The organism is Bradyrhizobium sp. B120, from assembly GCF_049075665.1.
GTDB lineage: Bacteria > Pseudomonadota > Alphaproteobacteria > Rhizobiales > Xanthobacteraceae > Bradyrhizobium.
The window spans coordinates 8019295-8076586 of record NZ_CP185242.1; the positions used below are offsets into that span (position 1 = coordinate 8019295).

49 protein-coding genes (2 of these 49 running past the window's edge) are annotated in these 57292 nt (G+C 64.7%); 20 read left to right on the plus strand and 29 right to left on the minus strand.

Annotated features, from left to right (window positions below):
• The 5 genes from ACOIX3_RS37290 to ACOIX3_RS37310 form a co-directional block, all read right to left on the minus strand.
• Positions 1–163, minus strand: partial view of a 3-hydroxybutyryl-CoA dehydrogenase gene (locus tag ACOIX3_RS37290; RefSeq protein ID WP_420966967.1) — the 5' portion only. Its footprint begins 719 nt before the window's first position; 163 of the gene's 882 nt are visible here — the first part of the coding sequence; its start codon is at positions 161–163; its stop codon lies beyond the left edge, outside the window.
• A 247-nt stretch (positions 164–410) separates the two neighbouring features.
• Positions 411–1361: an electron transfer flavoprotein subunit alpha/FixB family protein gene (locus ACOIX3_RS37295; protein ID WP_420966968.1), complete on the minus strand. Its 951-nt coding sequence runs from the start codon at positions 1359–1361 to the stop codon at positions 411–413.
• The gene (locus ACOIX3_RS37300) at positions 1361–2110 is read right to left on the minus strand and encodes an electron transfer flavoprotein subunit beta/FixA family protein (RefSeq protein WP_420966969.1); all 750 of its coding nucleotides are present in this window, start codon (positions 2108–2110) and stop codon (positions 1361–1363) included. The genes ACOIX3_RS37295 and ACOIX3_RS37300 overlap by 1 nt, the downstream gene beginning before the upstream one ends.
• A 117-nt stretch (positions 2111–2227) precedes the next feature.
• The gene (locus ACOIX3_RS37305) at positions 2228–2800 is read right to left on the minus strand and encodes a cob(I)yrinic acid a,c-diamide adenosyltransferase (RefSeq protein ID WP_420966970.1); all 573 of its coding nucleotides are present in this window, start codon (positions 2798–2800) and stop codon (positions 2228–2230) included.
• Positions 2801–2832: 32 nt separating this feature from the next.
• Entirely contained in the window at positions 2833–3027 is a 195-nt protein-coding gene (locus ACOIX3_RS37310) for a twin transmembrane helix small protein (protein ID WP_194456729.1), read from the minus strand.
• A 166-nt stretch (positions 3028–3193) separates the two neighbouring features.
• Between ACOIX3_RS37310 and ACOIX3_RS37315 the strand changes: the two genes are divergently transcribed.
• Positions 3194–4054, plus strand: coding sequence for a YihY/virulence factor BrkB family protein (locus ACOIX3_RS37315; RefSeq protein WP_420971887.1), 861 nt, complete (start codon positions 3194–3196; stop codon positions 4052–4054).
• Here the strand turns inward: ACOIX3_RS37315 and ACOIX3_RS37320 are convergent.
• Positions 3981–5312 (minus strand): ATP-binding protein, encoded by a 1332-nt coding sequence (locus ACOIX3_RS37320; RefSeq protein ID WP_420966971.1) that lies wholly within the window; start codon positions 5310–5312, stop codon positions 3981–3983. The two genes, ACOIX3_RS37315 and ACOIX3_RS37320, sit on opposite strands and share 74 nt — an antisense overlap.
• 327 nt (positions 5313–5639) lie before the next feature.
• Positions 5640–6509 carry a tRNA glutamyl-Q(34) synthetase GluQRS gene (gluQRS, locus tag ACOIX3_RS37325; protein ID WP_420966972.1) on the minus strand — a complete coding sequence of 290 codons (870 nt, stop codon included), beginning with the start codon at positions 6507–6509 and terminating at the stop codon, positions 5640–5642.
• Positions 6510–6710: 201 nt separating this feature from the next.
• Here gluQRS and ACOIX3_RS37330 point away from each other — a divergent pair, with 201 nt between their 5' ends.
• Together ACOIX3_RS37330 and ACOIX3_RS37335 are read left to right on the plus strand one after the other, a co-directional pair.
• Positions 6711–7364: a DNA-3-methyladenine glycosylase family protein gene (locus ACOIX3_RS37330; RefSeq protein ID WP_420966973.1), complete on the plus strand. Its 654-nt coding sequence runs from the start codon at positions 6711–6713 to the stop codon at positions 7362–7364.
• Between the two features lie 142 nt (positions 7365–7506).
• Positions 7507–9099, plus strand: a complete 1593-nt coding sequence (locus tag ACOIX3_RS37335; RefSeq protein ID WP_420971888.1) for a glycosyl hydrolase family 17 protein — start codon at positions 7507–7509, stop codon at positions 9097–9099.
• Positions 9100–9211: 112 nt separating this feature from the next.
• Here the strand turns inward: ACOIX3_RS37335 and ACOIX3_RS37340 are convergent, their stop codons facing one another.
• Complete coding sequence (locus ACOIX3_RS37340; RefSeq protein ID WP_420971889.1) at positions 9212–10099, minus strand: LysR family transcriptional regulator; 888 nt, start codon at positions 10097–10099, stop codon at positions 9212–9214.
• Between the two features lie 175 nt (positions 10100–10274).
• Here ACOIX3_RS37340 and ACOIX3_RS37345 point away from each other — a divergent pair, with 175 nt between their 5' ends.
• The 6 genes from ACOIX3_RS37345 (at position 10275) to ACOIX3_RS37370 (ending at position 17896) form a co-directional block, all read left to right on the plus strand.
• On the plus strand, positions 10275–11249 hold the full coding sequence (locus tag ACOIX3_RS37345; RefSeq protein ID WP_420966974.1) for an NAD(P)H-dependent flavin oxidoreductase: 975 nt from the start codon (positions 10275–10277) through the stop codon (positions 11247–11249).
• Between the two features lie 33 nt (positions 11250–11282).
• A complete protein-coding gene (locus tag ACOIX3_RS37350; protein WP_420966976.1) occupies positions 11283–12116 on the plus strand; it encodes an alpha/beta hydrolase in 834 nt (277 codons plus the stop codon).
• Positions 12117–12185: 69 nt separating this feature from the next.
• Positions 12186–13703, plus strand: coding sequence for an acyl-CoA synthetase (locus ACOIX3_RS37355; protein ID WP_420966978.1), 1518 nt, complete (start codon positions 12186–12188; stop codon positions 13701–13703).
• A 103-nt stretch (positions 13704–13806) separates the two neighbouring features.
• Positions 13807–14892 (plus strand): DUF2855 family protein, encoded by a 1086-nt coding sequence (locus ACOIX3_RS37360; RefSeq protein WP_420966979.1) that lies wholly within the window; start codon positions 13807–13809, stop codon positions 14890–14892.
• Positions 14893–15004: 112 nt separating this feature from the next.
• Positions 15005–16792, plus strand: a complete 1788-nt coding sequence (locus ACOIX3_RS37365; protein ID WP_420966980.1) for a flavin-containing monooxygenase — start codon at positions 15005–15007, stop codon at positions 16790–16792.
• A gap of 126 nt (positions 16793–16918) precedes the next feature.
• Positions 16919–17896, plus strand: coding sequence for a peptidyl-alpha-hydroxyglycine alpha-amidating lyase family protein (locus ACOIX3_RS37370; protein ID WP_420966981.1), 978 nt, complete (start codon positions 16919–16921; stop codon positions 17894–17896).
• A gap of 191 nt (positions 17897–18087) precedes the next feature.
• Here ACOIX3_RS37370 and ACOIX3_RS37375 read toward each other — a convergent pair whose 3' ends face one another.
• Positions 18088–19848 carry a chloride channel protein gene (locus ACOIX3_RS37375; protein ID WP_420966982.1) on the minus strand — a complete coding sequence of 587 codons (1761 nt, stop codon included), beginning with the start codon at positions 19846–19848 and terminating at the stop codon, positions 18088–18090.
• Between the two features lie 192 nt (positions 19849–20040).
• On the opposite strand from ACOIX3_RS37375, the gene ACOIX3_RS37380 reads away from it, so the two are divergent.
• Positions 20041–20598, plus strand: a complete 558-nt coding sequence (locus tag ACOIX3_RS37380) for an HNH endonuclease (protein WP_420966983.1) — start codon at positions 20041–20043, stop codon at positions 20596–20598.
• 81 nt (positions 20599–20679) lie between these two features.
• Positions 20680–20814: a hypothetical protein gene (locus tag ACOIX3_RS37385; RefSeq protein ID WP_420966984.1), complete on the plus strand. Its 135-nt coding sequence runs from the start codon at positions 20680–20682 to the stop codon at positions 20812–20814.
• A 255-nt stretch (positions 20815–21069) separates the two neighbouring features.
• Here ACOIX3_RS37385 and ACOIX3_RS37390 read toward each other — a convergent pair whose 3' ends face one another.
• The 3 genes from ACOIX3_RS37390 to ACOIX3_RS37400 form a co-directional block, all read right to left on the minus strand.
• The gene (locus ACOIX3_RS37390; protein WP_420966985.1) at positions 21070–22512 is read right to left on the minus strand and encodes a hypothetical protein; all 1443 of its coding nucleotides are present in this window, start codon (positions 22510–22512) and stop codon (positions 21070–21072) included.
• Complete coding sequence (locus ACOIX3_RS37395) at positions 22455–22898, minus strand: hypothetical protein (protein ID WP_420966986.1); 444 nt, start codon at positions 22896–22898, stop codon at positions 22455–22457. The genes ACOIX3_RS37390 and ACOIX3_RS37395 overlap by 58 nt, the downstream gene beginning before the upstream one ends.
• A gap of 211 nt (positions 22899–23109) precedes the next feature.
• Complete coding sequence (locus tag ACOIX3_RS37400; protein ID WP_420966987.1) at positions 23110–24345, minus strand: MFS transporter; 1236 nt, start codon at positions 24343–24345, stop codon at positions 23110–23112.
• Positions 24346–24435: 90 nt separating this feature from the next.
• On the opposite strand from ACOIX3_RS37400, the gene ACOIX3_RS37405 reads away from it, so the two are divergent.
• From ACOIX3_RS37405 to ACOIX3_RS37420, 4 genes are read left to right on the plus strand one after another with little or no spacing between them, the layout of a single operon-like run.
• Positions 24436–24939, plus strand: a complete 504-nt coding sequence (locus ACOIX3_RS37405) for a MarR family winged helix-turn-helix transcriptional regulator (RefSeq protein ID WP_420966988.1) — start codon at positions 24436–24438, stop codon at positions 24937–24939.
• A 2-nt stretch (positions 24940–24941) separates the two neighbouring features.
• On the plus strand, positions 24942–26993 hold the full coding sequence (locus ACOIX3_RS37410) for an FUSC family protein (protein WP_420966989.1): 2052 nt from the start codon (positions 24942–24944) through the stop codon (positions 26991–26993).
• Entirely contained in the window at positions 26990–27196 is a 207-nt protein-coding gene (locus tag ACOIX3_RS37415) for a DUF1656 domain-containing protein (protein ID WP_207833444.1), read from the plus strand. Before ACOIX3_RS37410 ends, ACOIX3_RS37415 begins: the two co-directional genes overlap by 4 nt.
• Positions 27193–28059 (plus strand): efflux RND transporter periplasmic adaptor subunit, encoded by an 867-nt coding sequence (locus ACOIX3_RS37420; RefSeq protein WP_420966990.1) that lies wholly within the window; start codon positions 27193–27195, stop codon positions 28057–28059. Before ACOIX3_RS37415 ends, ACOIX3_RS37420 begins: the two co-directional genes overlap by 4 nt.
• Positions 28060–28215: 156 nt before the next feature.
• Here the strand turns inward: ACOIX3_RS37420 and ACOIX3_RS37425 are convergent, their stop codons facing one another.
• Together ACOIX3_RS37425 and ACOIX3_RS37430 are read right to left on the minus strand one after the other, a co-directional pair.
• Positions 28216–29082 carry a tetratricopeptide repeat protein gene (locus ACOIX3_RS37425; RefSeq protein ID WP_420966991.1) on the minus strand — a complete coding sequence of 289 codons (867 nt, stop codon included), beginning with the start codon at positions 29080–29082 and terminating at the stop codon, positions 28216–28218.
• Between the two features lie 74 nt (positions 29083–29156).
• Positions 29157–29813 carry a FecR family protein gene (locus tag ACOIX3_RS37430; protein WP_420966992.1) on the minus strand — a complete coding sequence of 219 codons (657 nt, stop codon included), beginning with the start codon at positions 29811–29813 and terminating at the stop codon, positions 29157–29159.
• A gap of 476 nt (positions 29814–30289) precedes the next feature.
• Between ACOIX3_RS37430 and ACOIX3_RS37435 the strand changes: the two genes are divergently transcribed.
• On the plus strand, positions 30290–36547 hold the full coding sequence (locus ACOIX3_RS37435) for a DUF5801 repeats-in-toxin domain-containing protein (protein WP_420966993.1): 6258 nt from the start codon (positions 30290–30292) through the stop codon (positions 36545–36547).
• 69 nt (positions 36548–36616) lie between these two features.
• Here ACOIX3_RS37435 and ACOIX3_RS37440 read toward each other — a convergent pair whose 3' ends face one another.
• Positions 36617–38386, minus strand: coding sequence for an alkaline phosphatase family protein (locus ACOIX3_RS37440; RefSeq protein WP_420966994.1), 1770 nt, complete (start codon positions 38384–38386; stop codon positions 36617–36619).
• Between the two features lie 427 nt (positions 38387–38813).
• On the opposite strand from ACOIX3_RS37440, the gene ACOIX3_RS37445 reads away from it, so the two are divergent.
• Complete coding sequence (locus ACOIX3_RS37445; protein ID WP_420966995.1) at positions 38814–40121, plus strand: cytochrome c peroxidase; 1308 nt, start codon at positions 38814–38816, stop codon at positions 40119–40121.
• A gap of 9 nt (positions 40122–40130) precedes the next feature.
• Here ACOIX3_RS37445 and ACOIX3_RS37450 read toward each other — a convergent pair whose 3' ends face one another.
• The 4 genes from ACOIX3_RS37450 to ACOIX3_RS37465 form a co-directional block, all read right to left on the minus strand.
• Positions 40131–40829 (minus strand): hypothetical protein, encoded by a 699-nt coding sequence (locus ACOIX3_RS37450; RefSeq protein ID WP_420966996.1) that lies wholly within the window; start codon positions 40827–40829, stop codon positions 40131–40133.
• A gap of 120 nt (positions 40830–40949) precedes the next feature.
• Entirely contained in the window at positions 40950–43007 is a 2058-nt protein-coding gene (locus ACOIX3_RS37455; protein WP_420966997.1) for a phospholipase C, read from the minus strand.
• Positions 43008–43245: 238 nt separating this feature from the next.
• Positions 43246–44622, minus strand: a complete 1377-nt coding sequence (locus tag ACOIX3_RS37460) for a cytochrome c peroxidase (RefSeq protein ID WP_420966998.1) — start codon at positions 44620–44622, stop codon at positions 43246–43248.
• Positions 44619–45404, minus strand: coding sequence for an EfeM/EfeO family lipoprotein (locus ACOIX3_RS37465; RefSeq protein ID WP_420966999.1), 786 nt, complete (start codon positions 45402–45404; stop codon positions 44619–44621). The genes ACOIX3_RS37460 and ACOIX3_RS37465 overlap by 4 nt, the downstream gene beginning before the upstream one ends.
• A 125-nt stretch (positions 45405–45529) precedes the next feature.
• On the opposite strand from ACOIX3_RS37465, the gene ACOIX3_RS37470 reads away from it, so the two are divergent.
• Positions 45530–46129, plus strand: a complete 600-nt coding sequence (locus ACOIX3_RS37470) for a prepilin peptidase (protein WP_420967000.1) — start codon at positions 45530–45532, stop codon at positions 46127–46129.
• Positions 46130–46148: 19 nt separating this feature from the next.
• On the opposite strand, the gene ACOIX3_RS37475 is transcribed toward ACOIX3_RS37470, so the two are convergent.
• The 10 genes from ACOIX3_RS37475 to ACOIX3_RS37520 are packed head-to-tail and all read right to left on the minus strand — an operon-like array spanning position 46149 to position 54340.
• Positions 46149–46793: a hypothetical protein gene (locus ACOIX3_RS37475; RefSeq protein ID WP_420967001.1), complete on the minus strand. Its 645-nt coding sequence runs from the start codon at positions 46791–46793 to the stop codon at positions 46149–46151.
• Positions 46793–47356: a type II secretion system protein GspM gene (gene gspM / locus ACOIX3_RS37480; protein ID WP_420967002.1), complete on the minus strand. Its 564-nt coding sequence runs from the start codon at positions 47354–47356 to the stop codon at positions 46793–46795. The genes ACOIX3_RS37475 and gspM overlap by 1 nt, the downstream gene beginning before the upstream one ends.
• A complete protein-coding gene (locus ACOIX3_RS37485; RefSeq protein WP_420967003.1) occupies positions 47353–48426 on the minus strand; it encodes a PilN domain-containing protein in 1074 nt (357 codons plus the stop codon). The genes gspM and ACOIX3_RS37485 overlap by 4 nt, the downstream gene beginning before the upstream one ends.
• The gene (locus tag ACOIX3_RS37490; protein ID WP_420967005.1) at positions 48426–49343 is read right to left on the minus strand and encodes a general secretion pathway protein GspK; all 918 of its coding nucleotides are present in this window, start codon (positions 49341–49343) and stop codon (positions 48426–48428) included. The genes ACOIX3_RS37485 and ACOIX3_RS37490 overlap by 1 nt, the downstream gene beginning before the upstream one ends.
• Entirely contained in the window at positions 49343–50050 is a 708-nt protein-coding gene (locus ACOIX3_RS37495; protein WP_420967006.1) for a PulJ/GspJ family protein, read from the minus strand. The genes ACOIX3_RS37490 and ACOIX3_RS37495 overlap by 1 nt, the downstream gene beginning before the upstream one ends.
• On the minus strand, positions 50047–50427 hold the full coding sequence (locus ACOIX3_RS37500) for a prepilin-type N-terminal cleavage/methylation domain-containing protein (protein ID WP_207833457.1): 381 nt from the start codon (positions 50425–50427) through the stop codon (positions 50047–50049). Before ACOIX3_RS37500 ends, ACOIX3_RS37495 begins: the two co-directional genes overlap by 4 nt.
• Positions 50428–50431: 4 nt before the next feature.
• Positions 50432–50896 (minus strand): pilus assembly FimT family protein, encoded by a 465-nt coding sequence (locus ACOIX3_RS37505; RefSeq protein ID WP_420967007.1) that lies wholly within the window; start codon positions 50894–50896, stop codon positions 50432–50434.
• Between the two features lie 15 nt (positions 50897–50911).
• On the minus strand, positions 50912–51430 hold the full coding sequence (gene gspG, locus ACOIX3_RS37510) for a type II secretion system major pseudopilin GspG (RefSeq protein WP_420967008.1): 519 nt from the start codon (positions 51428–51430) through the stop codon (positions 50912–50914).
• Positions 51431–51447: 17 nt separating this feature from the next.
• Positions 51448–52659: a type II secretion system F family protein gene (locus tag ACOIX3_RS37515; RefSeq protein WP_420967010.1), complete on the minus strand. Its 1212-nt coding sequence runs from the start codon at positions 52657–52659 to the stop codon at positions 51448–51450.
• Between the two features lie 4 nt (positions 52660–52663).
• The gene (locus tag ACOIX3_RS37520; RefSeq protein ID WP_420967011.1) at positions 52664–54340 is read right to left on the minus strand and encodes a GspE/PulE family protein; all 1677 of its coding nucleotides are present in this window, start codon (positions 54338–54340) and stop codon (positions 52664–52666) included.
• Positions 54341–54662: 322 nt separating this feature from the next.
• Here ACOIX3_RS37520 and gspD point away from each other — a divergent pair, with 322 nt between their 5' ends.
• Both gspD and ACOIX3_RS37530 read left to right on the plus strand, forming a co-directional pair.
• A complete protein-coding gene (gene gspD / locus ACOIX3_RS37525) occupies positions 54663–57038 on the plus strand; it encodes a type II secretion system secretin GspD (protein ID WP_420967012.1) in 2376 nt (791 codons plus the stop codon).
• 76 nt (positions 57039–57114) lie between these two features.
• Positions 57115–57292: the beginning of a tetratricopeptide repeat protein gene (locus tag ACOIX3_RS37530; protein ID WP_420967013.1), read on the plus strand. Its footprint extends 296 nt past the window's final position; 178 of the gene's 474 nt are visible here — the first part of the coding sequence; it begins with the start codon at positions 57115–57117; its stop codon lies off the right edge, out of view.

Below are 57292 nucleotides of genomic sequence, written 5' to 3' on the forward strand. Positions count from 1 at the left end.
GGCGGGTCAGATTGCCGTTGATGGTCGCCAGCGCCGACTTCAGCCGGTCGGCGGAGACGTCATTGAGCACCACGTCGAAACCGGCCAGCGCCGCCACATGGGCAATGCCATTGCCCATCTGGCCCGAACCGATCACGCCGACCTTCTTGATTGCCACCGTCATCTTGTCATCCACCGGAACGGCGCGCATGTCGCGCCTGCCCAATTCCAACGATACCCGAAGTGAAGCCTTCCGGGTTGCCCAATCCGCCGGAAAACGTTTCCCGGGACCATGATGTGATTGCAGGCAATCACATCCCGATCCCATTTCCCCTGTCGGGCATGATCCTTCCGGAAAAACGTTTCCGGATCATTGCCTCGAAAATAACAACACCGGCCGGAGCTTACCCACCCGGCCGGTGTCTTGTCGCTTACTTTCCGAGCTTGCCGAGCGCTTCGGTCAGCTCCGGAACCGCCTGGTAGAGGTCGGCGACCAGGCCGTAATCGGCGACCTGGAAGATCGGCGCGTCCTCATCCTTGTTGATGGCGACGATCACCTTGGAGTCCTTCATGCCGGCCAGATGCTGGATCGCGCCGGAGATGCCGACTGCGACATAGAGTTCCGGGGCCACCACCTTGCCGGTCTGGCCGACCTGCCAGTCGTTCGGCGCATAGCCGGCATCGACCGCGGCGCGCGAGGCGCCGACGCCGGCACCGAGCTTGTCGGCGAGCGGCTCGATGTACTTGGCGAAGTTCTCGCGGCTCTGCATGGCACGGCCGCCCGAGACGATGATCTTGGCCGAGGTCAGTTCCGGACGGTCGCTCTTGGCGACTTCCTCGCCGACGAACGTGGACAGGCCCGGATCGGCGGCGGATGCGGCGTTCTCGATCGCGGCGCTGCCGCCCTCGCCGGCTGCGGCGAAGGTCGAGGTGCGGACCGTGATCACCTTCTTGGCGTCCTTCGACTTCACGGTCTGGATCGCGTTGCCGGCATAGATCGGTCGCTCATAGGTGTCGGGCGCGACGACCTTGATGATCTCGGAGACCTGCATGACGTCGAGCAGCGCTGCGACGCGCGGCATCACGTTCTTGAAGCGCGAGGTCGCGGGCGCGACGAAGGCGTCATAGCCAGGCGCCAGCGCGACGATCAGCGCAGCCAGCGGCTCGGCGAGGTCGTGCTCATAGGCGGGGCCTTCGGCCACCAGCACCTTCGCAACGCCGGCAAGCTTGGCGGCTGCTTCCGCCGCCGCCTTGGTGCCCTGGCCGCCACCGGCAACCAGCACATGGACGTCGCCACCGAGCTGGCTCGCCGCGGTCAGCGCCTTGTTGGTCGAGTCCTTCAGGGTCTCGTGGTCGTGTTCGGCAATCAACAGCGTCGTCATCAGAGAACCCCGGCTTCGGTCTTGAGCTTGTTCACGAGTTCGGCGACGTCCTTGACCTTGACGCCCGCCTTGCGGCCTGCCGGTTCCGCGGTCTTCAGCACTTCCAGACGCGGCGTCACGTCGACGCCGTAGTCAGCGACGCTCTTGTCGTCGATCGGCTTCTTCTTCGCCTTCATGATGTTGGGCAGCGACGCATAGCGCGGCTCGTTGAGGCGCAGGTCGGTGGTAACGATCGCCGGGCCCTTGAGCTTGATGGTCTGCAGACCACCGTCGACTTCGCGCGTGACCTTGAAGTCAGAACCATCGACCTCGAGCTTGGAGGCGAAGGTCGCCTGCGACCAGCCGAGCAGCGCGGCCAGCATCTGGCCGGTCTGATTGCTATCGTCGTCGATCGCCTGCTTGCCGAGAATAACGAGGCCGGGCTGCTCCGCCTCGACCACCGCCTTCAGGATCTTGGCGACCGCGAGCGGTTCGACATTGCCTTCGGCCTTGACGAGGATGCCGCGGTCGGCGCCCATCGCAAGCCCGGTGCGAATGGTCTCGGAAGCCTGCGCCGGTCCGATCGACACCACCACCACTTCGGTCGCCTTGCCGGCTTCCTTCAGCCGCAGCGCTTCCTCGACGGCGATTTCGTCGAACGGGTTCATCGACATCTTGACGTTGGCGAGCTCTACGCCCGTCCCGTCACTCTTGACGCGGACCTTGACGTTGTAGTCGACGACCCGCTTTACCGGCACAAGAACCTTCATCGATCCTCTTTCGCTTTGATTTTATGGGTTTCGGTTGGCTGGCGCGGAACCTAAAGGTCCCGTACCCCCCGGTCAACGCGGCAAAGCCAAAAAACCGTCCCTCGGTTTTGAACCAGTTTAGCGGTTCTGGCCCGGCACCCACAACACGTCCCCCGCCCCTTTATTGTTCAGGAAGCGGCTGGCAACGAACAGGAAATCCGACAGTCGGTTCATATACTGGATGCCAGCGGAATTGACCGTCTCATCCGGCCGGGCGGCGAGTTCCACCATGATCCGTTCCGCGCGGCGACATATCGTCCGGGCGAGATGCAGATATGCAGAAGCCGGCGTCCCGCCGGGCAGCACGAACGAGGTCAGCGGCGCCAGTTGGTCGTTGAGGCTGTCGATGTCGCGCTCGAGCCGCTCGACCTGGCTCGCCAGCATCCGCAGACGCTCAGTCTTGCCCTCACGCTCGGGCACTGCAAGGTCGGCGCCGAGATCGAACAGATCGTTCTGGATCCGGCCGAGCATCGCATCGACCTCGGGACTGTCGGCCAGATGCAGCCGCACCACGCCGATCGCGGCATTGGTCTCGTCGACGGTGCCATAGGCGGCAACCCGCAGATCGTATTTCGGCCGCCGTTCGCCGGAGCCGAGCGCGGTGGTGCCGTCATCGCCGGTGCGCGTGTAGATCCGATTGAGAACGACCATGGCCGTGATCCTCTAAGGTTTGCGCATCGCGTCTACCGCCCCATCGCCCAGACCGCGAGCATCGCGATGACGATGGCGACGAACTGAAACAGCACGCGCAGCCGCATCAGCTTCTGCGATGTGTTCGGCGAGCCGCCCTTCATCATGTTGATGAGGCCGAGCAGGAGCACCAGCGCGACGGCGCCGACGGCGATGGGAAGAATGATCGTGCTGAGGACAGATGTCATCTGCGGTACATAACACCGCAGGACACGGACTTCCACACAGGGGGCGCATGCAACCAACTGGCTTTTCACCGCGTAATATCAGATGCTGGGTCCGTCCTCGGACCGAGCGGTTGTCGACAATGCCGGGTGGAATGTGAAGCAGCTTCGTTACGTCTACGACGTCGTGATGGATGCCTTTTACACGTTCCTCGCCGACGACGGCTGGGCGATCGCGAGCCACATCGCGCTGTCGACCCTGATGGCGCTGTTTCCGTTCCTGATCGTGCTGACGTCGGTGGCCGGCTTCTTCGGCTCCAAGGAGCTTGCCGACCAGGCCGTCGGCCTGTTGCTGCAGGTCTGGCCGCAGCAGGTCGCCGAGGCATTGTCCGGCCAGATCCACGACGTGCTGACAAACACCCGCGGCGACATCCTGACCATCGGCGCGGTGCTCGCGGTCTACTTCGCCTCCAACGGCGTCGAGGCGCTGCGGGTGGCGCTGAACCGCGCCTATGCCGTGATCGAGCCGCGGCGCTGGTACTGGCTGCGGCTGGAATCGATCGGCTACACGCTGGTCGCGGCGTTCACCTCGCTCGCGATGGCGTTCCTGATCGTGCTTGGGCCGCTGATCATCGAGGCGGCGCGGCGCTATATTCCGTTCTTCGTCGAATCCAACGAGAGCCTGCTCAACACCGCCCGTTACGGCATCACGGTGCTGGCGTTGGTCGTCGCGCTGTTCTTCCTGCATGCCTGGCTGCCGGCGGGCCGCCGCGGCTTCACGCAGATCCTGCCCGGCATCATCTTCACCATCGTGGCGTCGCTGATCTCGGGCATCGGCTTCGGCATGTATCTGGCGCGCTTCGCCAACAATTACGTCACGATGTATGCGGGGCTCGCGTCGGTGGTGATCGCGCTGGTGTTCCTGTATTTCATCGCCGCGATCTTCGTGTTCGGCGGCGAGCTGAATGCGGCGATCATCAAGTCGCGGCTGCCGCGCGGCGTGCCGCTTCAAGCAGCGCAGTCGCGAGCGCCCGCGGAGAAACAGGCTTGACGAGGAAGGCGTCGGCGCCGGCGGCACGCGCCGCGGCTTCGTCCTCGGCACGCCCGGAGATCCCGACGATCACGATGCGGCCGTGCGGCGGCGGCAGCGCGCGGATACGCTTGATGGCCTCGACACCGCCGATGCCGGGCAGCACCATGTCCATCAGCACGGCGTCGAAGGCACCCTGTCCGAGCCGATCGGGCGCGCCCTCGCCCTGACCGATGAATTCGGCATGGTGGCCGAGTTCGGTCAGGATCGTGTTGAGCACGACGCGGCCGAACGGATTGTCCTCGACGCTGAGCAGCCGCAGTCCCTGCGATGACGGCACCGCCGCGCCTTCGCTTGAGGACGCACCGGCCGGTGCTGCAGCTGAAGCCAGCACCACGTTGAGCGTGAAGATGGTGCCGCCGCCCTTGCGCTGGGCCACGACGATGTCGCCGCCCATGGCGCGCGCGAGCTGCTTGACCGAGGACAGGCCGAGCCCGGCGCCGCCGAACCGCGCAGCAATCGAGACATTGGCCTGCGAGAACGGGCGGAACAGGCGCTTGACCTCCGCTAGCGTCAGGCCGATGCCGCTGTCGGAGATCGCAAAGGCAATCCCGATCCTGCCGTTCGCCTTTCCCTTGACCGATCCCTTGGCCGATCCCTTGGCCGCGCGCACCGGCGCGACATGCAGCTCGATGCTGCCCTGCTCGGTGAACTTGACGGCGTTGTCGATCAGGTTTTCCAGCGCCGCGCGCAGCCGGACGGGATCGCCGACCGCAAACGCCGGCAGCTTGGCGGAGATCTCGACCGAGGCGCGCAATCCCTTGGCTGCGGCGCGGCCGGCCAGCGAATCGCCGGCGTGGCGGGCCAGCGTGCGCAGGTCGAAAAAATCCTGCCGGATCTCGAGCCCCGGCCCCTCGCTCCGGGCAGCGTCGACGAACAGGGTCGCAAGGCTCGCCAGATGCTCGGCGCCGGCCTTGATGGTATCGACCCAGCGCCGCTCGCGCTCGTCGAGATCCGATGTCGCGAGCAAGTTGCTGATCGCCAGGATTCCGGTCAACGGGGTCCGGACCTCATGGGCAAAGGCGGCAAGCGCGGTCTCGATCAGGCCGGGACCGGCCTTCGGGGAGGCCTTCGGCGCAGTTCGCTTGCGGCCCGGCTTCGCGACCGCCTTGGTGACCGCCTTAGTGACCGCCTTAGTGACCGTCCTGGCGACGCGGGTCTTCGACGGCTCGCCCTTGGCTCGCCACTTGCTGCGCCCTCCGCGCGATGCTTTCGCCATGATCTCCGTGACCCCGCCCCGCGGCCAGCATGGCATGCCAGGAGCGGCAGAGTCACGGCGCCCTTTGGGTGTAGCCAAGGCAAGTCAGGATGATGGTAACCAGTCCATCCATCCGCGGTACCTCACCCGCTTGCGGGCAGGGCTGTCGCACATGGCACTCGGCTGACAGCCATACGCGATAGCCTGCCGTCACAGGGACGCACCGCCAAAATATCGAAAACAACCCCATGCAAAGTAGCCGGCGGCTGCCGGCGCTCGACACGGCAACTTGACACGTCGGGCAAATCAGCGGCACACTTCCATTATTCCGAAATCATGTGCAGAACGCTAGAGCAAGCCGACCAGGCGGCGGATATCGGCTGGGCCGGCGCCCTCCGCCCGCAGCTCGCGCAGCCCGGTCGCCCGGGTCGATTTCGACAGCTTTTGGCCGGCGGCGTCCCGGATCAGCGCATGGTGCCGGTAGGCCGGCACGGGCAGGCCAAGCAGTTGCTGCAGCAGCCGATGCACGCTGGTCGACCAGAACAGGTCAACGCCCCTGACCACATCGGTGACGCCTTGCAGGGCGTCGTCGATCACGACCGAGAGATGGTAACTGGTTGGGGTCTCCTTGCGCGCCAGGATCACGTCGCCCCAGGCCTCCGGCCGGGCCGCCACGTCCCCGGTCTCGCCGACCGGACCCTCGCCCGCCTCCTGCCAACGCAGGCCGCCGGTGCGGACGCATGCTGCCGCCATGTCGAGCCGCAACGCGAACGGCGCGCCCTGCCCGATCAGCCGGTCGCGCTGCTCGGCCAAGAGGGATTTCGCCGTTCCCGGATAGAGCGGCGCGCCGTCCGGATCGCGCGGCCACGCGCCACCGGCCTCACGGTCCGCGACCAGCCGCGCGATCTCGGCGCGGCTCTCGAAGCTCGGATAGACCAGCCGCTCGGCCGACAGGCGGTCGAGCGCCGCGCGGTAAGCGGCAAAATGCTCCGACTGCCGCCGCACGGGGGTCTCCCAGGCGATGCCGAGCCAGGCCAGATCCTCGTAGATCGCCTGCTCGAATTCGACCCGGCGGCGCGTTGCGTCGATGTCCTCGATCCGCAGCAGGAAGCGTCCGCCCGCGGCACGCGCCAGGTCGTGGTTGAGCAGCGCCGAATAGGCGTGGCCGAGATGCAGGTAGCCATTCGGACTCGGGGCAAAACGGAAAACGGGTGGCATGGCGTTCGATCGCGGGTCATTGCCGGGCTCGACCCGGCGATCCTTGTTTGGGCATGATCTTCGCGCAAACACCTTGCGTTTGTCGCAAGCGAAAACCGGTTTCCACTTTTCCGGACCATGCGGCTCGACAAGACTCTGTTACGATAGGAGATGGATGCGCGGGTCAAGCCCGCGCATGACAAAGCCGATGCAGATCCCGCAATGCTGATTCATCTCGAAACCCAGGCCGACCTCGACGAGGCGATCCAGAAGCTGGTCGACCAGGATCGACGGCTGCGCCCGATCCTCGAACTGACCGGCATGCCGGCCATCCGGCAGCGCGAGCCGGGGTTTGCGGGGCTTGCCGCGATCGTCTGCGGCCAGCAGCTGTCGACCGCGAGTGCTGCCGCGATCTGGGGCCGCGTCAGCAGGGCATTCGACCCGTTCCACCATGAGACGATCCGCAAGGCGCGGGCCGACCGGCTCGGCCGGCTCGGGCTCTCCGCGGCCAAGATCAAGACGCTGAAGCACATCGCGCGCGAGCTCGCCGAGGAGCGGCTGAACCTCGACGTGCTCGCCAACGAGGAGGCCGATGCCGCGCACAACACGCTGACCGCGCTGCCCGGGATCGGCCCGTGGACCGCCGACGTCTATCTGCTGTTCTGCCTCGGCCATGGCGATGCGTGGCCGGCGGGCGACCTCGCCGTCCAGGAAGCGGTCAAGGTCGGGCTCGGGCTGAAGGAGCGGCCGACGCCGAAGCAGATGGCACCGCTTGCCGAGCCATGGCGTCCGCTGCGCGGCGCCGCCGCGCATCTGTGGTGGGCCTATTATCGCGTGCTCAGGAATCGCGAAGGCGTGATCGCCGGCGCAAAGTAGGTCGTCGAGAAAACATTCCAACTACGTGATCGCATGATATAGCAAGAGCAGACGAATACTTATTCAATTTGCCGGCCTCGCCATTTTTGCCCAGCACATCCTTCCTGCAAGGAGGACTGACCTGGTTTCACTTCGCACTCCGCTGACGCTTCTCCTGATATCCCTCGGGGCTATCGCCGCGGCGTGGTGGTGGCTGGGCATCCCGGTCAGCCTGGTGCGCGCTCCGATCGATCCGAGCGATAAAGTCCAGTGCATCTCCTACGCCCCGTTCCGCAACAATCAGACATCACTTGCTCCCGCGACGCAGGTCACGCCGGAACAGATCGCGGAAGATCTCGCGCAACTCGCGAAGATATCCAACTGCATCCGCACCTATGCGACCGATCTCGGTCTCGACCAGATCCCGGGGCTCGCAGCCAAGGCGGGGCTGAAAGTCATTCAGGGCATCTTCCTCGATCGGGACCGAAAGAAGAATGCGACGCAGGTCGAAACGGCGATCCGCCTCGCCAAGCAATATCCAGACACGATCATTGCGCTCGTGGTCGGCAACGAGGTTCTGCTGCGCAAGGAAATGGCGGCGTCCGACCTCCGCGACTTGATCCGTTCGATCAAGGCGCAGGTCAGCGTTCCCGTCACCTATGCCGACGTCTGGGAGTTCTGGCTGAGCAATCGCGAACTTTCCGACGCCGTCGACTTCATCACGATTCACATCTTGCCGTACTGGGAGAATATCCCGATCCCCGCGGAACATGCCGCCGCTCACGCTGACGAGATGCGCCGGCAGATCGCGGCGGTTTTTCCGGGCAAGGAAATCTTTATCGGAGAAGTAGGCTGGCCGAGCGAGGGGCGCATGCGCGAGTCCGCGCTGCCATCGCGCGTCAATCAGGCGCGGGTGGTCTCGGAGATGCTCGACCTCGCACGGCGCGAGCATTTCCGCGTCAACCTGTTCGAGGCGTACGATGAAGGATGGAAGCGCGAGATCGAAGGTACGGTCGGTGGCTCCTGGGGCCTGTTCGATTCCGAAGAGCGAACACTGAAGTATCCGGCTGGCCTGCCGATCAGCAATTTTCCGTTGTGGAAACTGCAAATGTGCAGCGGAATGGCGCTGGCGGTCCTGGTGTTCGGCGCGGCATGGCTGACCTTGCGCCGCAAGCCGAGGGAGCCAAAGGAAGCAAGGCTCGTGTCATGGCTTGCGGTCGGACTCTCTGCGACCACAGCCGGAATCCTGTTCGGGGTCGCCGCGCAACGACTGGTCTATGAGAGCTACGGTACCGGAGGCTGGCTGGTGTGGGGCTCGCTTCTTGTGGCGGCAACGGCCTCGCCGGTGTTCGGTGCCAACGCCCTGATGTCGGGCCGCGCACCGCCCAGCTTTGCCGAATTGCTGGGTCCGAAGGGCTACCACACTGAATCGATCCTGGTGACGATGCACGGATTGGCCTTGATGGTCACCGCCGTGATCGGCACAGCGACAGCACTCGGCCTGATCTTCGACCCGCGCTTCATCGATTTTCCGTTCGCGCCCCTCACGATGGCGGCGGTGCCTTTTGCAGCCTTGACGCTGCTCAATCCTCCCGGGAAGGGAAACCGCCCTCTGGCGGAATCGATGTTTGCCGGCATCTTCCTTGCAGCGGCAGTCTACACAGGGCTCAACGAAGGGCTGGAGAACTGGCAGTCGCTGTGGACTTGCGCGGCCTTCATGTTGCTCGCGGTAACACTATGGCGGGCCCGCGCCTGAAAACACGTACTAGAGCCCTTTTCCGTTCCGATCGAATCGGAACGGGGCTCTAGATTTTCGTATTGACGCGTTTTCTTGACGCGAACCGGTATCCACTTCGCTCGAAAACGCGCTAGCCGCGCAGCCTGATCCGGTCCTCGCGCGCGCAATCGGTGACGAAGCCGATGACGGCGCGCACCGAGGGAAGCTCGACCAGATCGGGATGGGCGAGCAGCCAGAGATCGGAGAGGCTCGACAGCTTTTGCGGCGCGACCCGAACCAGATCGGGATAATCCGCCCCGACCAGGCAGGACAGCGCGCAAATTCCGAGCCCGGCCCGCGCCGCCGCGAGCATGTCGCCCTGCGAGGAGCAGCGCATCACCAGCGTGCCCTGCCGCGTGATGACATCGCTCCACCGCGCCAGCTGCGCATTCGAGGCCTGGTCGGCGAATCCGATCACGCTGTGTCCCCGCCATTCGTCCGGCCGTTCCGGCAACTTGCGCCCGGCCGCATAGCCGCGTGACGCATAGAAGCCGGCGCCGAGCCGTCCGATCTTGCGCCCGATCAGGTTCTCGTCGCCGGCATCGACCGGCCGCAACACCACGTCGGCCTCGCGGCGCCGTACGCTCGCCGGAAACGGGTGGGTGATGATCTCGAGCTGGATGTTGGCGTGATCGCGCAGGAACGGCCCGAGGCGCGGCATCAGCCAATGCGCTGCCAGCGTCGCGCCGATCGACAGCTTCACGACGCCGCGGGCCTGCTCGCCGGTGGCGGACGCGGCCGCCTCCGCGCGCAGCGCCGCCGCGGCCATCACCTCGGTGTGCTCGCGGAACTTGCGGCCATGCGATGTCAGCGACAGGCCGTCATTGGATCGGGCGAACAGGCGGGTCCCGAGCTGCTTCTCGAGCGCCGCGACATTGCGGCCGACGGTGGGGTGGCTGATGCGCAACCGCCGCGCCGCGCCGGCGAAGCTGCGCGTCTCGGCCACCGCGACGAACGTCTTGCAAAGCTCCCAGTCCATGTTGCCGCCCGCGCCGATGTTCATTTCTGGCCAATCAGCTGTTCAATATTGAACGTCATGACGCGGCCGTCCAGCCTTATATTGCCGCGCCAAAGGAGCCGCCGCTCCGGCCATCACAACAAATCGCGATCCGCCCCGGCCGCCGGCCGGGCGGCGCCCATGGAGGATCCGAACAATGTCGCTGCCCGCCTCGCTCGCCAACAGGCTCGAACTGCCGGTCGTCGGTTCCCCGCTGTTCATCGTCTCGGGGCCCGAGCTCGTGATCGCGCAGTGCAAGGCCGGCATCGTCGGCTCATTCCCGGCGCTCAACGCCCGCCCGGTCGAGAAGCTCGACGAATGGCTGACGCAGATCGAGAACGAGCTCGGCGAATACCAGGCACAGCATCCGGAGAAGAAGGTCGCGCCCTACGCGGTCAACCAGATCTGCCACGCCTCCAACGACCGGCTGATGCACGATATGGAAACCTGCGTGAAGCACAAGGTGCCCATCATCATCACCTCGCTGCGGCCGCCGTCCGAGATCGTCGAGGCCGCGCATTCCTACGGCGGCGTGGTGTTCCACGACGTCATCAACGTGAAGCACGCCCGCAAGGCCGCCGAGCAGGGCGTCGACGGATTGATCCTGGTCTGCGCCGGCGCGGGCGGCCATGCCGGCACGCTGTCGCCGTTCGCGCTGGTGCGCGAGGTCAAGCAGTGGTTCAAGGGCACCATCCTGCTGTCGGGCGCCATCTCCGACGGCTGGAGCATCGCGTCCGCACTCGCGCTCGGCGCCGACCTCGCCTATGTCGGCACCCGCTTCATCGCGACCGAGGAAGCCAACGCCGACCTCAGGTACAAGCAGGCGCTGACCGAATACGCCGCGCACGACATCGTCTATTCGAACCTGTTCACCGGCGTGCACGGCAACTACCTTGGACCGTCGATCGCGGCCGCGGGCCTCGATCCGGGCAACCTGCCGGTCGCCGACAAAACCAAGATGAATTTCGGCTCCGGCGGCAACACCAAGGCCAAGGCCTGGCGCGACATCTGGGGGTCGGGCCAGGGCATCGGCCAGATCACCGACGCCCCGCCGGTCGCCGAGCTGGTGGCCCGGATGAAGGCGGAGCTTGCGCAGGCGCGCGACAGCTTCACGACGCGGCTCAGCGCCTGATCGGCAATCCCTGATATCTCGCAGGAGCGCAGGATGAAGCGTCCGCTGTCATTGATCCTTCTCGCCCTGCTCACAACGATGTCCGGCATGGCACGGGCCGGCGACGGCCCGTGGGGTGCGTTCGAGAAGAACACGCTCAATCCAGGCGAGATGTCGCAGGCGACGCCGGCGGACCTCGGTCTGGCCTTCGAGCGCGTCGCAATACCGAGCCACGATCGCCGGCTCGACGGCTTCCTGGTGCGTGCGGCCGCATCCTGCCAGGCGGCGCCGGCGTTGCTGATCTTTCACGGCCGCGGCGAAACCGTCGCCGACTGGATCGCGGTGCAGAAATTCCTGCATGACAAATGCGTGTCCTCGCTGGTGTTCGACTATTCCGGCCACGGCCGGAGCAGCCCTCCCGGGACGATCGACAACATCAACGAGGATAGCGTCGCGGCGCTCGACGCCTTCTTGAAGCTGTTTCCGGCCGGCGTACGGCGCTGCCTGCTCAGCCACTCCCTCGGCGGCGGTCCATTGCTTTACGCGGCAACGCATGGCGACGCCAAACCGGACTGCATCATTGTTGCAAGCCCGTTCTCGTCGCTGCGCGACATTGCCATTCGGGGCGGCGCGCCCGAGCAGGCCATGCTCAAGCTGCCGGACGTCTGGAACAATGTCGACGCGGCGAGCCATGTGTCGATCCCCCTGCTTTGGGTCCACAGCCGGTCAGACAAGACGATCCCTATCGATCTCGGCCAACGGGTCTATGATGCCAAGCCGGGAACGAAGGCCTCCAACGTGGTCGACGGATTTGATCACAACGCGATCTACAAGGAGATGCCCGACGCGATCTGGTCACCGATCATCGCGTTTGCGAAGACCAAATGAGCGGCCCGGGCCGGAAAAAATGGTAAGACCGAACACCGGCCGGACGATCACGAGGAAACGGAACGGAATATGATCATCAGCGGCGACAGACAGATCAGCTATGGCGACATTCACGCCCGCATCGCGCGGGCGGCGACCGGCTTCCGCGCGCTCGGCGTTCAGGGCGGCAAGCCGGTCGGCATGATGCTGCGCAACGATTTCGCGCTGTTCGAGGTGGTCGCAGCCGCAGCCGCACTCGGCAGTCCGGTGGTGCCGATCAACTGGCATCTGAAGGCCGACGAGGTCGCCTATATCCTGTCCGACAGCGGCGCCGACACGCTGGTCTGCCACGCCGACCTGCTGCCGCAGATCCGCGACGGGCTGCCGCCGGGGATCGAGTTGCTGGTGGTGACGACGCCGCCGGAGATCGCCGCGGCCTATGGCGTGGCGCCGGCGTCCACCCGGGTGCCTGACGGCATGACCGATTGGGACAGCTGGCGTGAAACGCATCAACCGCTGACCGACGCCCCGATCGGCGCAGCGCCGATGTTCTATACATCGGGCACCACGGGCTTGCCGAAGGGCGTACAGCGCAAGCCGCTGCCGCTCGCACAGCAAGCCGCCGCCGCGCGCATCGGCACCATCACCTTTGGCATCAAGCCGGACGACGGCCAGGTGATCCTGATGAACGGCCCGATGTACCATTCGGCCCCGCACTCGTACGGGATGTTCGCATTCCGCTTTGGCTGCACCATTGTGCTGGAGCCACGCTTCGATCCCGAAGACCTGCTGCAACTGACCGAACGCCACCGCGTCACCCACATGCACATGGTTCCGACCATGTTCGTGCGGCTGTTGCGGCTGCCCGAGGAGACGCGGCGCCGCTATGACCTGTCCTCGCTGCGCTTCATCGTCCATGGCGCGGCGCCCTGCCCGGTCGAGGTCAAGCGCGCGATGATCGACTGGTGGGGACCGGTGATCAACGAATATCTCGGTGCCACCGAGACCGGCATCCCGATCTGGCATACAGCGGCGGAAGCGCTGGCCAAGCCCGGCACGGTCGGCCGTGCCATTGAAGGCGGCATCGTGAAGGTGTTCCGGCCGGACGGCACGCTTTGCGACGTTGGCGAGCCCGGCGAAATCTTCATGCGTCAGACGTTGATATCGGATTTCGACTATCATGGTAACGCCAAGGCACGCGCCGAGGCCGATCGCGACGGCCTCGTCAGCGTCGGCGATGTCGGCTATCTCGATGCGGACGGCTATCTGTTCCTGTGCGACCGCAAGCGCGACATGGTGATCTCGGGCGGCGTCAACATCTATCCCGCCGAAATCGAGAATGCCCTGATCGGCATGGCAGGCGTCCGCGACTGCGCGGTGTTCGGCGTGCCCGACGACGAATATGGCGAGCGGCTGTTCGCCTGCGTCGAGCCGGAAGCGGGCAGCACGCTGTCGGTCGCGGCGATCCAGGATTTCCTGCGCGGCAAGCTTGCCAATTTCAAGGTGCCGCGCGACATCCGCTTCATGGACGCGCTGCCGCGCGAGGCGACCGGCAAGATCTTCAAGCGCAAGCTGCGCGACCTCTACCGCGAAGGACAGCTTCGCTGAGCAAGGTGACGTGAAGGCGAACGACGTTTGAAACTTAGTTGCTGTTGCAAAAGCCGGCGATCGACGCAACGATGCCGGCGCATCTGACGCCGGGATCATCGCCATGAACGCCACTGACTTCATCGTCATCCGCAACGACCTGCAGCAATGCAAGGTGATCGAGACGCGATTGCCCGATGCCGCGGCGCTGCCGGCCGATGCGCTGCTGGTGAAAGTGACCCGCTTCGCCTTCACCGCCAACAACATCACCTACGCCGTGATCGGCGAGCAGCTGAAATACTGGCACCTGTTCCCGGCGCCCGACGGCTACGGCATCATCCCGGTGTGGGGCTTTGGCGAGGTGCTGGCCTCGAAACATCCCATAATCGCAGCCGGCGAAACGCTGTTCGGCTATTTCCCGATGGCGACCCATCTGGTGATCGAGGCGGCCGATGTCAGCAAGCGCGGCCTGCGTGACGGCGCCGCGCACCGCCAGGAGGTCTCGCCGGTCTACAATGCCTATGCCCGTGTCTCCGGCGATCCGACCTATGCCGGCCAGCAGGGCGATTTCCGCGCGCTGCTGCTGCCGTTGTTCATGCTGTCGTTCCTGGTCGACGACGCCCTCGCCGAGAATGAGTTCTACGGTGCACGCCGCGTCATCCTGTCGTCGGCCTCGAGCAAGACCGCGTTCGGGCTCGCCCATCTGCTGCACAAACGCGGTATCCGGGTGATCGGACTGACCTCGAAGGGCAATGTCGATTTCGTCACCTCGCTCGGCTGCTATGACGACGTCGTCACCTATGACCAGGTCGCCGCGATCCCGGCGGCCGAGCCGGTGGCCTATGTCGACATGGCCGGCAACAGCGCGCTGCGCGAGACCCTGCACCGGCACTTCGGCGCGCAGATGGTCTATTCCAGCCGGGTCGGGCTCACCCATCGCGCGAGCGAGCCGGACGAGCCGACACTGCCGGGCGCCAAGCCGGTGTGGTTCTTCGCACCGGACCAGATCCGCAAGCGTGCCAAGGAATGGGGTCCCGGCGGCATCGACCAGCGTTTCGGCGCCGCATGGACGGACCTCGTACCGCATCTGCCCATCTGGCTCGATGTGGTCGAGCGGCGCGGTCCGGCCGCGGTGCGCGAGGCCTATCTCGATACCCTGCAGGGCCGCGTTCCGCCGGATCAAGGCCTGATCCTATCGCTGGCCGAATAGGCGCTATCCCGTCACGCCCTTTCTGCGGCCTCGCCAATGGGTATAGGCTTGCCAGCAAGGGAACGCCGCCAAGAAAACGTCACCAAGGGCGGCCGATGACGAGAAGCGCTCAATGCTCGACAAGACGGACGATATTTCGGTCGCCGCCGACAATTGGCTTGTGCAGTTCGAGGATGCGCTGGCGGGCCCCGACGATGTGCTGCTGAAGCCGCTGTTCCATCCCGAGAGCTATTGGCGCGACGTGCTGGCGCTGAGCTGGAACATCCAGACCGTCAACCGCGCCTTTGCCATCATCGAGGACCTGCCCGCGCATGCGCGCCGCAGCGCGCCGCATGACTTCCGCATCGATGCCGAGCGCGCGGCGCCCCGCCGGGTGATGCGCGCCGGCACCAACGCGATCGAGGCGATCTTCAAGTTCGAGACCGCTGTCGGCCGCGGCCATGGCATCGTGCGGCTGATCCCCGACGCCGCCGACGGCGATCGGCTGAAGGCATGGACGCTGCTGACGGCGCTGGAGGAACTGAAGGGATTCGAGGAGCAGCAGGGACACACGAGGCCGCGCGGACAAGTCTATTCGCGCGACTTCCGCGGCCCCAACTGGCTCGACCTGCGCAAGGCGTCCGCCGAATATGCCGGCCGCGATCCCGATGTACTGGTGGTCGGCGGCGGACAGGCCGGGCTTGCGATCGCCGCGCGGCTGCAACAGCTCAAGATCGATGCGCTGATCGTCGACCGCGAGCCGCGCGTCGGCGACAATTGGCGCAAGCGCTACCACGCGCTGACGCTGCATAACCAGGTGCAGGTCAATCATTTGCCCTACATGCCGTTCCCGCCGAACTGGCCGACCTACATCCCGAAGGACAAGCTCGCCAACTGGTTCGAATCCTATGTCGATGCCATGGAGCTGAACTTCTGGACCGGAACCGAATTCGTCGGCGGCAGCTACGACGACGCTCAGGGACGCTGGACCGTCGAGCTGCGCCGCGCCGACGGCACGACGCGGAAACTGCAGCCGCGCCATGTCGTGATGGCGACCGGCGTCAGCGGCATTCCGAGCGTGCCTGATATCCCGTCGCTGAAGAGTTTCTCCGGCAAAGTCATGCATTCCAGCGGCTATGAAGACGGCGAGCATTGGGCAGGCAAGCGTGCGCTTGTCGTCGGCACCGGCAACAGCGGCCACGACATCGCGCAGGACCTGCACTCCTCCGGCGCCGAGGTCACGCTGGTGCAGCGCTCCTCGACGCTCGTCACCAATATCGAGCCCTCGGCGCAGCTGGCCTATGCCGCCTACAATGAAGGCTCGCTCGAGGACAACGATTTGATCGCGACCTCGATGCCGCTCGCGCTCGCCAAGCGCAGCCATGTGCTGATGACCGAACAGTCGAAGGAACTCGACAGACCGCTGCTCGACGGTCTCGCGCGCAAGGGCTTCAAGCTCGATTTCGGCGACGGCGGCACCGGCTGGCAGTTCAAGTACCTGACCCGCGGCGGCGGCTATTACTTCAACGTCGGCTGCTCCGATCTCGTCGCGAGCGGCGCGGTGAAGCTGCAGCAGTTCGCCGATATCGAGACGTTCGTGAGCGAAGGCGCACGGCTGAAGACCGGCGAGACGATTGCCGCCGACCTGATCGTGCTCGCGACCGGCTACCGGCCGCAGGAAGAGCTGGTGAAGAAACTGTTCGGCGAGGCGATGGCCGCGCGCGTTGGCCCGATCTGGGGCTTTGGCGACGGCCAGGAGCTGCGCAACATGTACACCCGCACGCCGCAGCCCGGCCTGTGGTTCATCGCCGGCAGCCTCGCGCAATGCCGCATCAACTCGCGCTATCTGGCGCTGCAGATCAAGGCGATCGAGGCAGGCCTGTTGCCGCGCGATGTCGGGCCAGTGGCGAAGCTACCATAGCCAACACCGTCATTCCGGGGCGCGCGCAGCGCGAGCCCGGAATCCATCAAGCCACAAATTCTGCCGCTAAATGGATTCCGGGCCTGCGCTTCGCGCATCCCGGAATGACGAAAAGGGGAGACCACGATGCCAACCATCCTCGGCACCGGCGAGCACCGCTATCGCGTGGTGGAGAACTTCGCAAAACTCCCCGACGGCTGGAGCCTGACGGATGTCGCCTCCGTCGCGGTCGACAGCAAGGACCGCGTCTATGTCTTCAACCGCGGCGACCACCCGATGGTGGTGCTCGACCGCGAGGGAAGCTTCATCCGGAGCTGGGGCGAAGGCGTGTTCGCGCGCGCCCACGGCCTGCATATCGATGCCGACGACAATCTCTATTGCACCGACGACGGCGACCACACCGTGCGCAAATGCTCTGTCGACGGCAAGGTGCTGCTGACGATCGGCATCCCGAACAAGCCGGCGCCGTTCATGAGCGGCGAGCCGTTCCACCGCTGTACCCATACCGCGCTGTCGCCGAACGGCGAGATCTATGTCTCGGACGGCTACGGCAATGCCTGCGTCCACAAATACACGCCGGATGGAAAGTTGATCAAAACCTGGGGCGAGCCGGGCACCGATCCCGGCCAATTCAATATCGTGCACAACATCACGACCGACGCCGACGGCTGGGTCTATGTCGCCGACCGCGAGAACCATCGTGTTCAAGTGTTCGACGGCAACGGCAGATACGAGACCCAGTGGAACAATCTGCACCGGCCCTGCGCGCTGTGCTGTTGCGGCGGCGGCAAGCAGCCGAACTTCGTGATCGGCGAGCTCGGTCCCGGCATGGCGGTCAACCGCAAGGTCCCCAATCTCGGCCCGCGGCTGTCGATCGTCGATGGCAACGGCAAGCGCATCGCCCGGCTCGGCGGCGAGCACGGCCCCGGCGTCGAGACCGGCAAATTCCTGGCGCCGCACGGCATCGCGCTGGACTCGCGCGGCGACATCTATGTCGGCGAAGTCGGCGTCACCGACTGGAAGACCAGCTTTCCGGATACCGAGATGCCGGCCGCGGTGCGGACGACGCGGTGCTTGCAGAAGCTGGAGCGGGTGACGGTGTAATTTTGTAAAGGCCGCCCTTTCCCTTACCCCGTCACCCTGAGGAGCGCGCATCGCGCGCGTCTCGAAGGGTCGACGGCCCGGCTGGTGGCCGTGCATCCTTCGAGACGCGCGTTCCGCGCTCCTCAGGATGACGGGGCTGGCAGCGAGCGCTGCGACTGAGATCAATCCCGCTTGATGCCCGCTGCGGAAAATCAAATCTCGCCGATCACCTCGCGGCGGCGCTGCTCGGATTCTTCCGCGTAGCGCCGCATCGCGTGCGCTTCGGTGAGCAGGCCGATCGGCCGCCGGTCGCCGTCGTCCTCGACCACCGCGAGCGATTCCGCTTCGGCGGCGTCGAACACCGCGATCGCCTCCTGCACGTTCATGGCAGGGTGCAGCACCACGTCGGCGTAGCGCAGGATGCCGGCAAGCCCCTTGTCGGCCTCGAGATCGGGCGCGTGCGCTTCCGCGACCAGCGCGAGCCCGGCATAGCGTCCCTCGCCGTCGACCGCGACGACCTGGGTCTTGGAGCCGGGCGGGAATTCCTCGCGAAACGCCTCGATCGGCATCGCCGCTTTCACCGTCGTCATGTCCTGCCGCATCATCTTGCCGACCGTGAGATCGCGGATCCAGCCGATATCGGCGGCGCTGCGGATGGTCTCGCCGCGCAGATGCAGCCGCCAGGTCGCGAACGAATAGCCGAACAGCTCGCGCGTGATCGTGGTCGAGATGATGACCGCGACCAGCACCGCGGTGGTGAGCCAGAGATTGCCGGTGGATTCCAGCGCGATGAACGACATCGTCAATGGACCGCCGATCACCGAGGCCGACAGCGCGCTCATCCCGATCACCGCATAGGCGTTGGGATCGAGATTGAGCCCCGGCCACACGATGTCGACGCCGGCCGCGAACAGCCGGCCGCCGAGCGCGCCCATGAACAGCGTGGCGAAGAACAATCCGCCGCGGAAGCCCGAACCGAGCGACACGATCGAGGCCACCGCCTTCAGCGCGAACACGCCGGCGATGAAGGTGAGCGGCATCGCCACGATGCCGGCGAAGCGCAGCGCGCCATGGCCCGACGACATCACCTGCGGCGTCAGCAGCGCCATGGCGCCGACCGCAAGCCCGCCGAGCGCCGGCCGCAGCGGCGGCCAGAGCCGGGTCTTGGCGAGCAGCGTCTCGCACAGCGCCACCCCGCGCATGATCGCAATCCCGGTCAGGGCCGCGACCACGCCGAGCAGCGCGGCGATCGCAAGATCCCGTCCGAGCACGTCACCGACGGTTCCGACGCCGACGCCGAGCGGCAGCGGCTCGAAGGCATGGGCGACGAAATAGCCGGCCACCGCCGCCACACCGACCGGGGTCAGGCTCGCCGGCGTGTAGCCGCCGATCACAAGTTCGAAAGCGTAGAACGCGCCCGCCAGCGGCGCGCTGAAGGCCCCCGCGATCGCCGCCGCGGCGCCGCAGCCGACCATGATTCGCTGGTCGTTGCGGCGGAGATGGAAACCGCGGCCCAGCGAGGCGGCCAGGCCGCTCGAAAGCTGGGTGTAGCCGGCCTCAAGCCCGACCGAGCCGCCGACGCCGCTCGACCAGATGGTCTGCAGCGCCACGATCACGCTGCCGCGGAACGACATCCGGCCGCCATAAAGCGCGTTGGCCTCGATCGGGTCGATTTCCCGGGCCGGCCGGACCCTGAGCAGCAGCAGGAACGCTACTCCGAGCACCAGTCCGCCGACCGTGGGAACCACGAGGGCACGCACGGGATCGATGCTGGGCTGGCTCGACAGCCGATCGCCCAGCGGCAGATTGAACAGAACCGAATGCAGCACCGTGACCAGGCCGCTCATAACCGCCACCACGAGGCCGCCAATGGCGCCGATCAGCAGTGCCAGCACCACGAGGCTCGTCTCGTGCGCACGCACGAATGCGCGCAACCGGCGCGGCGCCTCGAGATAGCTTGTGGTCGTGGTCATCGGCAGGGTCCGTCACTGGCCGACAGGGCCTTGCGGCTCCCTTTACGGGCCTCGCGGGCGGGAGGCAATCGGGGCAGGAACATGGCAGGGCATGGCGGATAAGCCGCTCATTGCTCTTCACAATCCCGTCACGCTGCCTGTAGTATGTGAGTGCATGCTGCTTCGCAGCTAATGGGAGATCAGGAGCGTTATTTGAACGCACATGTCTCGCAAGGCGGTTGGCCGGTGCTGGTCTTGAATGCGGACTTCCGGCCGCTGAGTTATTACCCGCTGTCGCTCTGGTCCTGGCAGGACGCGATCAAGGCGGTGTTCCTCGATCGTGTCAACATCGTCGAATATTACGACCGGGCGGTACGAAGTCCTTCCTTCGAAATCCAACTGCCGAGCGTCGTATCCCTCAAGTCATTCGTAAAGCCGACCACCCACCCCGCCTTCACCCGGTTCAACGTTTTCCTTCGCGACCGATTCAGCTGCCAATATTGCCTGTCGGGCGACGACCTCACCTTCGATCACATCATTCCGCGCAGCAAGGGTGGCCAGACCACCTGGGAGAACGTCGTCGCCGCCTGCTCACCGTGCAATCTGCGCAAGGGCAATCTGACCCCGCAGCAGGCCAAGATGTTTCCGAGGCAGACGCCCTACGCGCCGACCGTGCATCAGCTCCATCGCAACGGCCGGCTGTTCCCGCCGAACTATCTGCACGAGAGCTGGCTCGACTATCTCTACTGGGATACTGAGCTCGATCCGTAAGGCGCTGCCCTTATGCGTGCTGCGACTCCTACGAACGTCAAGACACACCCGGATTGACCGCGAGAGGGCCAGGAGGTCGGCGTGCTCAGTGCGATGTTCCGCCACCTCAAGCGCACCGGCCATGTCGAGGCCCGCGGCCGTGCGCAACCCGCCCTGATGGCAAGGCTGGAGTTGCAGCGCTGGCTCGTGTTCACCGCGCCTTCGTCATGGCGTTGACACGCGTTCCCGAAGTGAACGACGCCGTTGTGCGCGGTGATATCTATGTCGGCGGCCTCGCCGGCGAAGCCTGGAGCCGGTTGATGCACGACTTCGGTTGAGAGCGGGCGTTGACCAGGTAAGGCAAATGCAGCGATCACGACGTGCGGTCACCGCGCAGGACTGAAGCCCTGCGACCAAGCACAGCGAAATCACATCGCCGGAGGGGACGATCGCGTCCCCTCGATCATGCTCGCCGCACAGCGCGCAAACGGCTCAAGGACAAGCCACATTGTTCGCGGTTGCGTCGACCCAGCGATCCGAGAGCTTGTAGTACGAATAGCCGTTTGAGCTTGCGGCCTGGATGTAGATTTTCCCGTACGCGCTCAGGTTTCCGCTGCCATAGGCCACGCCACCCCACGCAGGCGGCGTCAACGGAAGGCTTGGGCCGCCATTGGCCGTGGTCCAATCCCCACCGGGAATGATCTCATTGTTGTTGCCGCCGACGCCCCACTCGGTGCTCGAGTTGAAGTAACAGATGTAACCGGTACCGGTGAGGTAGTTGACCGTCGCTCCCTGGAAGCCAAGTACGACGGCAGCCACTGCCGTGTGGATCGATGCCCAGTTCGGTGTGGTCTGCGTTCCGTCGCGATAATACAGATTGCCGTAGGTGCCGTTCCAGGCATTGAGCTTGACCGCGTCGCCGCGGCAGGCCGGATCCGACGTCGTCTGGCATTTGGGAGCGCTCGCCGCGAAGTCCCAGCCAGTCGGTTTTGACTGCCACAGGCCCTGGACGCTGGCATCGACGAGGGTGAAGCCCTGCGTCGCGGTCGCCTGATAGAGCTGCCCCGCCGTCGTCAGCTGCTGCACGGTATCGCCGGTACCGACGACCTTTGCCGTTCCGCCCGAATTGCCCGCGAACGCCTGCCCGGCCGAGTTCGTATACCAAAGCTTGCCGGCGGGATCGACGAACCACAGATACGCGTTGTTGACGTGAGGCGCGATGCTGGTCGCTTGCAGATTTGTTCCGCCCGACGTCACGTTGCGAAACCCGGTGGTGCCGGAGAGATTTGCAAGCAGGTTGCCGGTGCTCGCCTGAACCACATAGATGCCATTGGTGACCGAGCTGATCGCGGTGGCGTTGTAGCCGGTGTTGTAGAGGCCCGCCGATGTCAGCTCCCACAAATTGCCCGCAGTCCCGTCGACATACCAGAATGCAGCTGCACCAAGGTTCGACGAGGCCGTCGCACTGGTGAGATCATAGATCGCCTGATAGGTGCGATTGACGAACGTCGGATCCAGGAAGCGCGTTTTCCCGAATGTCGGATTTGCGGGATCGGTGAGGCCGGCGTACGCGTAGAGCAATGTCCTGAAATCCAGCGTCCCTTGCGTGATCATGCCGATGTCTTCCTGCCGGTAGACACCTTCCGGATTCCCGATCCGTTGTGAAAACTGGACGATCGCCGATTGCATTACGCTTTGGTGGGCCAGCAGCCCCCAAAGGCTTACCGGCGCGACAATCGATACGGTTGGATCGACGAACAGGTCGACGCCGGACCCTCCGCCGGTGCCAGCGCCGAACGCCGCAAGGATCGAGTGATCGTCGACCGACGAATCCCTGCTGGTGCCGAAATTCACCACCATGAGCGTCGAATTCGGCTTCACCTGATAGAACAGCTGCAACGCCAGCGACGCGAACCCCTGGCATGCGATACCCATCGTCCCCGATTGTTGATGGTATCGATTGCAGAAAAGGTGCCGTTGATCGGCGTGCATGCGTCGAGCAATTCGAACGCCAGCGTGCTCGCGAAGATCAGCGCCAGACCGTCGTCGTTGACGCTGCCATAGAGCGGCGAGGCCGCGGTCAGCTTCGACAGAATTGCGCCCTTGGTGGAACCGAACAGACTGGTCAGCTGGGTCGCCAGTTGACCTTGCGCCCCGTTGAACTGAGCTTCCGTCGTCTGTGCTGCGGCCGATGCGACCTGACTGAGCTGACCTGCAGAAAAGAACTGCGTCTGCAGTCCCGGCTGCGAACTGCATAATGCGGACGCCTCTGCGGCAAGCCCCAGCGTGCATACCAAGAGCGCCAGCACAAACCTGATCATTGTTGCTTCCCCCAATGGCTCGCAAGAGGCTTTGGGAGCCTCTTATCCGAGAATCAGAATCTATCTAAGATTGCATTCGACGGGGAGGCATATTCACCTGAATGATGTGACGGTATGACGACAGGGGAGATAGTGCACGGCCCGGCATCGCGGCCGCCTGGTCCCGCCGAGCTATCTGCACGAGCGCGCGCATCGGCTTGCTGCCGCGCCGTCAGACCTCCGGCGCTGGCTGTCCCGGCGGGAGGAGTTGCGCTGCCAGGACCATGCCGAGCATTGCGATCGCCGCCATCACGAACGTCCAGCTGACGTACAGCTGGTGACCGATCAACCCGCCGCTCAGCAGCGGAGCGCAGATGTTGGCGCCCGACATCAGCGATTGGTTGAGACCCATGATCATGCCCTGCCGGTTGATCGCGGTGCTGCGCGACAGTTCGGCGGTCAGCGTGCTGCGGGCGAACATCATGCCGACGATGATCAGCGTCAGGAACACGGCAAGCAGGCTGATCCGGTCAGCGAACGCAAGTCCAACCGATCCGGTTGCCATGCAGGCGAACGCCGCCAGGACAATGATGCGGTCGGAAGCGAAGATATTCGCGCGCGTGATCAGGGCACACTGCACGACCATGTTGATGAAACCGGCATAGGCGAACACCGCGCCGAGCTCGCGGGCGCCGAAGGCATGCCCGTTCCAGCTGAAGCGCGCCGACAGGAACAGGCCGATCTGCGACAGGAACATCGAATTGACGAAGAAGAACACGACGAGCAGACCGAGCACGCGCCACGCATAGCGCAACCCGAGGATCGCGTGCGCGGGCGTCGGCTCGGGCACCCGCTGCTGATAGAGCGGCTCTGCGGCCGGATGATCCGGCGACAGCAGAACGATCGTGGCAACGATGCTGATCAGCGACAACGCTGCGGCAGCCCATACCGGCGAGGTGTCGCCGTAGTGGACAAGGAGGCCCGACAGCGCGGGACCGACCAATAGACCGGTCCCGATCGCGCCGCTGGTCATGCCGAGCGCCTGCTTGCGGGCCTGCGGCGCGCTGTGCTCGGCCGCATAGGCGTGCGCCACCGAGATGTTACCGGACGTCAGCCCGTCGACGATCCGGGCCATAAACACCAGGGTCAGGTTGCCCGCGACGGCAAGCAGCACGAATCCGATGCAGGTGCCGATCTGGCTGACGAGAAGCACCTTGCGGCGACCGTAGCGGTCGGACAGCGCGCCGACGACCGGGCCGGCGATCAGCTGGCAGAGCGCATAGACCGAAATCAGCGCGCCGATCACGAACGGTGTCGCGCCAAGCCGCTGCGAATAGAACGGCAGCAATGGCAGGATGATCCCCAATCCCGTCGCATCCACGGCCACGACGATGAAGGTCGGGACCAGCGTCAGGCTGCTCTCGCCCCGGAATTCTTCGCCAGCTCCCGTCGTGGAGCTCGTGCCCATTGCCGCTTGCTCGATCGCTTTTGCGTGATCACCAGGAACGTTCCGGATTATATAGTTGCAGCCTAATAGTTTGCATCCTATCTAATTTGCATGCCTCCTTCGCAATCCCATATCCACGCCGAGATCGGCCGCCTGATCACCAGGCTCGCGCGGATCTGGCGGCGCGAGTCGGATCAGGCGCTATCCGATCACGGCCTGTCCTACGCGACGGCGATACCGCTGCTGGTGCTGTCGCGGCAGGGCGAGAACGTCCGCCAGGGCGTACTCGCCGACGAGCTGGGGATCGAGGGGCCTTCGCTGGTGCGGCTGATCGATCTGCTGCAGTTCGAAGGCCTGGTCGAGCGTCGCGAGGACCCGACCGATCGGCGCGCCAAGACACTGCATCTCACCGCGGCCGGCGAAGCCAAGGTCGAGGAGACCAACCGGGTGCTGCGCCGCGTGCGGGCCAGCGTGCTGAAGGATATCGGCAGCGAGGAACTTGCGGTAACCTTCGAGACGCTGCAGCGCATCGAGGCGCGGGCGAGCCGCCTGCAAGACGCCAAGAGCGCGGCAGCCAAGACCGCTCTGGCCAAGACCGCTGCAGAGGCGAAATAGTCATGCGCGCGGAAGAGCCGTTCCTTGTCCGCCACGCGGACCTCATCTTCGCGTTGAAGACGTTCGCCGCGTCGATGCTGGCGCTTGTCATCGCACTGGCGATCGATCTGCCGCGGCCCTATTGGGCGATGGCGACGGTCTATATCACGTCGCAGCCGCTCGCCGGCGCGACCAGCTCGAAAGCGTTCTTCCGCGTGATCGGCACCCTGGTCGGCGCGAGCATGACGGTCGCCCTGGTGCCGAACCTGGTCAATGCGCCGGAGCTGCTGTGCCTCGCGATCGCGCTCTGGGTCGGGCTGTGCCTCTATCTGTCGCTGCTCGACGGCACGCCGCGCAGCTATGTCTTCATGCTGGGCGGCTACACCGTCGCACTGATCGGCTTTCCGTCGGTGGCCGACCCGGGCAGCATCTTCGATGTCGCGCTGGCGCGGGTCGAGGAGATCTCGCTCGGCATCATCTGTGCGAGCCTGGTGTCGACCGTGGTGTTCCCGCGCAGCGTCGCACCGGCAGTCGGCGGCCGCATCAGGAGCTGGCTGTCGGACGCGCGCCGCCTGTCCCGCGACGTGCTGCTTGATCGCGGGACCAGCGAGACGCGCCGGGCCCAACGCCTTCGCCTTGCGACCGACATCGTCGAGATCGATACGCTGGCAACCCATGTCGCCTATGACCGGCTGGCCGATGCCGGCACCGCGCGCGGCCTCGGCGAGGTCCGGCTGCGCATGCTGATGCTGTTGCCGATCATCACGTCGGTCGAAGACCGGCTCGCCGCACTCGGCGAAGCAGCGCTGCAAAGGCAGCCGGAGCTGCGGCGCCTGATCGACGATCTCGCCGCCTGGATCGTCGACGACGATCGCCAGCGGCAATCCGGCAACGAGATCCGCGCTGCGATCGCCGAGCGGCAAACTGCCCTCGACGGCCTCGCGCCGCGCGAGCGCATCATCACGATCAGCCTGTTGCTCCGGCTCCGGGAGCTTGTCGACATCTCGGCCGACTGCCGCGCAATCGGCGATGCGATTGCCGCGGGCCAGGATATCTCCGCCGTCCCGCTGGCGTTCCACCCGGAGGCGGGCGCCGCGCCGGTCCGTCATCGCGACCACGGCATGGCGCTGTGGTCGGCCGCGGGCGCGGCGGTGGCCATCCTGATCTGCTGCGGCCTGTGGATTGCGACCGGCTGGGCCGACGGCGCCTCGGCGCCGATGATGGCGGCGGTCGCCTGCTCCTTCTTCGCCGCGCAGGACGAGCCGGCGCGCAGCATCCGGGCCTTCGGCCTGTTCTCGCTGGTCGCGATCGTCGTCGTCGCGATCTATCAATTCGCGCTGGTGCCGGGCATCTCCCATGTCGAGGTCCTGATCGCGGCACTGGCGCCGACCTTCCTGACATACGGCTTCCTGATCGCGCGGCCGAAAACCGCACCGATCGGCATGGCGCTCGCCGCCAACACCGCGACGCTGCTGGCGCTGCAATCGACCTACAGCGCCGATTTTGCCAGTTTCGCCAACACGTCGGTCGCCTTCTTCCTCGGCGTCGTCATCGCCGAGATCGTGACGCGGGTCGCGCGCGGCGTCGGCGCCGAATGGATCGCCAAGCGGCTGATGACGTCGGGCTGGCAGACGCTCGCGGTCGCGGCCGAGCGGCGCGGCCACGGCGATCGTGCGCAGTTTGCCGGCCTGATGCTGCATCGGCTCGGCCTCTTGGTGCAGCGCATCGCCTTCATCTCCGAAAGCGACCGCCGCGATGCCGACAGCCTGGTCCAGCTGCGCATCGGGCTCAACATCATCGACCTCAGGCGGGCCCGTTACGGCCTCGCCGCATCGACGGTGCGTGCCATCGACGACATGCTGGACGACCTCGCAGCCGCGTTTCGCGCCCATGCGGACGAGGCGTTGCCGGCCGAATTGCTGTCGCGCGTCGACGCGGCCGTGACCGCGGTCGTCAAGGATCCCAATGAGCGCGCGCGGGACGATGCGTTGCTCGGCCTCGTCGGCATCCGCCGCGGCCTGTTTCCGGATGCACCTGCGTATCGATCGCAGCCCGAGGAGAGTTTTGCTGCATGAGATATGAGCTCGACATCTACGGTGTGCTGGTTCCGGCGCTGCTGCTGTGGCTGATCGTGGCCTATGCGCTGAGCGCGGGGATCAGCCGGATCATGCAGCGCTTCGGGCTCTACCGGCTGGTCTGGCATCGCGCGCTGTTCAATTTCGCCCTGTACGTATGCCTGCTGGGCATCGTCGTCTATCTTTCGGAGTTTCTGCCATGAAAGGGAATTTCGCCTGGCTCGGCCGGGTTGCACTGACCGCGATCGCGCTCGTCGCCGCCCTCGCCGTCGGCCGCGCGCTCTGGATCTACTACATGGAGTCGCCATGGACCCGCGACGGCAGGGTCCGCGCCGACGTGGTTCAGGTTGCTCCCGACGTCTCCGGCTTCGTCACCGACGTGCTGGTCAAGGACAATCAGCAGGTGCATCGCGGCGACATCCTGTTCCGGATCGATCGCGCGCGCTTTGCCCTCGCGTTGCAGCAGGCCGACGCGGCAGTCGCCGGCCATCGCGCGACGCTGGATCAGGCCGACGCCGACCTCAAGCGCTACAGCGCCCTGACCACCGATGCGGTGTCGCAGCAGAAGCAGGAGCAGGTCCTCGCCACCCAGCTCCAGGCCAAGGCCGCCTATGACCAGGCGGTCGCCGATCGCGCGGTCGCCCAGCTCAACCTGGATCGCAGCGAGGTCCACGCGTCGGTGAACGGCACCATCACCAATATGGAGCTGCGGCCTGGCGTCTACGTCACCGCCGGCAAGGGCGTGATGGCGCTGGTCGACAGCGACACGCTGCATGTGGAAGGCTATTTCGAGGAGACCAAGCTCGCGCGCATCCACGTCGGCGACAAGGCAGAGGTCCGGCTGATGGGCGAGCCGGTCCGGCTCACCGGACATGTCGAGAGCATCGCGGCCGGCATCGAGGATCGCGACCGCGGGCAAGGCGCGAGCCTGCTCGCAAACGTCAATCCGACCTTCAGCTGGGTTCGGTTGGCGCAGCGCGTTCCCGTGCGCATCACGCTGGATAAGCTGCCGGATCGCATCGCACTTGTCGCCGGCCGCTCGGCGACGGTCGAGATCATCGACTAGCGACGGCATCAAGCCGGCCATCGTCCTTGCGGTGGCCCGCGTCGGCCATGCGTGTCTAGAGCGAGATGACTTTTCTTCGAGTCATCATCCCGCTCTAGCTCTTTGTCTTGAGCATGATCTTTCGGAAAGCCGCTCCACACTTTTCCGGATCATGCTCTATTGCACGCCGTAACGTGTGAAGTCGTCGCCGATGCTGCCCTGAAGCGCCTTGGCGGCCGCCATGTCGGTGTTGCCGCCCGCCTTGTCGCCCTGTTTCAGCTTGGCCAGCCCGCGGCCGTAGAGCGCGCTGGCCAGTTTCGGATCGATGCGAAGTGCGGAGCTATAGTCGTCGATCGCCGCGCCAAGCTCGCCCGTCTTCAGGTAGATCAGGCCGCGCGAATCGTAGGTCGCGGCATTGACCGACCCCGATTGCAGCGCCTTGTTGCAATCCTGCAGCGCCTCCTGCAACGCGCCAAGGATGGCGCGGCTCCAGCAGCGTCCATTCCACACGCCGGCCAGGTTCGGCTCGAGGCGGATGGCCTGATCGTAATCCTGCACGGCGCGGGCATAGTCATTTTTCCTCAGAAAGACACGCGCGCGGTTGGCAAAGGCCTCGCCGTAGTTCGGGTTGAGCTTGATGGCCTGATCGAAAGCCTCGGCCGCGCGATCGTAGTCGCGCTTCGTGAAGTAAGCCACGCCGCGGTTGTTGAACGGCTTGGTGTAGGTCGGATTGAGTTCGATTGATCGATCAAAATCCCGGATGGCGCTGTCATAGTCTCCTTTGGCGGCGTAGGCGTTGCCGCGGTTGTTGTGGGCGATCGCAAGGCCGGCCGGCGTCATGTCCTGACCCGCATCGATCAGCGCCGTGCACGCACCAATGCGCGCGTCCGCCTGCGCGTGGTCGAGGCCGCTGCACAGCTCGATATTCCGCAGATAGTTTCCCCGTGGCTTTGCGTCCTGCGCGCCGGCCGGCGATGCGAGCAACAGCAGGACGAAAAGCGCCGCGAGGCCACCACTCCGACCGGAACCTGCACGAGGCTTCATGTCGCGCTCCGGTTTTGACGATGCAGCGTCGCCGATTTGCGTGAGTAGCCGCTCAAGGCCGACGCCTTGCTCGCCTAGCACCCTCGGCAAATGTTCGGATTGAACCTGTGGTAGGTGTTCTGCTCGCGTTGCGGGGTCACGCGTGTCGCGGGCTTCCTGAGAAGCTTGCTCTTGCCCTCCTCCACGAGCGTCGCGAACCTGACCGTCCCGTCGTCGGATATTTCGATGCGCGGCGTGGTGCCTCGAATTCCCATCGTTGCGGCAGGCGTGTCGATCTTCATGTCACCGGTCTTCGCGATATTGCCGGCAACGAAGGTGAACGTTCCATTGGCCAGCTTGAACAAGGTCGAATTCGACTTGCCGTTCGGGTCGTACACAAACTCGGTCATGGTCATCTTGGCGTTGCTCGACAGATTGAACGACGTGCCATCGGTGAAGTTGATCGCGACCCGACCATCGGCTCCGGTCTGCACCACGTCGCCCATATAGACGGGATCGCCAACCTTCGCTGGGGGCAATTGATCAGACAGCGCCGCCTGGACGACGACCGCGCTCGGATGTTCGATCGTGACAGCACCGTTGACTGTCACGACTTTCCCGATGAAGTTCGCCGAGGAATTCTGAACCGCGGGTTGGGCCGGCTCGGTCTGTGCTTGCACCGAGCCAGACGTCAATGTGGCGAACGTGAAAACCACGCCAGCGAGCAATTGTACAATGAAACAGATACGCACGATCCCCTCCCTTTCGAGAAGATCTTGTCGTGTCGCGGCACGATGGAGACATGGACGCCGGGCCGAGACCGCAGGACCTTGAGTGCCAAACGGATTGCTGCAAACAGGCCTAAGGGCCTGACGCAGCTCGAATAAAAATTAATATGTGGACAATCTACTCGGTAAATATACACTAAATTTAGTGGGGCTGCACTCGCGATAATGGACAGCAGTTCTGTCTTTTGCGCGATGGCTCCCCGCCGTACTGGAAGCCGATTTTCACTACCGAATTTAGTTTCAATCAGAACGTTTCGGCGGGCAAGCCTATGGCTGCCGGTGCGGGGACTTTATCCCTTCGCGGCGAGCGCAAGCCAGATCAAGAAAACTGCGGCACCACGCTCCGCTTGAGCCGTTCGGCAGGCGAAAAGCCAATGTTAGTTGCGTCCGGCGTAGCGTTCGGGGGCGCGAGCTCGGCCGTTTCAGGCCAGCAGCCTCGAGTGGTTGGCGTTGTTCATACGGCGATCGGCTGCGGCACCATTGCGCGTGCGCGCGGCATCGCCCTTCAAGCCGTGGCCGGCGATCCCGTTTGCCAGGGTGACGTCATCGAGATCGCAGCCGGCGGGCGGGTCGAAATCCGCCTGATCGATGGCACAGTGCTCAACCTGCCGGCCGGCACCCGGCTCGAGCTGGGCGACCTGGCCCGGAATTTGGCCCGTGACTTAGCCAGCGAGCCGGGGCTGTTCGCAAAAGCCAGAAGCATCTTCCGTCTCATCGGCAACCGGCTGGCCGGGTCGGACGTCCTCACGGCGGACACGCCTGTTGGCACCGTTCGGGCCAGCGGCCTCAGCATGCTCACATTCGCGGCGCTGACGTTCTCGCTGCTAGAGAACGCGCGGGCTGCGGAGCCGAACGTCACGTTCCTGGACGACGACACCATCAACTACAAGGACCTCCACCACGGCGTGTTCGAGCTGGTCACCAAGGAGGCGATCCCCAGACACATCGTCGTCGACGATCCCGGCGTCACGATCATCTTGAGCCCCAGAGGGTCGTCGGTCGGGGTGAACCAGGTTACGAATAGCCCGGCCCACATGGAGGAATTGCGGGACGCCCAGCAGCAGACGCTTGCCAACTACGCGAAGGGGATCTGGGCCAAAGGATCCGGCATGCCCACCCAGGATGGGTCGTCACTGCTGCAGCCGATCAATTTTTCCGAGCCTGACCCGCCGCTGGTGCCAAATCAACTCGGGCCGCTACCGCAGACCATCCTCCCGTTCTTTGAATTCTTCAAGGCGCCGCCGAAGCCGCCGATACTGAATCTCGGAGCGGCGCCGACTGAAATCGATACGCCGACATTTGACACTTTCAGCGCGACGCACGGCACCTTCTCTGCCTTCAGTTTCGATGGCGCGCTCACCTTCGGCATCGCCGGAGGTGTTGCAGGCAACACGGTGATGGGTTCGAGGACCTACGACATATCGAGCGTCGGCGCGTTTGGCACGTTCTACCTCAACAGCTCGACCGGTGCGTATGCTTTCGTCCCGAATAATGATGCGATCAACGCGCTGAAGGTCAATGCGATCCAAAGCTTCGTCATCACGGTAACCGACGGCTTGCTCTCGACCAGTCAGAGCTTCGACATCACCATCGTGGGTGTCGAAGACGCCGCCATCATTTCCGGCGTCACGACCGGCTCGGTGGTCGGAGCGACCGGCGTCAGCGGTGCCTCACCCGGCCTGCTCGTCGCGACCGGCACGCTCACCGATACCGATCCCGATGATCCTGCCAACACCTTCACGGCCGTGAACACGCCGACGACGAGCGCGGGCGGCTATGGCTTCTTCACAATGACGACAACGGGCGTGTGGACCTACACGCTCGACGGCGCCAACAGCTCCGTGCAAGCCCTCCATGTCGGCGATGTGCTGACCGACAGCTTCACGGTGACCGCGATAGACGGCACCCCGCGGGTCATCACGATCACCATCCACGGCCCGCTGATCGGGGCTGGAACGGCGCCGTCGCTGACGCTGAGCGAGACACATCTGACGGCAACCGCGCTGGACGACAACATCGCCGGCTCGGCGCCGAACGCGGCGTTGACGACGATTTCGGCGGACTTCTCGGCTGCGTTCAACACCGCAAATGGATTGAGTGGCACGACGGTCAGCTATGAAATGACGATCGCCGGCGGTAACGGCGCCGCCTCGGGCCTGATCGATTCGCATACCGGCCTGGCAGACCTGTTGGTACTGAACGGCACCACCATCGAAGGCCGCGTCGGCGCGATCGACGGTACGCTGGCTTTCACCATCGCGCTCGATCCGGTGACGGGGCGCGTGACCTTCACCGAATATCGCGCGGTAACGCAGCCGCTCGGCACCAGCCCGGACACCGGCGAAGGCGCGGCGCTCGCGACCGGAGCCGTGACCCTGTATGCGATCGTCACAATGAACGACGGCGATCTCCAGTTTGTCACCCTCGATCTCGGCAGTAGGTTGACCATCACCGACGACGGCCCGAGCATCCGGACGAACCAAACAATTCCGTCGCTGAACCTGAGCGAGACGCATCTCACGGCAACGGCGCTGGATGACAACATCGCCGGCTCCGCACCGGACGCGGCGCTCATGACGACGTCGGCCGACTTCTCGACGGCGTTCAGCCCGGTTCAAGGCGCGGATGGTGCAACGATCCGCTATGCGTTGGCGATCGCCGGCGGCAACGGCACAGCCTCCGGCCTGACCGACTCGCACACCGGCCTCGCCGATGTACTGGTTCTGAACGGCAACACCATCGAAGGCCATGTCGGCACAACCAGCGGCATCCTGGCGTTCACCATCACGCTTGATCCCGTCACCGGGCGCGTGACCTTCACCGACTACCGCCCGGTGGCCCAGCCGTTCGGCACCGATCCCGACAGCGGCGAGGCCGTGTCGCTGACTGCCGGAATCGTCAGCCTGATCGCAACCATCACCGACAATGACGGTGACTTTCAGAGTGCAAACCTCGACCTCGGCAGCAGGCTGAGCATCAGCGACGATGGTCCGACGATCAAGACCAACGGGACCGCGCCGTCGCTGACGCTGAGTGAATCGCACCTCACGGCAACGGCGCTGGACGACAACATCGCGGGCTCGGCCCCGGACGTGACGTTGACGACGACGTCGGCCGATTTTTCGACGGCATTCACCTCGATCCAGGGCGCGGACGGTGCTGCAATCCGCTACTCGCTGACGATCGCCGGCGGAAACGGCACGGCGTCAGGTCTGGTCGACGCGCATACCGGCCTCGCCGACGTGCTGGTTCTCAATGGCAACACCATCGAAGGCCATGTCGGTACGACGACGGGTACCTTGGCGTTCAGCATCGCGCTCGATCCGCTCACGGGGCGGGTGACCTTCACCGAGTACCGTGCGGTGAAGCAGCTAGCCGGCGATAGCGGAGAAGGTATTGCGTTGAGTGCCGGCGTCGTAAGCCTGGTTGCCACCATCACGGACAAGGACGGAGACTTCCAGAACGCAAGCCTTGATCTTGGCACGCAGCTCACGATCACGGGCGACAGCCCGAGCATCAACACCAATGGCACCACGCCCTCTCTGACATTGAGCGAGACGCATCTGACGGCAACGGCGTTCGACGACAACATCGCGGGATCGGCGCCGAACGCGGGGCTGACCACGACGTCGGCCGACTTCTCGACGGCATTCAGCTCGGTTCAAGGTGCAAATGGCGCGACCATCGGCTACGCGCTGACGATCACCGGCGGCAACGGAACGGCTTCGGGGCTGACCGACTCGCATACCGGCCTCGCCGACGTGCTGGTTCTCAATGGCAATACCATCGAGGGGCATGTCGGAGGGACCAGCGGCACATTGGCGTTCACCATCACGGTCAATCCGGCAACCGGACTCGTGACCTTTACCGAGTATCGGGCGGTGAAACAGCCGCTTGGCACCAGCCCGGACAGCGGCGAAGGCATCGCGCTGGGCACCGGGCTCGTGAACCTGGTCGCGACCATCACCGACAACGACGGCAATTTCCAGAGCGCGAGCCTGGATCTCGGAACGCAACTGACGATTACCGACGACGGCCCGAGCATCAGGGCCAACGGCACCACGCCATCGCTTTCGCTGAGCGAAACACATCTGACGGCGACGGCGTTCGACGACAACATCGCGGGCTCGGTGCCGAATGCGGCGCAGACGACGACGTCGGCAGACTTCTCGACGGCGTTCAGCTCGGTTCAAGGCGCGGATGGCGCGACGATCGCCTACGCGCTGACGATCGCAGGCGGCGACGGCACGGCGTCGGGCCTCATCGACTCGCACACCGGCCTTGCCGACCTGCTGGTTCTCAACGGCAACACGGTCGAGGGCCATGTCGGCGCAACCAATGGTCCACTCGCATTCACCATCACGATTGATCCGACCACGGGGCTTGTGACCTTCACCGAGTATCGGGCGGTGAAGCAGCCGCTCGGCACCAGCCCGGACGGCGGCGAAGGCGTGGCGCTTGCGGCCGGCATTGTCGGCCTGACTGCAACGATCACGGACAAGGACGGCGACTTCCAGAGCGCGAGCCTCGACCTCGGCACGCAACTGACCATCACGGACGACGGCCCGAGCATCAGGGCAAATGGCGCGACGCCGTCGCTGTCGCTGAGCGAGACACACCTGACGGCAACGTTGTTCGATGACAATATCGCGGGCTCGGTGCCGAACGCGGCACTGACGACGACATCGACCAACTTCTCGACCGCGTTCACCTCGGTTCAAGGCGCCGACGGCGCGACCATCAACTACGCCCTCACGATCACCGGCGGTAACGGCACCGCATCGGGCCTGGTGGATTCGCACACTGGCCTCGCCGACCTGCTGGTTCTCAACGGCAACACGATCGAGGGCCATGTCGGCGCGATCAACGGCACTCTGGCATTCACCATCACAATTGATCCGGTGACCGGGCTCGTGACCTTCACCGAGTATCGCGCGGTGAAGCAGCCGCTCGGCAGCAACCCGGACAGCGGCGAAGGCGTGACGCTGGGGGTCGGCCTCGTCAATCTGGTTGCAACGATCACGGACAAGGACGGCGATTTCCAGAGCGCGAGCCTCGACCTCGGCAGGCAGCTGACCATCACCGACGACGGCCCGAGCATCACGGCGACGAGTACGGTGCCATCGCTCACGCTGAGCGAGACGCATCTGACCGCGACGACGCTGGACGACAACACCGCCGGTTCGGCACCGGACGTGTCGCTGACGACGACGTCAGCCGATTTCTCAACGGCCTTCACTTCGGTTCAAGGCGCGGATGGCGCGGCGATCGCCTACGCGCTGACGATCACCGGCGGCAACAATACCGCGTCGGGCTTGATCGACTCGCACACCGGCCGCGCCGACGTGCTGGTCCTGAACGGCAACACCATCGAAGGTCATGTCGGGACAACTACCGGCACGCTGGCATTCACCATCGAAGTCGACCCGGCATCCGGGCTCGTGACCTTCACCGAATATCGCGCGGTAACGCAGCCCCTCGGCAGCAGCCCCGATACCGGTGAAGGCGTGGCGCTTGCCGCCGGGACTGTCAACCTGGTTGCGACCATCACCGATAAGGATGGCGACTTCCAGAGCGCGAGCGTTGACCTCGGCAAGCAGCTGGCGATCACGGACGACGGCCCGACAATCGGCGGATTCCCGGAGACCGCCATCACCGGTCAGGACAACCAGACCGCGACCGGCACCTACCACGTCAATTTCGGCGCGGATGGCGACGCCGCGATGCAGGTTGCCGTCCACAACGGCGCGGTCGGCAGCACGGGATACGATCTGGCCACGTCCGACCTCGGCGGCGGCATCAGTTCGGTTCATGTCACAGGAAATGGCGACGACTACACGTTCTACTATTCGACCCATGCGGCGAGCGGCGGCGTCGAAATGGACGCCTACCTTGCGGATTCGGGCGGTGCGCTGGCCGATCCGTACTTCACCCTGCTGATCAATCCGAACGGGACCTTCTCCTTTGATCTCGTAAGCGTCGACGTGCTGAAGCAGGTGACCGTGACCGGTTCCACGTTCGGCGCCTCGGGCGGCGGCACATCGTCTCTGACGGCACCGGATGGAGAGCTCGTCATCAGCGGATACGACAACAGTGGTCATCCCATCGATGTCAAGGCGTCGAATAACGGCATCGCGGTCGGCGATACCGGGCTAAGCATAGATCCCAACGAGCAGTTGAACCTTACGTTCTCCAACGAGCAGCCGCAGATCAGCTTCATGCTGACCCAGTGGCAAGGCAACGGCACGGCAGGCGTGGTCTTCAAGGTTCTGGACGGCAGCACCGACGTGCACGACTTCAGCATCGATGTTCCAAAGCCACATAGCGGCAACGCCACCGTCGTCGTACAGCAAACGTCGGATGCTTCGCTGATCAACACCTCAGCCTTCGATGATGCGACGTCGACCTACACGCTGTTCGTTGGAAAGACGTTCAATCTGGTAGAGGTCGATTACAACCAGGCGACCAGCGGAAACACCACCTTCACGGTCAACAACATCACCTACAACGAGAAGACGACCATCCCGAGCACCGATCTGCTGTTCGATGTGTCTGCGATGGACAAGGACGGCGATTCGGCCGCGACCAGCCTTCAGGTCGATATTCAGGGGCTCACGACCGGGGCGGCGGCCGTGATGGCCGGTACGAATCTCCTGCCAGACCCGGTTACGCACGTGCAACACGATCTGATCATGTAAGGGCCCTGAAGCCTGGTGAAGGTCCTGGCCCGCGTCAGACGTTTGCGCGGGCCAGGATCGTTTCTCGGGTCAGTGCCAGCCTTCGCCGGCCTTCAGCGCCGCCGAGAGGCTGCGCACCGGGCGCGTCACCAGCGGATCGAGATCGAAGCGCTTCTCGAGCAGCCGGAGGATCGACGTGGTGTCGAAGTCCTCATGCGCGACGCCCGACTTGTTGAAGCGCTTGGCGATCAGCAGCGCCGGAATACGGGTGCCCGGACCCCACTGGTCCGCAGCACGGGCCTCGGCACCGCGGCGGTTGTGCGGCGGGGGCGGAACGTGGTCCCACTGTCCGCCGAACTCGTCATAGGTGATGACGATCAGCGTATCCTTGCCATCCGGCCCTTCGACGATCGCCTTGACGAGATCGACGAGGTGCTGGCTGCCTTCGGTTTCGCTGGTGTAGCCCGGATGCTCGTTCTCCTCGCCGATCGGCTTGATGAAGCTGACCTGCTTCAGCCGGCCGTTCTTGGCCGCCTGGATGAACTCCGCCTCGTCCTTCAGGTGATCCCTGCGGGCCTGCGTTCCGGGCGCGAAATTGGCGAAGTAGTTGAGCGCCTGATGGTGATACTGGAAGTCCACGTCGGGGCAGTTCGGGAACACCGCCGTCGAGACATGGTTCGGATCGGTGCAGGTCGTGCCGTTGCCGTTGGTCCAGCCGGATGCGCCGACATCGCCATTGGCGTTCGACCAGCCGCCCGAATACCAGGCCCAGTCGACATGCTTGGCCGACAGCCGATCGCCGATGTTCGGCGTGTGCAACGGCGGCAGGCGCTTGATGTCCGGGGTGCCCGGTGAATAGGGTTGATAGGTCGGCTGCGTGGTGTTGACCGCGTAGTCGCCGCAGGCGAGGCCAGCCGGCAGGCCGGGCTGGTTGCATTTCGCCGTCAGCTGCGCGTCCTTCACGGTCGAGAGCGGCGTATAAAGCGGCGTGCTGGTCGGCATGCCGTTCGCATCGACGATCGCGTGGAAGTCATTGGCGCTGCCGTCGTTCAAGGCACCGACGAACTGCGGCGCCGCAGCCGCGACCAGGAACTGGTGGTTGAGGAACGAACCGCCGAAGGCGCCCTGGAAGAAGCTGTCGGCGATCACATAGTTCGGCGCACCGTGGCCGTGGAGATAGGTGTAGATGGGCAGCTTCTTGGTGTCGTAGTAGCCCATGACAAGACCCGCAGCATCGCTGCCAGTCATGTAGCGGTTCTGCCGACCACCGTTGAGCTGGTACTGCTCGCTGTAGAAGCGATGCACGATGTCCTCGGTGCAGCCGCCGGGCGCGCCGGTGCCGTTGAGGAAGCCGTGCGCCGCGAAAGCGCCGAGCGGCTTCGGACAGGTGGTCGCCGAGGTCGGGATGAAGTCGTTGATCTCGAACGGCTTGTTCTTGAAGGCGCTGAGGATCGCGACCGAGCCCGTATTGTCGGTGCACGTCGTGGGCTGCGGCGACGGCGAGGTCAGGTTGACGTCATTCTGCAATAGGCAGGCATAGACGGTCTGGTTGTCCTGCCGGACCTGCAGCGTATGCGCCTGATCGGCATCGGAGGTACCATTGATCTGGTCACGGCCGACATCGCCCCAATGTCCGTAGAGGTTATCGAAGCTGTGGTTCTCCTGGTAGATGACGACGATGTGCTTGTACTGATGCACACCTTCATGGCCGCGATCGCGCAGGTCACGCAGCTCGTCCCTGACCTCATGCTTGAACTCATCAACGATCTTTTCGACCAAATTCTCGGCCTTTGCCACCGGTGAGATGGCAACGGCGCCAGCAACAACTGCGAGCGCCGGAATGGCTCCCCAAAGCCGCATAGTGCTCTCCTGATTTTAGAAAGAAATAGAAATGGAGTTACACGCTATGCAAAACACATTTCGCCGGGATGACCGTTTTTCGACGCGCGCACAAACGCGTGAAAGATGCGCACGCGCCGATAAATCTTCGTTCTGTCACATTCAGATCGACTGCGTCGCGTTGATCGATCGTCATCAAACCGCAATCAACCGCCGTCTATCCAAACAGACGGTCATTGATCCTGCCGACAGGAAACTGTCACCTCCGTGACATCTTCCGACGTACGGCAGCGCAAATGCATTGTGACGGGGGCGTTTTCTCGCAATGGTTTGGGATATTCTGGCGTCCGGTTCCGGAAAATGTCGTGCGGCATCGGCCGACCGTAGCGCTCGAACCGCACGGGTCGCGTTGCTGGCAGTCGTCGTTGCGCTTCTCCCATTTCGCGCGATGGCATTCCCGCTCGGCGGCGACCAGACCGTGCTGCCGGCCGGCACCGAGTTTTCCGAGGAAGCGCTGGCGCGGCCGCGCGAAATCTTTCATTCCGAAGCGATGGGCGGGCGCAAGTCCTATCTGGTCAATCTCGGCGATCTCGCGTTCAATTCGCCTTCCATCCTCGGCGGCAAGGCCCGTCAGGCCGAGATGAGCTGCGGCACCTGTCACGTCAACGGCGCATCGAACCCGAAATTGTTCGTTCCGGGCCTCTCCTCCCGTCCCGGCACCTTCGACACGACCAGTCTTGTCTTCAATGCGAAGACGTTCAACAGCATCCTCGATCCGGTCAGGATCCCGAGCCTGCGGGGCGCCCGCTTCCTCGCGCCTTACGGGCATGACGGGCGCATGACCTCGCTGCGCGACTTCGTCTATAATGTCATCGTCAATGAGTTTTCCGGGCCGCGGCCGAGCGATGCGGTTCTCGACGGCCTCGTCGCCTATATCAACGATATCGATTTCCTGCCCAATTCGAAGATTGCGCCCGGCGGCCGGCTTGCCGCGCAGGCCAGTGTTGAGGAACGGCGCGGCGAGGCGTTGTTCTTCAAGCCGTTCCCGAAGCAGCCCGAGCTGAGCTGCGCCGGCTGTCATATTCCGGCCGGAACCTTCAACGACCAGCTGCGCCACGACGTCGGGTCCGGCGGGCTGGTCAAGACGCCCACTTTGCTCAACGCCAATTTCAACGCGCCGTATTTTCACGACGGGCGCTACGACAGCTACGAACAGGTCGTCGATCATTTCGACCGCGTGTTCGACCTCGAATTGTCGACCCAGGACACGCAGGACCTCGTGGCCTATCTCAATGCGGTCGGCGATGGCGAACGTCCGTTCGACAAGGATGGCGTCGTGCTGCGGATGAAGGAAGTGCTGGAGTTATCGAGCGTGCTTGAGGTCGCGATCCCGGCCGCCGACACCGCGGTGGTGTCGCTGGCCGTGACCGGGGTCGGCGCCGAACTGCGCGAATTGACCGAGCACATCCCCGACATCAGGAACACCTCGGTCGGCGGCAAGGGCGAGCGGCTCGCCGCGCGCGCGATCCTGAAGGATCTCGTTCTGACCTTGCGCCGTATCGACCTCGAGGTCGGCGCCGGCCGGATCGACGAAGCGATGGCGGAATACCGCAAATTCGCCCAGCTGGTGAATTTCGACGTTCCGGTCGCCCTGAAGAAGGCCGAGCCCTGGTCCCTCTTCAACAGTAACGTGCATCAGTCGCACTACACGGCGCTCGGCCGGATACTGCCGGTGACAAGCCAGCAGCCGCAGTAGCGCACGCGTTCACTGCGAGGCCGGCGGCGCGACCCATACATCGCTCTGCTGGATCCTGCGGATCAGCGCTTGCGGGTCGAACTTGCGCAGACCAGCGGGAATTTCAAAGATTTGCGCCGGCTGCGGCTCGTCGCGGATGTGATCGGCGACGATCACCGTCCCATCCGCGGCCTTGATCTGCACCGGAAACCTGCGCGCGCGGTCGACCCAGCCGGTAAAGCTCAAGCCGGACGGCGCCGCTACGCGATAGACGTCGGTGTTGCGCCCCGCGATCGCTTCCTCTCCATCGCGCTGGCAGTGCCATGTCGCGGGATCGACCGGCGCGGACAGCTGCGCCATGGCCCTCCATTGCCGGCAGGGATCGTCCGGATCGACCGGGACGAACAGCTGGGTGAGCGGGCTCGATTGCATGGCCTTCATATAGACGTGTGCGGCCGGGCGGACGAAATAGGCGGCGGGCTTGGCGGTATCGACCAGAAAGAAGCCATCGGGCAGCGCGGTTGGATCGATCCGCGCCTTTCGGTCCGAGACGCGCACCGTTCCCATGGCCGTTGCCGTATCGTCCTTCTGCGCAAGGAGGTCGGCGGAAAACTGCTGCGCCGCCGTCGGCATCGGCACGCTGGCCAGGATGGCTATTGCGAATAAGCAGGCGGTAGCGCTCCTGCCGCCCTTCCACATCTTCTTACATGTCGTCTCGTCGCGCTTCATCGCATATCCCCGGTCGGTCAGCAGGCGGGCAGGCAGAACATGACAGCGCCGACCGAACCAATGGTTCGATCGGCGCCGGCTTCGGATGGACTCAAGACCTCGTCGTGGACGAGAGCTCGATCACTCGGTGTAGGACAACGTGACCGGCTTGCTGAAGTCGAACGCGTCGAACAGGTCAGACAGTGCCGGGCTGTTGGTCGGAACGTACTCGTTGTTCTTCGAGTAGGTCGGGTTCGGCAGGTTGTCGCGGCTGCGGTGCGTGAGCGGCTCGAGAGCCCAGTTGCGCTCAATGAACTTCAGCAGCGAAACGTGGTCGGCGTAGTTGTGGTTGACCTTGCCGCCCGTCGAATAGGGCGAGAGGATCAGGGTCGGAATACGCGGTCCGTCGCCGAAGAAGTCGATCGACTGCGTGTAGCCGGAGTCCCAGTAGCCGCCGGCTTCGTCCCAGGTGATGAAGACCGCGGTATCAGCCTTCAGCTCCGGATTGTTGTCCAGCGCGTTGAGCACGTTCAGGACATAGGCCTCGAACAGATCAACCTTCGAGCTCTGCGGATGACCGTCGAGCAGACCGTCCGGCTTGCCGAACGACACCGCGGGCAGCGTGTTGTGCTGGATCGCCGTGATCAGATCCGCCGTGTCCTTCATGTGAGCCTGACGCACGGCCGCGTTGGCCATGATCGAGGTCGCATACTGGAACGGGTTGCAGATCTGGCAGTAGGCAACACCGAGCGCGTGCGCCGGATCGGCGACCGCAGCGGCGCCGAGGTTGGGGTTCGAGGGGTTGGCGGCAACCGCAGCGTTGGAAAGCGCCACGGCGTCGTTGAACGCACCACCATAGAACGCCCAGGTGATGTTCTTCTCGATCAGAGCGTCACCGATCGTGCGAACCGACGACGGCGGGACGTTGTTGCCGCCCGACAGCGCGCCGTTCGGCAGATAGCCCGGATTGACGTTGTTGAGCATGTAGTAGTGGTTCGGCTTGCAGTTCGGCTCCGCCGCGTACGGCAGATTGTTGAGGTAGGTGACGATCGGCTTCACGCCGGGCTGGAACACGTCGGAGCAGTTGCTCCAATTGCCGTCGACGCTATAGCGGTTGACCGAGCCGGCAACCGGATTCGGGTTGGCGATCAGGGTGGCCGGCGGCGTCACCGGATTGCCCTTGCCGTCGCTCCAGAAGGCCGCATCGCCGGTGCCGAGCATGAAGTGGTTCGCGCCGGTGCCACCGTGGAACGACTGGTGGAAGTTGTCGCTCAGCGTGAAGCGGTCGGCGAGCATCTTCAGGATCGGGGCCTGACCCTGCTGGGCATTGTAGAAGCCCATCGAGTTGGCCATGCTCTTGTTGGATGCCGAATAGGTCGCCATCACGAACGGGAACAAATCGTTCAGGCAGCCCGAATTGTTCTTCTTGGTGGCGCTGGCGGCGCTGCAATCTTCCTGCTGCCAGTCCTGATAGAAGCGATGGGTCGAGTCGCCAGTGTAGTCGTCGTCGCTGATCTGCTCGCCCTGCAGCGGGAACGGTCCGTTCAGACCGCCGGCGCCGGGAACGCGGGTATCAAGCACGCCGTTCGGCAGGCCGCTGAAGCCGGTGGTCAGGATATCGAGATCCGCCGGGTCCATGTCCTTTTCGACGCTGGCCTCAGTGATCGTCTTGAACGGGGGCGAAGTGTCGTTCTGCGCGGTCGGCGTCCCGTTGGTGTTCGGCTGCGGCATCACATTGGTCGCGTTGTAGGGCGACTTCGCGATCGCCGGCGCGCCGATGTAGAAGGACGGCTGGCCCGCGACCGAGTACTGCTGCGCCTGCGCAAAGTTCGGTCCCGGCGTTCCGTCCTCGTTGACGATGCCCTTCGACAACAGGTTGGAGATGGTCTGCCCCTTGCCCTTCGGCTTGTAGATACCGAAGGTGTGATCAAGGCCGCGGTTCTCGCCGATCAGGATGATGACGTGCTTGATCGGCGAAGCGGTCTTGCCCTTGCCGCCGTGATCCTTATCGTCATGATCGTGGTCCTGCTTGACGCGATCAGCTTCCTGATGCGCCTGGTGATTGTGATGCGGACGCTTGTCCCAATCACTGTGTCCGCCCGGATAGTGAGCGGCGTATGCGGCTGTTGCGACGAGCACCGTTGACGCGATGCAGAGCGCGGTGCTGGTTCGCCAGTGCTTTTTGTAGTTCAAACTCATTGTCGACCTCAGGGTGTTTGCGGTTAGCAACCCACACTGCTTAGTGCGACAGTATGACGCATGGTTTTCGCTTGCGTGAAAGCGCGCGAGAAATTTCGAAACGTTCAAATATTTTCTGTGGGGACATCTGCCGCTGCACGCTGCATCTCCACGATTCTATTCTTCGACTGAAGATCGAAAGGAGATGAAGCGCTCCACGCCGCGACGCGGATCGCAAATGCCCTACAATTCAGCTCAATCAATGCGAGACGTGCCTGGAGCGCATCACTTCGCGAAGCGCGGCGTAATGCTGATCATGCACATCCTGATTGAACAACGACCACGGCTCGGCGCTCGCCAGTAACGCAGGCACCGCAGCAGCCATCAGATTGCGATAATTCCTGAACTCGGCTGCAGCATCGGCGTTGCGGCCCGCGGCAACGGCCATCTCGATTCGCCGCAGCGTGAGCACGAGCTCCTTCAGCCCGCTGCGCGCAAGCACGCGCTGCTGCTCGCCCCCGGACACGCTGGTGTTCTTGCGATCGGGATATTGCTCAGTCAACTCGCGCAGCTCGCGGCCGATCGTATCGACTGCAAGCGCGACGATGTCCTTGTCGCCGGCGGGAATCGCGGTCGCGAGCACCGTCGAGAAATCGTTGATCTCCTTCAGCGTCGCACCGGCACCGTCGCGTTCATAAGGCTGCACGCCGTCGCCGACGGCCGTGAGATAGGCAACGAGGTCGCCCTTGTCCTGTGCCGAGAGGTCGAGCTGAAAGGTCCGATCGAAATAATCGACGACCTGGTTGAAATTGTCGAAGCGGCCATCGTGGAAATACGGCGCGTTGAAGTCTGCGTTGCGCAGGGTCGGCGTCTTGAACAGCCCGCCCGAGCCGACGTCATGCTGCTGGTGATCGACAAAGCCGGACGATGGCACGTGGCATCCTGCGCAGCTCAGCGCCGGATCGTGCGGGAATGGCTTTGCGAACAGCGCCTCGCCGCGGCGCTCCGCGTCGGTGATCTTGCCGGCCAGCCGCCCGGCGGGACCAAGGCTCGGATTGGGCAGAAAATCGATGTCGTGAAGATAGGCCACGATCGCATCGAGCGTGGCCGGCGACGGCTCGGGACCTGCGAACTCGCTGGTGATGACGTTGTGGACGAAGTCGCGCAGCGAGGCGAACCGGCCATCGGCGCCGTAGGGTGCAAGATAGCGCGCGCCGCGCAGGCTCGGAATCCGCACCGGATCGAACGACAGGTTGTTGGCCTTCGGATTGAACAGCGCCCCCGTGGTGTCGAACGTGCCGGGCCGGCTCGACATCTTCGGCATGAAGAATTTGGCGTTGTTCGCGCCATTGACGTGGCAGGTGCCGCAGCTCACGCCGGCCTGCCGTGCTACCTCGCCGAGCAGGCCCGGCGAATTGAAGGCGAGATCGCCGAGATTCACCAGATACGACTTGGCTCCGGTCCGCTCCGACTGGAACACCTCACGCGGCTTGTCGAGCGCATCCTCGTTCAGCTCGGTCGCAACCGGCAGCACGGTCTTGTCGCCATCGACCGGAAACGCCGCCGCGCGCCCGAGCAGCGCGAGGGCGATGACCGCGGAGAGCAGCGCAGCCGGACGCAGGTGTAGCGATCTCATCGCGCCTGCGCCTCCAGGGTCGGGCGCTGCAGCCCGAGCTTTGCCGAGGCGCTCTGCAACGCGACGACCAGCTCCTCGCTGGTCTGGCGCAGATCGGCGATATTGACATGCGGCAGGTCGGGCGTGGCGACGATCGCCTCGAGCTGCTCGATCCGGTTCGTCACCATCTCGTCGAGCTTGCCGTCGACCGTGTTGAGCGCGGCGGAGAAAATCGTGTGATAGGCGAAGTCGATGCCGGCGATATTGTTGCGCATATCGTCCAGCGAGGTGCCGCTGATGCGCGACTCGCCGCCATCGGCTTTGCTTTCGCCGACTTCGTAAGCGAGCCGCACCGTGCCATCCAGGAGGCCTTGCGGCGTCAGCTTGATATCCCTGAGCTTGCCGTGAAGATCGTTCAGGTGATCGACCAGGCCCGTGGCATCGGTGGCGACATCGGTACTACCGGCTCCGAACAGTTTCGCTTCGATGGCATGGAACCCGCTATCCGCGTTCGGCCAGGCATCGATCTGCGCATCGAGCTCGGGCACGAAGCCCGCGGTAAACACCTCCGAGCGCTCCCAGCCGGCGCGCGCCGACAACCAGGCCTTCCGTGCACCAGGCAAGTCCGCCGCAGCGGCGCGCTCGCGCAACGTACGCGCGCCCGCCAGCGCACTGCCAACGCCCTCGATCAAATACGGCCGATAGCGCTCGGCGCCGTCCTCGAGCGCGCCCGCGTTCGCGGCGCGCACGCCTGCCGACGCTGCCAGCAAAGCCAGGCACGCCGCCACTCGCATCTTGTGCATAGCCAACCCACTCGTCTGCCGCAAAGGGCTCGCGGCACGTAATCGGGCGAACTATTGTCGGTATCCTATGCGGATTTGTGACAGCGCAGACTTTTTGTCGCATCTTTTCTGCTTCGCGATCGTTGTTGACGATCACAATCCCGCAAACGCATTGCTCGATTGAAAATGCACTGTTCAACGCGCGCGAGTTGTTGCAACACAGTGTGTTCACGCGTCACACTTGTCCCGCCACCATGCCACTCGATCGCGAAGCTCTTTATTTCATTGCATCTTACGGCGCGCTTTGCGTGCTGTGCTGCACCGTCGCGCTGATCGATCTGCGCCACGGCATCATTCCCGATTGGCTGAATCTTGCGATCGCGGCACTCGGTCTTGCACACGTCGTCATCACTGAAAGCACGACAGCCGCGCTCAGTGCGATGGCGATCGCCGTTCTCGTCGGCGCGCTGTTCTTTCTATTGCAAAGACTCTACTTCGTCTTGCGGAAGGTAGACGGGTTGGGACTGGGCGACGTCAAGTTTCTTGCCGCCGCGACGATCTGGGTCGGAGCCTTTGGGATTCCGACCCTGCTGCTGATCGCGGCACTCGCAGCACTTGCTGTCGCCGGCAGCCTGCAGCTCGCAGGACACGAGATGAAGCGCCAGACGTCGATCCCGTTCGGTCCTTTTCTTGCGCTCGGACTTCTCCTGACGCCTGCCCTGCAGAGCTGGCTGGAATTGAACTAGCGCGGGATCGAAAGGGCAATCACCTCTGGATCCGCGCCGCCAGCGGCCTCCTGTCGGTGCTGACCGGAACGAGGCGGACGTCGCCGTTCTCCTCGGTGCCCGGCTGGGGCAATGTGAGCACGGCGTCGTGCTCGTCTTTCTGCATGGTGACTTCGCGTCCGCTGATGGCTCGCAGCTTCCATCCCTGGAAATCGTCGCCGAGCTTCAGCCGCAATGCGGTCTTGTTCGCTTGATCGAGAAAGATCCCGAAGCTTTCATCGTCTCCCGCGATCGTGCCGACGAGCGACAGCGGCGGCGGCTCGAGCGCGACCTTGCGTGGCGGCGGCGGCAACGGCTTGCTGACTTCCGGCTCCGCAACGACGGCAGGCGGCGGCCGCCGCGACGGCGAGAACACCGGGCGGTCGCGGGTGTTGGACAGCGTCTTGAGCGGAATGCCCCACAGCGGATTTGCGCTGAGCGGCCGGGGCGTCGGCGCCGGCGAAGGCGCCACCCGAACCGACGTCACCGGCTCGGACGACGGCGGTGAACTCAGCACCGGCCCACCCAGACGGGTATCGTCGAGCATCCCGGCATCCAGCGCATCGCCGGATGGGTCAGGCACCGCAGCCGGCGCCGAATAGGCCGACACCGCCAACAGCACGATGGTTGCCGCGAAGCGTCGCATCATTTGGCTCCTCGCCATTGTCCGGATACGCCGAGCAGCACGCGCAGCTTGCCGGGATCGGCGCCCTTCGCCGCCTCGTCGGCCACGGGTTGCACGACCAGTTGGTCGATGAACAGGAACGGCATGCCGGCTTCGAGATCGTAGAGCACCTGCTGCAACTGCGCCTGTTCGATCTCGCTGCTCGCGACCATGCTGATGAAACCGGCCTTGGCCGGCGCGTTGGGAACGTCGAGCTGCGTCGACAGCACATTGCCGCCGGCCTTGATCACCGCGCCCGACACGCGCTGCAGCAGCGTGGCGCCGGCAACCGTGACGGTCGCCCCCTCGAGATAGGCGGAACCGGTCGGCATCGGGGACTGACCGGGCGCGGTATTCGCCTTGGACCGTCCCTCGAGTTGCTCCAGCATTCCGGCCGATGCCGCAACATCGCTGCGCAGGCCGATGATATCGGAGAGCGACGAGATGACGACGAACAGCAGCAGCACGAACACGCCGAGATAGCTCGCGGTCGCGACCAGTGGCGAAGTGCTGACGGCCGTCAGCGATCGGGATGCTGCGCTCATGAGCCGGACCCAAAGGAAGCGGATAGATTGGCCTCGACGTGGAACCGCTCCGCCGATTCATTCGCGGCGCGGGTCGTCGGCGCGAAGAATGTCGCGCGGGTGAATTGCGGCGACTGCTCCAGCAAGCGGATCAGGGATGGCGCATCCTGGGTCAGTCCCACCACCTGCACCTTGTTGCCCTCGATGCGAAGCTCCGTCACATAGGTCGTGTCGGGCAGCACGCGCGAGATCGCTTCCAGAACCATGACGCTCGATGGCGTCGTCTGCTTGCGCTTGGCGAGCAGGCCGAGACCGGACGTGTCGCCGTTGGTATCGAGACGCAGGGCGGCGCGCCGCTGTGAGATCCGGTGTTGCAGGTCCTCCTGCTCGGATTGCAGCCATCCGCCGAGATAGATGTTGAGCAGCAGGGAGACCGCGGCCACAGCCGCCGTCGCGACCAGACCGATGCGCAACAGGCGCGGAACCGCAGGTCCGGCAAGGCCGCGCAACGATCTGTCGAGCAGCGTCACTTGCTGCGGGGCGCCATCGCCGCCAACCGCCGGCGCCGAGACCGCAACGGTGGCGGCGCCGAGCATCCTGGCCATCCGGATCAGCGGATCGACCTTGCTCGCCGCGGTCGCACTGAACGCGACTTCAATACGGTCATTGGAGATCGGCTGCGGCGGACCCCAGCCAAAGACCGCATCGGCGGCGGTCCATGGCGTCAGGCGGTCGACCTGCGCACGGATCATGCCATCCAGGAAATCGCCGGCCTGGCTCGGGAAATCGAGCACACGGCTGACGATTTGATCCGATCGCAATCGCACCTCGATGCGGCTGCCGTCGAACGCGGTCTTCCACTCTGTTGACAACGGAGGCTGCGGCGCATCGTGATCGAGTCGGAACGAAACCGGAGCTGACGGCGAGCCATCTCTCGCCGCGGTGGCGCGGGCTGTGAACGTACCGTCGGCATTTTCGTCGAGCTCGATGCTGCGCCGACGCATGAACCTGCCCGCAACGCCGTCGACGGCAGTCGCGACCGCGCCGATCCATTGCTCGAACCATTGCCGTGCTTCGGCGAGTATTGCCATCAACCTCTCCTCCGCGGCAGAACCGTACTACGCGGCTCGACATCGTTCTGCCAGGACAACACACGATAGGGCTCGACCTTGTCGCCGAGCGCAATCACCGCTTCAGACGTGGTGCGGTGACCGTTGCGGAACCGGATCGAGATTGCGATCCGGTAGCAGGGGCTCTGCGCGGTCGATGCCGCAGTTTGCGGGTTCGGCGCCTGCGATCCGGCACTGAGGCCGCCGTTCGGCGACGGAGCAGGCGCGCCGAAGCCGTCCTGCTGCTTCCCCGATGCCTTGTCCACGGCAAGAGCGACTTCCGGCGCAGCGATCGCCGGATCGACATCCGGACTGCCGTTGAACACCGTCACGAACGGCAACACACGATCGACGAAGGCTTCGGGGATGCCGGCGACCAGCGCCAGCTCGTTGGCATGGGTGAACAGCCCCTGCCGCGGCGAATAGCCAAGCGCGTTGTAGCGCGCGGCCTCCACATTCTCGCTGCCCGGCGTGGGCCGGGTTCGCCAGCCGACGATCCGGTCGGCGTATTCGCTGGCGGCGTCCTTTCGGGCGCCGAGCACGACAAAGAGGCCGATCAGCATTTCCTTCGACGCGTAGTTCAGGTCAACGCGGCCGGCCTCCGACGTGAAGGTGACACCGACGCTGGCGTCGTCCAGCCCGAAATGAAACGCCCCGTACTGCGGCCGCGTCTTCTCATCCGTCAGCGTCAGCTGATAGGCGGTGAGCTCGAGCCCGGCCGACACCAGCGCCTCGGTCTGCAACGACAGGTCGCTGGCTGCCAACGCGCGCGCGGAGGCGGCAAGATAGGCCGAGAAGATGATCGCCAGCGACGACAGCGCAAGCAGGATCCAGAGCACCGCAACGATGACGAAGCCGCGGTTGGGCGGCGATCGGCCGGTATTGCCGGACGCGCTCATCACGTCTTCCCCTGATCGGTGGCACCGTCGGAGCTTTGCTTGTCGCCGCAATTGCCGTCCGGCTTGGTGCAATCGCTCGGAATCTGGACATGGACCGGCGCGATGGTCGACACCGACAGGACGCGCTGGCTTGCCGCGTCACGCACGGTCAACCGGATCATCGCCGGCAGCTTGTTGGCATCCTTCCATACGCTCTTCCAGGCCCGGTCGGCACCGGCATAGGCGAACGACAGGCGATAGGGTGCGCGCAGCAGCACGACGGGGCTACCGAGATGCACCTGTTCCGACAGCGACACCCCATCGGCCAGCGGCGTGAAGCGCGCCTGCGAACGAACCGTGACGAACTCGCTGCGATCCCGGGTTTCGCCAAGGTGCACCACGTCGAGCCCCGGCCCCGCATTCGGCCCCACCGACGTGCGCACGAACGTCACCGACAATTCCGATCCGTCGAACAGCGGCTTGTGGGTATCGCGGTTGGCGGCAACGAACTCCGCCGCGGCGAGATCGGCGCCGATCCGTTCCAGCGCGATCCCGATCAATTCGCTGCGCTGGATCCGGTCGAGCCCCCGGTTCCAGCTCGGCAGCCATTGCGCCGTGATGCTGGCGAGTGCCGACAGCAGCAGCCCCATCAGCGCCAGCGCGACGATGGTCTCGATCAGCGTGAAGCCACGCTCGCCTCCTCGCTGTGCTGTGCCTGCCGGGGTCATTCCGATGACCTCGGCATCAGACGCACGGTGCGAATGTCGGACAACGCACCGCCCGGAGACTTGACGCGAATGCGCACCAGCTCCGGCGCCCAGGGCACGTTGCCCTCGGGCACCGTCCAGTCGCCACCGAGCGGACTGACCTCGATGGTCCAGCGGTAACCCTCCGCCTGCCCCGTCGACGTGCCCGACTGCAGTTCGGCGCGCGGCGGAATGCCGACCGTCATCAAGGTGCGCACCGCCTGCATCAGCGCGACGTGCTGCTCCATCGCCCGGACGCCGCGCGTCTTGACGCCCATCACCGCGCCGATCGCAACGATCGAGACAGCCACCAGCGCCAGCGCCACCAGCACCTCGATGATGGTGAACCCCGCGTCCATGCGGTTAGTTGGCGGCGACGTCGCGAGCAACGATTTCTACCCTTCCGGTGAGCCAGTTGACGCGGACCTCATATCCCGCATCGAGCCGCGTCAGCGCGATGGAGCCGCCGCAGGAACCGCCATTGGCGAAGAAGCGGATGGTCGACAGTGCGGCGCGGCGCTGACAACTCTGCGGCAGCACCGCATCGAACCGCACATCATCGGGGATTCGCACCGTCATGCGCGACGCGCCGGAGTGGATCACCCGGCTCGCCGCATCGACCAGCGTCGCAACGCTGCTGCTGCGCTCGATGGCGGCATTACGATCGGCCTTCAGCAGCGTTGCGGTCTGCAACGCATAGGCCTGCAAGCGCGAGCGCGAGGTCTGGTGCGGAATGAACGGGAGCAGCACGGCCGACAGCAGCGCGATGATGGCAAGCACGCACACCATCTCGAGCAGGGTGAAACCGCGCTGCGTCGCCTCATTCATGCTCGCCATGCATCCTTATTGTTGGTCGTTGTTGGCGGCTGTCGTCTTTTCAAGCGAGATGTCGGCCGAGGTGCCGCTGCCGCCCTCCTGACCGTCGGAGCCATAGGAGACGATATCGTAAGGCCCGTGTTCGCCGGGCGAGCGATAAAGATAGGGATGGTTCCAGGGATCGCTCGGAACGTTGCCGCCCTTCAGATAGGGGCCGTTCCAGGCGGCGACGCCCGGCGTGCGCCGGACCAGCACGGCAAGTCCTTCCGCCGTGGACGGGAAGCGCCCGGCGTCGAGGTAGAACAGGTCGAGCGCACTGGAGAAGCTCTGCAACTGGATGCGCGCGGTCTTGACCTTGGACTCGCTGAGATAGTTGAGCACGCGCGGCCCGATCAGCCCCATGATGAGGCCGATGATCGCGATCACCACCAGCATCTCGACGAGGGTAAAGCCCTCCTGCCCCGAACGCCTTGGCGGTTGTGAGCGCGCCGGATCGCGTCCCGCTCGCTTGGAGAATGTTTCGATGATCGTGTTGCGCGATATCATGACCGATGACCCCTGCTCTAACCGACTAGCTGCGTGACCGAGAGCAGCGCCGTCATGACCGATACGATCAGTCCGCCGACGACGATGCTGATCGTGATGATCGCCAGCGGACCGACGATGCCGACGACACGGTCCAGGCTGCGCTGCAATTTTGCTTCGTAGAATTCCGCGACCCGCCCGGCCAGCACCGGCAGCTGCCCGGTCTCTTCGCCGAGCCGCAGCATGCGGACCGCCATCGGCGGCAGGCTGTCCGCCACGGCGAGCGCGTCCGACAACTTTCCGCCATGGCGGACGCGGTCGGCGGCGGCGGTCCAGTTCGCCTCGCTCCCCGTCACCGCCATGATGTCGACGAGGATGCGCAATGCGGCCGTGAGGTGGACGCCGCTGCCGAGCAGGACGCCGAGATTGCGGCAGAACAGGCTCGCGCGATAGAACTGAAAGGCGCTGCTGATGCCCGGCACCCGCGAGATCCCGCTGACCAGCGCGGCGCGCACCCGCGCCTGCCGCAGCAGCCACCATGCGAGCGCAATCGTCGCGGCACTGATCAGGCTTGCGGCCGTGGCATTAGCGCGCAGGAAATCCGACACCGCGATGAAGCTGGCGAGCGCCGTATCGGACTTGCCGCCGAAATCGCCGAGCACGGTCGAGAATTGCGGCAGCACAAACAGCAGGAAGAACAGCATCACGCCGGATGCCGCGACCAGCACGAAGGCCGGATACTGCATGGCATCGGTCAGCTTGCGCCGCATCTGCTCCGAACGCGCGCGCTCGGTCCCTAGCATCTCGAGCACGGAGTCGAGCGTGCCGGAGATTTCCCCCACCCGGACCAGGGCGATGTACATCGGCTGGAACAGGGTCGGATGATCCGCCACCGCATCGGCAAAGCTCTCGCCGGTGAGCAGGGCTGCGCGGATCTTGGCCACCACCGGACGCATCCGGCCGACATCGGCATCGCCGGACAAAAGCTCCAGGGCATCGTCGAGCCGCGCGCCGGCCTTGAGCAGCAGCGCGAGATCGCGCGTGAACGTCGTAACCTCGGCAGCGCTCGGCCCGCCGAACAGGCTGCGGCCACCGGCTGTGCCGGATGCGCGCTTGTCCTCGGAGGTTTCGATCGGGAGCAGCTTGAGATATTCGATCCGCCGTGCCACCTCGGCCGCCGTTGGAGCCGAGATCGTGCCGTTCACGATCTCGCCGGCCTGGGTCAAAGCGCGATAGCGATAATTCGGCACGGCGTCACCGCACCGTTGCAACGCGGAGGATCTCGGCGGGCGAGGTCAATCCGGCGCGGCATTTGGCAACCCCGTCATCGAGCATCGGGGTCATGCCCGCCCGGATCGCCATCGTATCGATCTTCATTCCGTCGCTTCGCTCTCCGATCAGTTCGCGCAGTTCACTGGATAATTCGAGCAGCTCGAACACGCCGAGACGGCCGCGATAACCGGTCGCGCCGCAACGCTCGCAGCCGCATGGCTCGTGGATAATCTCGCCTTCCCGGAATCCGAGTGCGGTGAGCCGGGGATCCTCGGTGAAATCGGCCGTCGCCAGCGGCCGCGCGGTCTTGCAGCGCTCGCACAATTGGCGGACCAGGCGCTGCGCGATCACGCCGCGCAGCACCGAACGCAGCAGATAGCCTTCGACCCCGAGGTCGAGCAGGCGCGGCACCGCGGCGGCCGCCGTCTCGGTGTGCAGCGTCGTCAGCACCAGATGCCCGGTCAGCGCCGCATGCACCGCGACATGCGCGGTCTCGGAATCTCTGATTTCACCGACCATGATCACGTCAGGGTCCTGGCGAACGAAGGAGCGCAGCGCGGTGGCAAAGGTCAGGCCGATCGCCGGCTTGACCTGGGACTGGTTGACGCCGGGGATCTCGTATTCGACCGGGTCCTCGATCGTCAGAATCTTGCGGCTGGGCTCGTTGAGGATCGAGAGGATCGTCGCCAGCGTCGTGGTCTTGCCGCTGCCGGTCGGTCCCGTGATCACGACCATGCCGTACGGCAGCTTCAGCAGCCGCCGCAGCTTGGCTTCGTCATTCTCCAAGAATCCCAGCTTCTCGACGACCAGCAGGCCGCGATCCTTGGGCAGAATGCGGATGACGGCGGATTCGCCGTGTTGCATCGGCATGATCGCGACGCGGATGTCGATGTCGGCGCGCCCGACCCGCAGTCGCGCCGCGCCGTCCTGCGGCAAACGGCGCTCGGCGATGTTGAGATTGGCGATGATCTTGATGCGGGAGACCACCGCCTGTGGCAGCACCCCCGACAGCGCCGCGACCGGCCGCAGCAGGCCATCGATGCGCAAGCGCACCATCAGGCCGGCGGAAAACGGCTCGATGTGGATGTCGCTGGCGCGCAGCTCGACGGCCTTCTCGATCAGATCGTTGACCGCGCGCACCACCGGCGCACCGCTGGCGAGATCGCGCAGGCTCTCGATATCGTCCTCACGGGGCAGCGCCGCCGCGGTATCGGCGGTCTCGGCCTCCTCGGCGCTGGAAGAGTTGTTCAGCGCGATGGCGACGTCTTCCGACGACGCCACCTTCACATTGATGCCGGCGCCGAGCACGATCTGCGCCGCCCGCAGCGTCGCCTGGTCGGTCGGATCGACGACCGCAAGGACAGTGCTCCCATCGGCCGTCCGGCATGGATAGACCATGGTCTCGCGCAGGAAGCGCGGCGAGAACGCCCCGACCAGCGGTTCGGCCGAGGTCATCTCCTGGAGCGTCAGGCGGCCGAGCGCGAAGAAGCGCGCGGCCTCGTCGGCGAATTCGGTCGGTGCGAGGCTGGTGACCTCCCACAGCTTCAATTGCCTGGCGTCGGCGCCCTGCCCGCTCCGCTCCGCCGATCCGTCGATCGGCGCCAAATGATTGTTCTGGCGCAGATAATCCACGAACCGAACGGACAGGTCGTTGGCCATTCTCGATATCCCGCCACACTATCCCGGATCAGTCCGTGCCATCCGCCGTCGCGTCGGCTCCCGGCAATTCTGCGGTTATCGATCCGAAGTGTGACAGCTGTGCGAAGTCGCATCGTTCGCCTGGCTCAAGAAACCTTGACGTGGCATCGCGGACACGGCGGCGCGCCGGCTGCGCAGATTTGGTGCGATGCGATGGTCAGGTCGCGAACGACAATCATGTAACCAATTTATTTCTGTCATGTTCGATCGCTAAGAGTCCCACCGGGTAGGACCGATCGTCGCACGCCGTCGAAATTTCAGTTAGTCAGAGCGAAGGGCCTTCATGCAACGCGTAGGCACAGTGGGCCGCTGCCCGACGATCCGTGGCGGCTTGGCAGCCATTTTTGCCCTGACGTCGCTGGGGTTGCTGGCGTCCTGCAATTCCGCGACGGTCGGCGAGAGCGTGGACGCGTCCCAGGTCGACGTCACCGACAAGGTGCGATCGCTCGATCTCTTGCCGCGCCAGCCGCAACCGGTGAGCGGGCTGGCGGCGGGCGGCAGCCAGGGCGGCTCCGTCCGCGCGGCGATGTATGACGGAAGCGAAGTGACCGCCGTCGCCGACGCGCGGCCGCAGCCGGCCTCGAACGGCAATGGCTTCGATCTGAATTTCGAGAGCACGCCGGTTGCGACCGTCGCCAAGGTCGTGCTCGGCGACATCCTGCATGTCGGATACACCATCGACCCGCGGGTGCAGGGCACGGTGAGCCTGGTGTCGGTCCGCCCGGTGCCGAAATCTGACATGGTCTTCGTGCTTGAAAACGCGCTTCGCCTGAGCGGCGTGGTGTTGCTGAAAGATACCGCGGGCTATCGCCTGACGCCGCTCGGCGACGCCGTCGGCGGCGGCCGCGTCGATGCCGCGGCGGCCAATCCCGAGCCCGGGTTCGGCATCTCGGTGGTTCCCCTGCAATATGTGTCGGCCCAGACCCTGCTGAAGCTGACCGACAGCTTCGCCACCAGAGCGGGTTCGATCCGCGCCGATACGACGCGCAATCTGCTCCTGATCCAGGGCACCGGCGCCGAGCGCCGCACCGCGGTCGACACCGTGCTCAGCTTCGACGTCGACTGGATGCGCGGCCAATCGGTCGGCATCTTCCCGATCTCGAGCGGCTCGCCGGCACCCGTCATTGCCGAGCTGGAGAAGATCGTCGATTCCGGCGAGAACGGCCTCAGCCAGAACGTCATCAAGTTCATGCCGATCGCACGCCTCAACGCGGTGCTGGTGGTGACCAAGAAGCCGGACATGCTGCACACGGCAGCGACCTGGATCAAGCGCCTCGACCGCAACGACACCGCGCGCACCTCGGTCCATGTCTACCGCGTCAAATACGGCGACGCGCGCCAGATCGCGCGGGTTCTGACCGACATGTTCCTCGGCGGATCATCGGGCAATCTGCTCGACAGCGCCGACAGCCAGCTCGCGCCCGGCTCCGGCACCTCGTCGACATCGAGCGTCGCCGATCGTCTGTCGGCGAACAGCAATTCGGGCTCGAACTCGGGCAGCTTTGCCTCGCGCGGCACGTCAGGGACAGGTGCAACGGGCCAGGGCCTCGGCCAGGGATTTGGCGCCGGCGGGCAAGCGAACAATCCCAATCAGGGCCAGGGCAACAATGCCGCGCTGGATGCCGGACGCGGCGCTGGCTCGGGCTCAGGCAACGGCCAGCCCGTCATGCAGGACGTGCGGATCACGCCCGATGTCGTGAACAACAATCTGCTGATCTATGCCGACCAGGCCAACTACCGCATCATCGAGGCGACGCTGCAGCAGATCGACGAGCCGCAGCTCCAGGTCGCGATCGACGCGACGATCGCCGAGGTCACGCTCAACAACACCTTGTCCTATGGCGTGCAGACCTATCTCACCAGCAGGAACCTCGGCCTGAAGCCGAACATGGGCTCGTTCACCGGCACCCAGGCCACCACGGCGCCCGCGACCACCACGGACGCGACCACCGGGGTCGCCTCCGTCGCAGGCTCGGTCACCAATGCCTTCATCAACCGCGCCTTCCCGGGCTTCAACTTCCTGATCGGATCCGAGACGCAGCCGAGCCTGATCCTGGATGCGCTGCATGCCGTCACCAGCGTCAAGGTGCTCTCCAATCCGTCGCTGGTCGTGATCAACAACCAGGTCGCGACCTTGCAGGTCGGCGACGTCGTCCCGGTGTCGACCGGCAGCGCGACGGTGCTGACCGGGAGCAACACGGTGGTCAACACCATCGACTATCGCAACACCGGCATCATCCTGCGGGTTTCGCCGCGCGTCAGTGTGAACGGCACCGTGCGGCTCGATGTCGAGCAGGAGATCAGCAACGTTCCGCAGACCAGCGCAAACAGCCTGACCCCGACGGTGTCGGAACGGAGGGTCAAGAGCCAGATCGCGGTCGCCAACGGCCAGACCGTGCTGCTGGCGGGTCTGATCAGCGAACAGCAGAGCGGCAATCGCAATGCGCTTCCCGTGCTTGACCAGATTCCCGGCCTCGGTGATGCCTTCGGGCATCAGAGCAACGCGACCCAACGCACCGAGCTGATCATCTTCATCCGCCCGCAGATCATCCGCAACGGTTCCGACGCCCAGATCGTGGCCGAGGAGCTGCGATCGAAATTGCGCGGCAGCATCGCCACGACGACGACCAATGCGCCGATCACCACCAGCTTCCATTGAGCGGGGCGACACGATGCTCCTCACGCGCGCGCTTCGGACAAACCTTTGCGCTTCGCTTGCGGTCGTGGCCTGGGCGATGACCGCATCGATCGCGAGCGCCGATAGCCTTGCGCGCGGAACGGCTGCCTTCCATCGCGGCGACTATGTCAGGGCATTTCACGAGCTCTCGCCCGCCGCCGATCGCGGCAACGCAAGAGCCCTCGGCATGCTCGGCTTCATGTATGAGCACGGCTTCGGCGTACCGCAGGCCTACG

Excerpts from the sequence above, each read along its gene's own strand:
- ACOIX3_RS37495 (WP_420967006.1), bottom strand. The coding sequence starts at position 50,050 with ATGACCCCGGCAGGCACAGCACAGCGAGGAGGCGAGCGTGGCTTCACG.
- ACOIX3_RS37370 (WP_420966981.1), top strand. The coding sequence starts at position 16,919 with ATGCCAACCATCCTCGGCACCGGCGAGCACCGCTATCGCGTGGTGGAG.
- gluQRS (WP_420966972.1), bottom strand. The coding sequence starts at position 6,509 with ATGCCACCCGTTTTCCGTTTTGCCCCGAGTCCGAATGGCTACCTGCAT.
- gspD (WP_420967012.1), top strand. The coding sequence starts at position 54,663 with ATGCAACGCGTAGGCACAGTGGGCCGCTGCCCGACGATCCGTGGCGGC.
- ACOIX3_RS37440 (WP_420966994.1), bottom strand. The coding sequence starts at position 38,386 with ATGCGGCTTTGGGGAGCCATTCCGGCGCTCGCAGTTGTTGCTGGCGCC.
- ACOIX3_RS37445 (WP_420966995.1), top strand. The coding sequence starts at position 38,814 with ATGGCATTCCCGCTCGGCGGCGACCAGACCGTGCTGCCGGCCGGCACC.
- ACOIX3_RS37460 (WP_420966998.1), bottom strand. The coding sequence starts at position 44,622 with ATGAGATCGCTACACCTGCGTCCGGCTGCGCTGCTCTCCGCGGTCATC.
- ACOIX3_RS37295 (WP_420966968.1), bottom strand. The coding sequence starts at position 1,361 with ATGACGACGCTGTTGATTGCCGAACACGACCACGAGACCCTGAAGGAC.
- ACOIX3_RS37485 (WP_420967003.1), bottom strand. The coding sequence starts at position 48,426 with ATGGCAATACTCGCCGAAGCACGGCAATGGTTCGAGCAATGGATCGGC.
- ACOIX3_RS37520 (WP_420967011.1), bottom strand. The coding sequence starts at position 54,340 with ATGGCCAACGACCTGTCCGTTCGGTTCGTGGATTATCTGCGCCAGAAC.
- ACOIX3_RS37410 (WP_420966989.1), top strand. The coding sequence starts at position 24,942 with ATGCGCGCGGAAGAGCCGTTCCTTGTCCGCCACGCGGACCTCATCTTC.
- ACOIX3_RS37330 (WP_420966973.1), top strand. The coding sequence starts at position 6,711 with ATGCTGATTCATCTCGAAACCCAGGCCGACCTCGACGAGGCGATCCAG.
- ACOIX3_RS37355 (WP_420966978.1), top strand. The coding sequence starts at position 12,186 with ATGATCATCAGCGGCGACAGACAGATCAGCTATGGCGACATTCACGCC.
- ACOIX3_RS37400 (WP_420966987.1), bottom strand. The coding sequence starts at position 24,345 with ATGGGCACGAGCTCCACGACGGGAGCTGGCGAAGAATTCCGGGGCGAG.
- ACOIX3_RS37375 (WP_420966982.1), bottom strand. The coding sequence starts at position 19,848 with ATGACCACGACCACAAGCTATCTCGAGGCGCCGCGCCGGTTGCGCGCA.
- ACOIX3_RS37405 (WP_420966988.1), top strand. The coding sequence starts at position 24,436 with ATGCCTCCTTCGCAATCCCATATCCACGCCGAGATCGGCCGCCTGATC.
- ACOIX3_RS37425 (WP_420966991.1), bottom strand. The coding sequence starts at position 29,082 with ATGAAGCCTCGTGCAGGTTCCGGTCGGAGTGGTGGCCTCGCGGCGCTT.
- ACOIX3_RS37340 (WP_420971889.1), bottom strand. The coding sequence starts at position 10,099 with ATGGACTGGGAGCTTTGCAAGACGTTCGTCGCGGTGGCCGAGACGCGC.
- ACOIX3_RS37350 (WP_420966976.1), top strand. The coding sequence starts at position 11,283 with ATGAAGCGTCCGCTGTCATTGATCCTTCTCGCCCTGCTCACAACGATG.
- gspG (WP_420967008.1), bottom strand. The coding sequence starts at position 51,430 with ATGATATCGCGCAACACGATCATCGAAACATTCTCCAAGCGAGCGGGA.
- ACOIX3_RS37305 (WP_420966970.1), bottom strand. The coding sequence starts at position 2,800 with ATGGTCGTTCTCAATCGGATCTACACGCGCACCGGCGATGACGGCACC.
- ACOIX3_RS37300 (WP_420966969.1), bottom strand. The coding sequence starts at position 2,110 with ATGAAGGTTCTTGTGCCGGTAAAGCGGGTCGTCGACTACAACGTCAAG.
- ACOIX3_RS37345 (WP_420966974.1), top strand. The coding sequence starts at position 10,275 with ATGTCGCTGCCCGCCTCGCTCGCCAACAGGCTCGAACTGCCGGTCGTC.
- ACOIX3_RS37365 (WP_420966980.1), top strand. The coding sequence starts at position 15,005 with ATGCTCGACAAGACGGACGATATTTCGGTCGCCGCCGACAATTGGCTT.
- ACOIX3_RS37310 (WP_194456729.1), bottom strand. The coding sequence starts at position 3,027 with ATGACATCTGTCCTCAGCACGATCATTCTTCCCATCGCCGTCGGCGCC.
- ACOIX3_RS37320 (WP_420966971.1), bottom strand. The coding sequence starts at position 5,312 with ATGGCGAAAGCATCGCGCGGAGGGCGCAGCAAGTGGCGAGCCAAGGGC.
- ACOIX3_RS37315 (WP_420971887.1), top strand. The coding sequence starts at position 3,194 with ATGGATGCCTTTTACACGTTCCTCGCCGACGACGGCTGGGCGATCGCG.
- ACOIX3_RS37360 (WP_420966979.1), top strand. The coding sequence starts at position 13,807 with ATGAACGCCACTGACTTCATCGTCATCCGCAACGACCTGCAGCAATGC.
- ACOIX3_RS37490 (WP_420967005.1), bottom strand. The coding sequence starts at position 49,343 with ATGAGCGCGTCCGGCAATACCGGCCGATCGCCGCCCAACCGCGGCTTC.
- ACOIX3_RS37415 (WP_207833444.1), top strand. The coding sequence starts at position 26,990 with ATGAGATATGAGCTCGACATCTACGGTGTGCTGGTTCCGGCGCTGCTG.
- ACOIX3_RS37500 (WP_207833457.1), bottom strand. The coding sequence starts at position 50,427 with ATGGACGCGGGGTTCACCATCATCGAGGTGCTGGTGGCGCTGGCGCTG.
- ACOIX3_RS37475 (WP_420967001.1), bottom strand. The coding sequence starts at position 46,793 with ATGCGACGCTTCGCGGCAACCATCGTGCTGTTGGCGGTGTCGGCCTAT.
- ACOIX3_RS37450 (WP_420966996.1), bottom strand. The coding sequence starts at position 40,829 with ATGAAGCGCGACGAGACGACATGTAAGAAGATGTGGAAGGGCGGCAGG.
- ACOIX3_RS37395 (WP_420966986.1), bottom strand. The coding sequence starts at position 22,898 with ATGATCAGGTTTGTGCTGGCGCTCTTGGTATGCACGCTGGGGCTTGCC.
- ACOIX3_RS37420 (WP_420966990.1), top strand. The coding sequence starts at position 27,193 with ATGAAAGGGAATTTCGCCTGGCTCGGCCGGGTTGCACTGACCGCGATC.
- ACOIX3_RS37390 (WP_420966985.1), bottom strand. The coding sequence starts at position 22,512 with ATGGGTATCGCATGCCAGGGGTTCGCGTCGCTGGCGTTGCAGCTGTTC.
- ACOIX3_RS37505 (WP_420967007.1), bottom strand. The coding sequence starts at position 50,896 with ATGAATGAGGCGACGCAGCGCGGTTTCACCCTGCTCGAGATGGTGTGC.
- ACOIX3_RS37455 (WP_420966997.1), bottom strand. The coding sequence starts at position 43,007 with ATGAGTTTGAACTACAAAAAGCACTGGCGAACCAGCACCGCGCTCTGC.
- ACOIX3_RS37465 (WP_420966999.1), bottom strand. The coding sequence starts at position 45,404 with ATGCACAAGATGCGAGTGGCGGCGTGCCTGGCTTTGCTGGCAGCGTCG.
- gspM (WP_420967002.1), bottom strand. The coding sequence starts at position 47,356 with ATGAGCGCAGCATCCCGATCGCTGACGGCCGTCAGCACTTCGCCACTG.